50 protein-coding genes (1 of these 50 running past the window's edge) are annotated in these 57671 nt (G+C 71.1%); 25 read left to right on the top strand and 25 right to left on the bottom strand.

The window, feature by feature from the left end; genetic code table 11:
- Positions 1–874: the 3' end of a DEAD/DEAH box helicase gene (locus tag ACFYM6_RS31240; RefSeq protein ID WP_387281065.1), read on the top strand. The gene continues 1916 nt to the left of window position 1, outside the view; the window shows 874 of its 2790 coding nt (coding positions 1917–2790); its start codon lies beyond the left edge, outside the window; the stop codon is at positions 872–874.
- A gap of 59 nt (positions 875–933) precedes the next feature.
- Here the strand turns inward: ACFYM6_RS31240 and ACFYM6_RS31235 are convergent, their stop codons facing one another.
- The gene (locus tag ACFYM6_RS31235; RefSeq protein WP_387281064.1) at positions 934–1854 is read right to left on the bottom strand and encodes a 5'-3' exonuclease H3TH domain-containing protein; all 921 of its coding nucleotides are present in this window, start codon (positions 1852–1854) and stop codon (positions 934–936) included.
- Between the two features lie 61 nt (positions 1855–1915).
- Positions 1916–2134 (bottom strand): hypothetical protein, encoded by a 219-nt coding sequence (locus ACFYM6_RS31230; protein ID WP_387281063.1) that lies wholly within the window; start codon positions 2132–2134, stop codon positions 1916–1918.
- Between the two features lie 102 nt (positions 2135–2236).
- On the opposite strand from ACFYM6_RS31230, the gene ACFYM6_RS31225 reads away from it, so the two are divergent.
- Positions 2237–3310 (top strand): DUF4037 domain-containing protein, encoded by a 1074-nt coding sequence (locus ACFYM6_RS31225; protein WP_387281062.1) that lies wholly within the window; start codon positions 2237–2239, stop codon positions 3308–3310.
- A 47-nt stretch (positions 3311–3357) separates the two neighbouring features.
- On the opposite strand, the gene ACFYM6_RS31220 is transcribed toward ACFYM6_RS31225, so the two are convergent.
- Both ACFYM6_RS31220 and ACFYM6_RS31215 read right to left on the bottom strand, forming a co-directional pair.
- On the bottom strand, positions 3358–3945 hold the full coding sequence (locus ACFYM6_RS31220) for a hypothetical protein (RefSeq protein ID WP_387281061.1): 588 nt from the start codon (positions 3943–3945) through the stop codon (positions 3358–3360).
- Between the two features lie 242 nt (positions 3946–4187).
- Positions 4188–5450, bottom strand: coding sequence for an MFS transporter (locus tag ACFYM6_RS31215; RefSeq protein ID WP_387281060.1), 1263 nt, complete (start codon positions 5448–5450; stop codon positions 4188–4190).
- Positions 5451–5533: 83 nt separating this feature from the next.
- Between ACFYM6_RS31215 and ACFYM6_RS31210 the strand changes: the two genes are divergently transcribed.
- Positions 5534–6439 carry a winged helix-turn-helix transcriptional regulator gene (locus ACFYM6_RS31210; RefSeq protein WP_387281059.1) on the top strand — a complete coding sequence of 302 codons (906 nt, stop codon included), beginning with the start codon at positions 5534–5536 and terminating at the stop codon, positions 6437–6439.
- Between the two features lie 181 nt (positions 6440–6620).
- Positions 6621–6743 carry a 50S ribosomal protein L36 gene (locus tag ACFYM6_RS31205; protein ID WP_073836781.1) on the top strand — a complete coding sequence of 41 codons (123 nt, stop codon included), beginning with the start codon at positions 6621–6623 and terminating at the stop codon, positions 6741–6743.
- 194 nt (positions 6744–6937) lie between these two features.
- Here ACFYM6_RS31205 and ACFYM6_RS31200 read toward each other — a convergent pair whose 3' ends face one another.
- A complete protein-coding gene (locus ACFYM6_RS31200) occupies positions 6938–8242 on the bottom strand; it encodes a cellulase family glycosylhydrolase (protein ID WP_387281058.1) in 1305 nt (434 codons plus the stop codon).
- Between the two features lie 149 nt (positions 8243–8391).
- On the opposite strand from ACFYM6_RS31200, the gene ACFYM6_RS31195 reads away from it, so the two are divergent.
- Both ACFYM6_RS31195 and ACFYM6_RS31190 read left to right on the top strand, forming a co-directional pair.
- A complete protein-coding gene (locus ACFYM6_RS31195; RefSeq protein WP_387281057.1) occupies positions 8392–9204 on the top strand; it encodes a SigB/SigF/SigG family RNA polymerase sigma factor in 813 nt (270 codons plus the stop codon).
- Between the two features lie 317 nt (positions 9205–9521).
- On the top strand, positions 9522–9932 hold the full coding sequence (locus ACFYM6_RS31190) for a hypothetical protein (RefSeq protein ID WP_387281056.1): 411 nt from the start codon (positions 9522–9524) through the stop codon (positions 9930–9932).
- 95 nt (positions 9933–10027) lie between these two features.
- Here the strand turns inward: ACFYM6_RS31190 and ACFYM6_RS31185 are convergent, their stop codons facing one another.
- The 4 genes from ACFYM6_RS31185 to ACFYM6_RS31170 all read right to left on the bottom strand — a co-directional run bounded on the left by ACFYM6_RS31185 (position 10028) and on the right by ACFYM6_RS31170 (position 13781).
- Positions 10028–11110 (bottom strand): cellulose binding domain-containing protein, encoded by a 1083-nt coding sequence (locus ACFYM6_RS31185; RefSeq protein WP_387281055.1) that lies wholly within the window; start codon positions 11108–11110, stop codon positions 10028–10030.
- A gap of 145 nt (positions 11111–11255) precedes the next feature.
- Entirely contained in the window at positions 11256–12674 is a 1419-nt protein-coding gene (locus ACFYM6_RS31180; RefSeq protein WP_387281054.1) for an RNA-guided endonuclease TnpB family protein, read from the bottom strand.
- Between the two features lie 101 nt (positions 12675–12775).
- Positions 12776–13117 (bottom strand): MmcQ/YjbR family DNA-binding protein, encoded by a 342-nt coding sequence (locus ACFYM6_RS31175; RefSeq protein ID WP_073836787.1) that lies wholly within the window; start codon positions 13115–13117, stop codon positions 12776–12778.
- A 46-nt stretch (positions 13118–13163) separates the two neighbouring features.
- Entirely contained in the window at positions 13164–13781 is a 618-nt protein-coding gene (locus ACFYM6_RS31170; RefSeq protein WP_387281053.1) for a TetR/AcrR family transcriptional regulator, read from the bottom strand.
- Positions 13782–13884: 103 nt separating this feature from the next.
- Between ACFYM6_RS31170 and ACFYM6_RS31165 the strand changes: the two genes are divergently transcribed.
- From ACFYM6_RS31165 to ACFYM6_RS31155, 3 genes are all read left to right on the top strand, one after another.
- Positions 13885–14349, top strand: coding sequence for a MarR family winged helix-turn-helix transcriptional regulator (locus ACFYM6_RS31165; protein ID WP_387281052.1), 465 nt, complete (start codon positions 13885–13887; stop codon positions 14347–14349).
- 76 nt (positions 14350–14425) lie between these two features.
- Complete coding sequence (locus ACFYM6_RS31160; protein WP_387281051.1) at positions 14426–16057, top strand: MDR family MFS transporter; 1632 nt, start codon at positions 14426–14428, stop codon at positions 16055–16057.
- A 96-nt stretch (positions 16058–16153) separates the two neighbouring features.
- Entirely contained in the window at positions 16154–17035 is an 882-nt protein-coding gene (locus ACFYM6_RS31155; RefSeq protein WP_387281050.1) for a phosphatase PAP2 family protein, read from the top strand.
- A gap of 93 nt (positions 17036–17128) precedes the next feature.
- On the opposite strand, the gene ACFYM6_RS31150 is transcribed toward ACFYM6_RS31155, so the two are convergent.
- A complete protein-coding gene (locus ACFYM6_RS31150) occupies positions 17129–18304 on the bottom strand; it encodes a zinc-dependent alcohol dehydrogenase (RefSeq protein ID WP_387281049.1) in 1176 nt (391 codons plus the stop codon).
- A 10-nt stretch (positions 18305–18314) separates the two neighbouring features.
- Entirely contained in the window at positions 18315–19289 is a 975-nt protein-coding gene (locus tag ACFYM6_RS31145) for an SRPBCC family protein (protein WP_387281048.1), read from the bottom strand.
- 294 nt (positions 19290–19583) lie between these two features.
- Here ACFYM6_RS31145 and ACFYM6_RS31140 point away from each other — a divergent pair, with 294 nt between their 5' ends.
- From ACFYM6_RS31140 to ACFYM6_RS31130, 3 genes are all read left to right on the top strand, one after another.
- Positions 19584–20162: a type 1 glutamine amidotransferase domain-containing protein gene (locus ACFYM6_RS31140; protein WP_387281047.1), complete on the top strand. Its 579-nt coding sequence runs from the start codon at positions 19584–19586 to the stop codon at positions 20160–20162.
- 145 nt (positions 20163–20307) lie between these two features.
- Entirely contained in the window at positions 20308–21003 is a 696-nt protein-coding gene (locus ACFYM6_RS31135; protein WP_387281046.1) for an SDR family NAD(P)-dependent oxidoreductase, read from the top strand.
- Positions 20997–22634, top strand: a complete 1638-nt coding sequence (locus ACFYM6_RS31130; RefSeq protein WP_387281045.1) for an MFS transporter — start codon at positions 20997–20999, stop codon at positions 22632–22634. The genes ACFYM6_RS31135 and ACFYM6_RS31130 overlap by 7 nt, the downstream gene beginning before the upstream one ends.
- 58 nt (positions 22635–22692) lie before the next feature.
- On the opposite strand, the gene ACFYM6_RS31125 is transcribed toward ACFYM6_RS31130, so the two are convergent.
- Together ACFYM6_RS31125 and ACFYM6_RS31120 are read right to left on the bottom strand one after the other, a co-directional pair.
- The gene (locus ACFYM6_RS31125) at positions 22693–23082 is read right to left on the bottom strand and encodes a DUF2267 domain-containing protein (protein ID WP_387281044.1); all 390 of its coding nucleotides are present in this window, start codon (positions 23080–23082) and stop codon (positions 22693–22695) included.
- Between the two features lie 187 nt (positions 23083–23269).
- Entirely contained in the window at positions 23270–24589 is a 1320-nt protein-coding gene (locus tag ACFYM6_RS31120) for a hypothetical protein (protein WP_387281043.1), read from the bottom strand.
- A 161-nt stretch (positions 24590–24750) separates the two neighbouring features.
- Between ACFYM6_RS31120 and ACFYM6_RS31115 the strand changes: the two genes are divergently transcribed.
- The 5 genes from ACFYM6_RS31115 to ACFYM6_RS31095 all read left to right on the top strand — a co-directional run bounded on the left by ACFYM6_RS31115 (position 24751) and on the right by ACFYM6_RS31095 (position 34308).
- Complete coding sequence (locus tag ACFYM6_RS31115) at positions 24751–25491, top strand: lytic polysaccharide monooxygenase (RefSeq protein WP_387281042.1); 741 nt, start codon at positions 24751–24753, stop codon at positions 25489–25491.
- Positions 25492–25559: 68 nt separating this feature from the next.
- Positions 25560–26129: a DUF305 domain-containing protein gene (locus tag ACFYM6_RS31110; RefSeq protein ID WP_387281041.1), complete on the top strand. Its 570-nt coding sequence runs from the start codon at positions 25560–25562 to the stop codon at positions 26127–26129.
- Between the two features lie 180 nt (positions 26130–26309).
- A complete protein-coding gene (locus ACFYM6_RS31105; protein WP_387281040.1) occupies positions 26310–30017 on the top strand; it encodes a S8 family serine peptidase in 3708 nt (1235 codons plus the stop codon).
- A 137-nt stretch (positions 30018–30154) separates the two neighbouring features.
- A complete protein-coding gene (locus tag ACFYM6_RS31100; protein WP_387281039.1) occupies positions 30155–31141 on the top strand; it encodes a TrmB family transcriptional regulator in 987 nt (328 codons plus the stop codon).
- Positions 31142–31659: 518 nt separating this feature from the next.
- Positions 31660–34308: a M36 family metallopeptidase gene (locus ACFYM6_RS31095; RefSeq protein ID WP_387281038.1), complete on the top strand. Its 2649-nt coding sequence runs from the start codon at positions 31660–31662 to the stop codon at positions 34306–34308.
- 129 nt (positions 34309–34437) lie between these two features.
- Here the strand turns inward: ACFYM6_RS31095 and ACFYM6_RS31090 are convergent, their stop codons facing one another.
- From ACFYM6_RS31090 to ACFYM6_RS31070, 5 genes are all read right to left on the bottom strand, one after another.
- Positions 34438–35841 carry an ABC transporter substrate-binding protein gene (locus tag ACFYM6_RS31090; protein WP_387281037.1) on the bottom strand — a complete coding sequence of 468 codons (1404 nt, stop codon included), beginning with the start codon at positions 35839–35841 and terminating at the stop codon, positions 34438–34440.
- Between the two features lie 19 nt (positions 35842–35860).
- Complete coding sequence (locus ACFYM6_RS31085) at positions 35861–36691, bottom strand: carbohydrate ABC transporter permease (protein ID WP_387281036.1); 831 nt, start codon at positions 36689–36691, stop codon at positions 35861–35863.
- The gene (locus ACFYM6_RS31080; protein ID WP_387281035.1) at positions 36688–37653 is read right to left on the bottom strand and encodes a carbohydrate ABC transporter permease; all 966 of its coding nucleotides are present in this window, start codon (positions 37651–37653) and stop codon (positions 36688–36690) included. Before ACFYM6_RS31080 ends, ACFYM6_RS31085 begins: the two co-directional genes overlap by 4 nt.
- Positions 37654–37863: 210 nt before the next feature.
- Positions 37864–38676, bottom strand: a complete 813-nt coding sequence (locus tag ACFYM6_RS31075) for an SAM-dependent methyltransferase (RefSeq protein WP_387281034.1) — start codon at positions 38674–38676, stop codon at positions 37864–37866.
- A 102-nt stretch (positions 38677–38778) separates the two neighbouring features.
- Complete coding sequence (locus ACFYM6_RS31070) at positions 38779–39000, bottom strand: hypothetical protein (RefSeq protein WP_387281033.1); 222 nt, start codon at positions 38998–39000, stop codon at positions 38779–38781.
- Between the two features lie 253 nt (positions 39001–39253).
- On the opposite strand from ACFYM6_RS31070, the gene ACFYM6_RS31065 reads away from it, so the two are divergent.
- Positions 39254–39694 carry a Fur family transcriptional regulator gene (locus ACFYM6_RS31065; protein ID WP_387281032.1) on the top strand — a complete coding sequence of 147 codons (441 nt, stop codon included), beginning with the start codon at positions 39254–39256 and terminating at the stop codon, positions 39692–39694.
- A gap of 194 nt (positions 39695–39888) precedes the next feature.
- Here the strand turns inward: ACFYM6_RS31065 and mptB are convergent, their stop codons facing one another.
- Both mptB and ACFYM6_RS31055 read right to left on the bottom strand, forming a co-directional pair.
- Entirely contained in the window at positions 39889–41646 is a 1758-nt protein-coding gene (gene mptB / locus ACFYM6_RS31060; RefSeq protein ID WP_387281031.1) for a polyprenol phosphomannose-dependent alpha 1,6 mannosyltransferase MptB, read from the bottom strand.
- Between the two features lie 804 nt (positions 41647–42450).
- Positions 42451–43389 carry an SMP-30/gluconolactonase/LRE family protein gene (locus tag ACFYM6_RS31055; RefSeq protein WP_387281030.1) on the bottom strand — a complete coding sequence of 313 codons (939 nt, stop codon included), beginning with the start codon at positions 43387–43389 and terminating at the stop codon, positions 42451–42453.
- Between the two features lie 438 nt (positions 43390–43827).
- Here ACFYM6_RS31055 and ACFYM6_RS31050 point away from each other — a divergent pair, with 438 nt between their 5' ends.
- On the top strand, positions 43828–44181 hold the full coding sequence (locus ACFYM6_RS31050; protein ID WP_387281029.1) for an ArsR/SmtB family transcription factor: 354 nt from the start codon (positions 43828–43830) through the stop codon (positions 44179–44181).
- Positions 44178–44657, top strand: coding sequence for an SRPBCC family protein (locus ACFYM6_RS31045; RefSeq protein ID WP_387281028.1), 480 nt, complete (start codon positions 44178–44180; stop codon positions 44655–44657). The genes ACFYM6_RS31050 and ACFYM6_RS31045 overlap by 4 nt, the downstream gene beginning before the upstream one ends.
- A gap of 99 nt (positions 44658–44756) precedes the next feature.
- Here the strand turns inward: ACFYM6_RS31045 and ACFYM6_RS31040 are convergent, their stop codons facing one another.
- A complete protein-coding gene (locus tag ACFYM6_RS31040) occupies positions 44757–46157 on the bottom strand; it encodes an endo-1,4-beta-xylanase (protein ID WP_387281027.1) in 1401 nt (466 codons plus the stop codon).
- A gap of 293 nt (positions 46158–46450) precedes the next feature.
- Here ACFYM6_RS31040 and ACFYM6_RS31035 point away from each other — a divergent pair, with 293 nt between their 5' ends.
- Together ACFYM6_RS31035 and ACFYM6_RS31030 are read left to right on the top strand one after the other, a co-directional pair.
- Positions 46451–47014 carry a GNAT family N-acetyltransferase gene (locus ACFYM6_RS31035; RefSeq protein ID WP_387281026.1) on the top strand — a complete coding sequence of 188 codons (564 nt, stop codon included), beginning with the start codon at positions 46451–46453 and terminating at the stop codon, positions 47012–47014.
- A gap of 23 nt (positions 47015–47037) precedes the next feature.
- Positions 47038–47406 carry a nitroreductase/quinone reductase family protein gene (locus ACFYM6_RS31030; RefSeq protein ID WP_387281025.1) on the top strand — a complete coding sequence of 123 codons (369 nt, stop codon included), beginning with the start codon at positions 47038–47040 and terminating at the stop codon, positions 47404–47406.
- Between the two features lie 24 nt (positions 47407–47430).
- Here the strand turns inward: ACFYM6_RS31030 and prfH are convergent, their stop codons facing one another.
- The gene (prfH, locus tag ACFYM6_RS31025; protein ID WP_387281024.1) at positions 47431–48048 is read right to left on the bottom strand and encodes a peptide chain release factor H; all 618 of its coding nucleotides are present in this window, start codon (positions 48046–48048) and stop codon (positions 47431–47433) included.
- Positions 48045–49232, bottom strand: coding sequence for an RNA ligase RtcB family protein (locus ACFYM6_RS31020; RefSeq protein WP_387281023.1), 1188 nt, complete (start codon positions 49230–49232; stop codon positions 48045–48047). The genes prfH and ACFYM6_RS31020 overlap by 4 nt, the downstream gene beginning before the upstream one ends.
- 206 nt (positions 49233–49438) lie before the next feature.
- Between ACFYM6_RS31020 and ACFYM6_RS31015 the strand changes: the two genes are divergently transcribed.
- Positions 49439–49996 carry a DUF4240 domain-containing protein gene (locus tag ACFYM6_RS31015; protein ID WP_387281022.1) on the top strand — a complete coding sequence of 186 codons (558 nt, stop codon included), beginning with the start codon at positions 49439–49441 and terminating at the stop codon, positions 49994–49996.
- 46 nt (positions 49997–50042) lie between these two features.
- Here ACFYM6_RS31015 and ACFYM6_RS31010 read toward each other — a convergent pair whose 3' ends face one another.
- Positions 50043–50432, bottom strand: coding sequence for a winged helix-turn-helix domain-containing protein (locus ACFYM6_RS31010; RefSeq protein WP_387281021.1), 390 nt, complete (start codon positions 50430–50432; stop codon positions 50043–50045).
- A gap of 646 nt (positions 50433–51078) precedes the next feature.
- On the opposite strand from ACFYM6_RS31010, the gene ACFYM6_RS31005 reads away from it, so the two are divergent.
- Positions 51079–55344 carry a carboxypeptidase regulatory-like domain-containing protein gene (locus ACFYM6_RS31005; RefSeq protein WP_387281020.1) on the top strand — a complete coding sequence of 1422 codons (4266 nt, stop codon included), beginning with the start codon at positions 51079–51081 and terminating at the stop codon, positions 55342–55344.
- A gap of 145 nt (positions 55345–55489) precedes the next feature.
- Positions 55490–56464: a DUF4034 domain-containing protein gene (locus ACFYM6_RS31000; protein ID WP_387281019.1), complete on the top strand. Its 975-nt coding sequence runs from the start codon at positions 55490–55492 to the stop codon at positions 56462–56464.
- Positions 56465–56569: 105 nt separating this feature from the next.
- On the opposite strand, the gene ACFYM6_RS30995 is transcribed toward ACFYM6_RS31000, so the two are convergent.
- A protein-coding gene (locus ACFYM6_RS30995) for an IS5 family transposase (protein WP_387281018.1) occupies positions 56570–57447 on the bottom strand; the annotation gives its coding sequence in 2 pieces (ribosomal slippage) (positions 56570–57183 and positions 57183–57447; 879 coding nt in all).
- Between the last annotated feature and the right edge of the window lie 224 nt (positions 57448–57671).

The raw sequence follows: 57671 nt of genomic DNA, 5'->3' as shown, positions 1-57671 counted from the left end.
GGTGCCCAAGCACTTCAACCACCGGTCCCCGGCGGCGCGGCGGGATCTCGCCGCGGCGGTCAGCGGCACCGGGCTGGACCGGCACGGCGGCCGGCGGGGCGGGCGCTCCAAGCAGGCGGTCGGCGAGGACCATCGGCTCAGCCAACTCCGCGCCGAGCTGCGCCGGCACCCCTGCCACGCCTGCCCGGACCGGGAGGAGCACGCCCGCTGGGCGGAGCGGAGCCGCCGCCTGGAGCGCGACACCGAGGAGCTGCGCCAGCGGGTCGCCGGCCGGACCGGGTCGCTGGCCCGTACCTTCGACCGGATCGTGGCGCTGCTGACCGCGCGGGGCTACCTTTCCGCCGACGGCGAGGTCACCGACGCCGGCCGGATGCTCGGCCGGATCTGGACCGAGGCCGATCTGCTGGTCGCCGAGTGCCTGCGCCGGAAGGTATGGGACGGCCTGTCCCCGGCCGAGCTGGCCGCCGCCGTGTCGGTGGTGGTCTTCGAGGCCCGCCGGGACGTGGACGAGCGGGCCTCGCTGCCGCGTGGGCCGGTCGCCGACGCGGTCGACGAGACGCTGAAGCTGTGGAGCGACATCGAGGCGGACGAGGCCGCCCGTGGCCTCGCCGTCACCCGGGAGCCGGATCTCGGGTTCGCCTGGCCGATCTACCGGTGGGCGCGCGGCGAGGCCCTCGCCAAGGTGCTCGCCAGCGGGCAGCAGATCGACGGTGAGATGCCCGCCGGCGACTTCGTCCGCTGGGCCCGGCAGGTGGTCGACCTGCTGGGTCAGCTCGCCGACTCCGGCGGCGCCTCCACCGAGGTGCGGGCCACCGCCCGGCAGGCGATCGCCGCTGTCAAGCGGGGGGTGCTGGCCTACCACGGCGCCGCCTGATCAGGCGTGGCCGCTCCCGTCCCGGCGGATCCGGCGGTGGGCGGGAGCGACGCCGCCGGTCAGGACCCGGTGGCGACGGCGTCCACCAGGCGGCGGCACGAGCCGGCGAGGTTCCACCGCTGCGCCAGCTCCAGCAGCCGGTCCGGGTCCGCGGGCGCGGTCGGCAGCGCGGTGGCCAGCTGCGGCAGCGGTACGTCCGTGGCGACCCGCACCACCTTCGGCGCGACGGCCAGGTAGTCCCGGGCCGCCTCCAGCTTGGTCCGTAGCCCGGGGGCGAAGCCGGCGTCCCGGTCGTCCAGGGCGGCGAGGATGCCGTCCAGCCCGTCGTACCGCTCGATCAGCCGGGCGGCCGTCTTCTCGCCCACCCCGGGCACCCCGGGCAGCCCGTCGCTCGGGTCACCACGCAGGGCGGCGAAGTCGGCGTACCGGTCGGCGGGGACGCCGTAGCGCGCCCGGACGGCCGTGTCGTCGCAGTCCTCCAGCTTGGCCACGCCCCGCCCGACGTAGAGCAGCCGCACCTGGCGGACGTCGTCGACGAGCTGGAACAGGTCCCGGTCGCCGGAGACCACCTCCGCCGGGCCGGGCTGGGTCACCGACAGGGTGCCGAGCACGTCGTCGGCCTCGTAGCCGGTGGCGCCGACGGCGGTGATGCCGAACGCGTCGAGCACCTCCAGGATCATCGGCACCTGCGGGGAGAGGGTGTCCGGGACCACCTCGCCGCCCTCCGGCGCGACCCGGTGCGCCTTGTACGACGGCAGCAGCTCCACCCGCCACGCCGGACGCCAGTCGTGGTCGAGGGCGCAGACCATCCGGTCGGGCCGGCGGGTGCGGATCAGCTGGGCCAGCATGTCGAGGAAACCGCGGACGGCGTTGACCGGCTGGCCGTCGTCGGTCTTCGCGGCGGACTCGGGGATGCCGAAGTAGGCGCGGAAGTAGAGGCTGGGGGAGTCGATCAGCAGGATCGGGGGTCGGTGTGCCACGGCACCAGCCTGGCACAGCGGTGTGACGAGGTGGGGGACGGCGATCGGTGCCGCCCGGCCGTCAGCCGCCGTCGCGGCGGTACAGGGTTTCCCGGCGGGCCACCCGCTGCAGGGCGTAGCTCGCGACCAGCAGGACGACCGCCAGCACCACCTCGACCCAGGCCAGGGTCCCGCTGGCGACGATCAGGCCGACCAGGAGCAGCGCCAGCCCGACCACCGCGAGGACGCCGGCCCACAACAGCCGGCGACGCCGTACGGCCTCCCGACCGGTCCCCGACACCGCCCCGCCTCCCTGGCCTCTTTTCCCCAGGCTATCCACCTCGACCGGCCGGTGGACCGATAACCGCTGGGTGGCCCGGTGCGCGCCCGGCAGACTGACGGCATGGCGTTCGTACCCGGCCTGACGCTCTGCCGGCGCTTCCACGACGAGGTGCTCGCCCCGCTGCTGGCCCGCCGCCTGCCCGCCGTCCGGTACGCCGCCGGGCTGCTCGACGGCGGCTCGGAGCTGCTCGGGCTGGACACCCCCCGCTCCACCGACCACGACTGGGGGCCGCGTACGCAGCTCTTCGTCGCCGATCCCGCCGACGTCGCGCCGGTGCGTGCGCTCCTGGACGCGGAGCTGCCGGCGGAGTTCCTCGGCTGGCCGACCCGGTTCGCCGGCGGCCCGGACGTCCGGCTGGGCGTGGTACGGGCCGACGGCGACCGGCACGGGGTGAGCGTCGACGAGCTGGGCGGGTGGCTGCGCGGGCGGCTCGGCTGCGACCCGCGCACCGGGATGGGGGTGGCGGACTGGCTGGCCGTACCCACCCAGCGGCTGGCCGAGCTGACCGGTGGGGCGGTCTTCCACGACGGGCTCGACGGGGCGCTGACCGCTGCTCGCGCCCGGCTGGCCTGGTATCCGGACGACGTGTGGCGGTACGTGCTGGCGGCCGGCTGGCACCGGATCGGCCAGGCCGAGCATCTGGTCGGCCGGTGTGCCGAGGTCGGCGACGAGCTGGGCAGTCGGGTGGTGACCGGCGGGCTGGCCCGGGACCTGATGCGCCTCGGCCTGCTGCTGCACCGCCGCTGGCCCCCGTACGCGAAGTGGCTGGGCACCGTCTTCGCCGCGCTGCCGCCGGCGGCCCCCGTGCTGGACGCCCTGGCCGCCGCCCTCGGGACGGGCGGCTGGCCGGAGCGGCAGGCCGGGCTGGTCCGGGCGCTGGAGACTGTCGCGGCCTGGACCAACGACACCGGACTGGCCGCCCCGGTCGACCCGACTGTCCGGCAGTTCCACCACCGGCCGTTCCTGGTCCTGGACGCGGACCGGTTCGTCGCCGCGCTGTACGCCGCCGTCACCGACCTGGACCTGCGGGCCCGCCCGCCGGTCGGCGCTGTCGACCAGTACCTCGACAACGTCGCCGTGCTCACCGACCCGGAGCGGGTCCGCCGGGTCGCCGCGGCCGTCCTGCCGGACTGACCGTCCCGCCACGTAACGCGGGCGGACCGGCCGGCCCGGGCGGTCGGTCAGCGCGTGGAGTTCGTCCGCCACAGCGCCGTGGCGAGCCAGAGCAGCCCGACGCCGACCAGCGCGCCGTGCCCGATCCGGATGGCCGCTGGGGCGAAGAACTGTGGCAGGAAGAGCAGGAATCCGAGGGCGAACGGCACCCCGCTGAGTTTGGACATCAGGCCGCTGCGCCAGACCGCTGCCGCGCCGAGGGCGGCGCTGACGCCGAGCGCGAGCAGGCCCGTCAGGAAGCTGGTGCCGGCCACCGGGTCGAACCGTACCTGGTCGGCCATGGCGAGTATGTCGATCTGCGGGTTGGCCGCGGCCTGGATCGCGATCGCGTGCAGGCCGAACGCCTCGGCGCCGTAGTAGGGCAGCACCAGGCCGGCGCCGACCGCACCGGTGACGAAGGCGGTGACGGCGGTGCGGCCGGCCCGGGTGCCGGCGACGGCCTGGGCGAGGGCCAGCAGGCCGAGCGGCACCAGGATGAAACCGATCATGGCGAAGGTGTGCGCGGGCACCCAGGTGCCGGCGGACATCGCGGCGAGGGCGCCGGCTGCGGTGGACTCGTCGTGCCAGGGGCGGAGGGCGGGATAGAGGACGAACATGACGGCTGCGGCGGCGAAGGCGGCGGCGCCGACTCGGATTCGGCTGATCGGGGGCTCCTTGACTCGTTGAGGGGAGGTGTGGGGCAGGGATGGCGAGGAACGCCACGGGCCCCAGCGAAGCTGGCTATTCGCTGTAGCCAAAAAGCTAATGTCATTAGCTTTTGGTGTCAAGGGAGCACCCTGGACCTGGCCGCCGCACGGCCGCGACGTGGAAGCGGCGCCCACGGCGACGCTGCGCCCGGTCAGCCGACCGCCGCGACGGTCCGCTCAGCCGGGTCGTCGACCCGCAGGTCGGTGAGGTCGCGCAGCTTGCGGACGGGGGAGAGGAGCAGGGTCAGCGGGGCCAGCGCCGTGGCCGCGGCGAACACGAGCAGCGTGGCGCGCGCTCCGGCGAGACCGGCCAGCGCGCCGGCGGCCAGCCCGCCGACGGGGATCGCGCCCCAGGAGACGAAGCGGACCGTGGCCATCACCCGGGAGAGCAGGTCCGGCGGGCTGGCGGTCTGCCGGTAGGTGCGGGTGGTCACGCTGAGCACCACCACGCCGCCGGCGAAGACCACGTTGCCGGCGGCGAACGCCAGGTACGCCGGCCAGCCGGCGCCGACCGGCACCAGGAACGCGCCGCCGACCGCGAGCAGGCAGGCGACGACCAGGGACCGGGCGGTGCCCCACCGGCTCGTGATCCATGGGGTCAACGTCGCGCCGACCAGCGACCCGAGCCCCTCGACCGCGAGCAGCACGCCGACCAGGGCGGCCGGGGCGTGCAGCTCCCGGACCAGGTAGAGCGGGTAGACCGCCAGCTGGGCCCCGCACACGAAGTTCACCGCGGTGGCCGTCCACATGGTCGGCCCCATGACCGGGTGGCGGGTGACATACCGCCAGCCCTCGCCGATCATGGCGCGCACCGGCGGCCGGCGGTCCGGGGCGTCGCCGCGGCGGGCGGGCAGGGACCACAGCAGCGCGGCGGAGACCAGGTAGCTGGCCGCGTCGACCAGCACGGCCGGCACCGCGCCGAGCGCCTGCACCGCCAGGCCGCCGAGGGGCGGCCCGCTGAGCTGGGTGCCGGCGTGGGTGGCCGAGGTGAGGCTGTTGCGGGCGTGCAACTGCTCCCGGGAGACGATGGCCGGCAGGAACGTGGCGTTGGCGACGTCGAAGAGCACGTTGGCGAAGCTGACCACCAGGGCCACGACGACCAGCTGGGCGACGGTCAGCAGGTCCCACCACCAGGCGAGCGGGATGGAGGCGACCGCGAGCGCCCGGGCCAGATCAGCGCCGACCTGCGCACCGCGCAGCGGCAGCCGCTGCACGATCACGCCGGCGGGCAGCCCGATCACCAGCCAGGCGACGTAGTTCGCGGCGGCGATCAACCCCATCTCGAACGCGGACGCGTCCAGCACGGTGAGCGCGGTCAGCGGCAGCGCGACCGCGCCAACCGCCGACCCCACCGAGCTGGACGTGCCGGCCGCCCACCAGCGCCAGAACACCCCGGCCCCCTGCCCGACGGACATGCCGCCAACCCCCGATCCGAGCCAGTGAGTTCCAATCTGGAACGGACTATAGTCGAGGCGGCCGGTCGAGCGGGAGGTGGAGTGTGAGGCGCGCGGATCTCGGCGACGCCGACTGCGGCATCGCGCAGGCGCTCGGCGTGCTCGGCGACTGGTGGACCTTCCTGATCGTCCGCGAGATCGCCGGCGGCACCACGCGGTTCGACGCGTTGCAGCGGGAATTGGGGGTCAGCCGGCGGGCGCTCACCGAACGGCTCGGCGGCCTGGTCGAGCAGGGGGTGCTGCGCCGCCGGCCGTACTCGACCCACCCGCCGCGCCACGACTACCTGCTGACCGGCAAGGGCGAGGCGCTGCTGCCCGTGCTGGTCGCTCTGCAGGACTGGGGGACCCGGCACGTGATGGGTGACGGCGAGCTCACCGCCACGGCGGACGCCGACTCCGCCGAGGCGCGCCGGATGCACCGCCTGGTCGGTCGCCGCATACCGGACATGACGTTGCGCCGGCACGACGGCGGGGCGGAACCACCCGCCGTGCCCGCCCGATGGACCGTGCTCTACCTGTTCCCGGGGGCGTACGCGCCGGGGACCCAGGGCCCTCCGCCGGCCTGGGCGGAGATCCCCGGCGCCGTCGGGTGCACTCTCGAGTCCCGGACCTACGCCGACCGGCACGAGCTCTTCCGGGCCGCCGGCGCCGAGGTACGCGGGGCGAGCACCCAGCGGCCGGACCAGCTGCGGGCCTTCGTCGAGCACGCCCGCCTGCCGTACCCGCTGCTGTCCGACGAGGACGGTCGGCTCGGCGCCGGCCTGCTGCTGCCCACGTTCCGGGCGGGTGGGGTGCCACGGTTCAAGCGGCTGACGCTGCTGATCGACCCGGAGTCGGTGGTGCGGGCGGTGCAGTTCCCGGTGACCGACCCGGCCGGCTCGGTCGACGAGATGCTCGACGAGGTCCGCCGACGGGCCGTCGGCCAGGCATGGAACCGACCACACCGGTAACACCGGCAAGCCCAGCTCCTTCACCCTCAACGGCATCCCCAGCACGGTCGCCTGACAGCGGGACGGCCGCCGGGTGCCCACCCGGCGGCCGTCTCCCGACCATCCCTGCCCGCATGGCCACCGCGGCGGCGGGTACGCGATCAGGACGGCCGAGAATCCAGCAGGAACGGGGTGAACCGGAATGAAGGTCCGTAGCTCTCTCCGTGGGCTGAAGCGGAAGGTCAACTCGATCGTGGTGCGCCGGCGCGGCAAGGTCTTCGTGCTCAACAAGGCGGACCCGCGGCAGAAGGCCCGCCAGGGCTGACCGAACGACCTGGACCGGGCGAACCCGCACCGGTGGGCGACCCTGCGCCGGGCCGTGCAGCGCGTCGCCGACCAGCCGGCGGAGCTGGGCCTGGTGCCGGGGCCGGGCCGGCTGCTCTGCGCCGCGCCGGCCTCATCGACGGTTGACGGCCCAGCCGGCGGCGGCCCGCTCAGGGCCGCCGCCGGTCGCGCCGGTCAGGACGTCGGGAAGTTGTCCGGGGTGCGGATGCGGTTGCGCATGAAGTTCCCCGAGTCGGTGAGCACCGCGGTGCCGGCGTACGTGCCGCCGTTGCAGGTGCCCGGCTTGAACGCCGCGCTGCCCTCGCTCGCGTCGGAGTACGTCCAGTTCGCGTAGCTGATCTTCAGCCGGTCCAGCAGGTCGAGCCAGGCGGCGCTGCTGGCCGTGTCGACGGCGCCGTCACCGGTGTAGGTGACCGTGCCGAACTCGGTCACGAACAGCGGGATGCGGGCGGCCGCCCGCTGCGCCTTGTCCCGGTGGGACGCGGCGTAGAAGTGGAAGGCGTACATGATGTTGCTGGCCCGGACCGGGTTGTTGGCGACCTCGTCGGAGTTGCCGCCCTCGGAGACGCCCAGCGAGGACCAGCCCCGGGTGCCGACGATGACGACAGCGTCCGGATCGTTGCCGCGGATGACCGGGATCACCTGTTTGGCGTAGGTCCGGATGGTGGACCAGCTGACCCCGTTCGGCTCGTTGGTGATCTCGTAGATCACGTTGTTCTTGCTGGCGTTTCGCGCCGAGACCGCGGCGAAGAAGGTCTTGGCGCGCTCCAGGTTGTACATCGGATCGCCGGGCGTGAGGGTGTGGAAGTCGATCAGCGCGTACATGCCGCGCGCGGTCGCCTTGTCCACCAGCGTGTTCACCTGGTTGGTGAAGCCGGTCGGGTTCGTCTCGTAGCCCTGCTCCTGCACATACATCGAGATGCGCAGCAGGTCGGCCTGCCAGTCGTCGGCGAGGGCGTCGAGGGAGGCGTCGTGGTAGCACCTGGCGAACCACTGCAAGCCGTGGGTGCTCATGCCGCGCAGTTGGATCGGCCTGCCGTAGTGGTTGCAGAGGTTGACGCCGCAGACCCGCAGTTGCCCGTTGATCGCCACCGGGGTGGTGCCGGTGGGCGGCGGAGGCGTGGTCGGCGGCGATGTGGTGGGCGGGGGAGTGGTGGTCGGTGGCGCGCTGGTCGGGCTGGTCCCGCCGGTGCAGGTCGTGCCGTTGAGGGTGAACGCCGTCGGCGCCGGGTTCGCGGTGGTCCAGCTGCCGTTGAACCCGATGGTGGTGCTCGCCCCGGTGGCCAGCGCGCCGTTGTAGCTGAGGCTCTGCGCGGTGACCGTGCTCCCGCTCTGCTGGAAGGTCGCCGACCAGCCCTGGGTGACGCGCTGCCCGGAGTTGGGGAACGTGAAGCCGAGTGTCCACCCGTTCACCGGGTCGCCCAGGTTCTGGATGGTGACGGTGGCGGTGAACCCGCGGGTTTTGGTGGTGCCCGCCACCCCCGCCGCTCGGTGAGTTAGTGCCGGATTGGGAGGTTATGGGGCTTATATCCATCGTCCGTTCGGTTGATTTGATGACGACCGTTGGTCTAGGGTGACTGACACGACCGGTGCTGGGAGCCCCGTCTCCCCAGGACAGGAAGGGCAGTATGACTACGACGACCATCGCGCCGACGACGACCACGGACGTGCACCGCACGGCGACCAGCGGCGAGGAGACCCGGGCCAGCGAGCTGATTGCCGCCCTTGCCGCGCTGCCCGCGGAGCACCCGGACCGGCCGGCCCTGCGCAACCAGGTCGTCGAGGCGTGGCTGCCGCTGGCCAACCACCTCGCCGCTCGTTACAGCGGGCGGGGTGAGCCCACGGGCGATCTGGCCCAGACGGCGGCCCTCGGCCTCATCAAGGCGGTGGACCGGTTCGACGCCTCCCGCGGCGTCGACTTCGCCGGGTTCGCCATCCCGACGATCCTCGGCGAGATCAAGCGGCACTTCCGCGACCGCACCTGGAACATCCGCGTGCCGCGTCGCCTCCAGGAGCTGCGGCTGCGCATCTCCGAGGCGAACAGCACGCTCACCCATACCCTCAACCGGGCCCCCACGGTGGCTGACATCGCCGCCCACCTCGACCTCACGGAGGAAGAGGTCCTCGAGGGCCTGGAAGGGGCCCGCGCCTACAACGCCGTCTCGCTGTCGACCCCGATCGGCGACGGCGACAGCGCCACCGAGCTGGGCGACACCCTCGGCACCGAGGACGGCGAGTATGAGCTGGCCGAGCTGCGCGCCTCCCTCGGGCCGGCGCTGGCCACGCTGGACGAGCGGGAGCAGCGGATCCTCACCCTCCGCTTCTACGGCAACCTGACCCAGAGCGAGATTGCCGCCCGCATCGGAGTGTCTCAGATGCACGTGTCCCGGCTGCTCGCCCGCGCGTTGGCCAAGCTGCGCGGCCAGCTCGCCGAGGCCTGATCCGCCGGGGCGGACTCCCGCGCCGCCCGTGGTTCCACGAGCGTGCCGCGTTCCCTGCCCCGCCACCGGCTCCGCCCAGGTGGCGGGGCGCTTCAGTTCACCCGGTCCGTTGTCGTCGGTCCGGAGCCGGGGCATCAGCTGAATGGCGAGGTGAGTGGACCGGGTGGCACTTGATTTCTGTGAAATAATGTGGTATTATGTCCGCTTCTGACTGGTAACGTGGCGGCTCCCTCGGGGTGTGTCCCGTCGCGCCGCCCGGGGTTTCACTGACGGCCCGCCATCCCGGCGCGGTCGCCCTCCGGAAAGGACCAGTCACGTTGCCCGACGCTTCCACCGTCCCGCTCGACAGCCGCGTCCGTAGCTTCCTGGCCGCACTGGGGCCGGCCGCCGGCCCCGCGGACAGCCCCGCTGTCGACGACTGCTTCGCCGACCCGTTCCTCCTGGCCGACGACACCGGCGCCCGGCCCGTCCCCCGGGCCGCGTTCCTCGCCGCGCTGCCTCGTCGGGCGCAACTCTTCGCCGACCTCGGGCTCGGCCCCGCGGCGCTGACCGGCGTCACCTGTCAGCGCCTCGACGACCGGTACGTCCTCGCCCGTACCGAATGGGCGGCATCCCGGGTGGACGGCGGCCGACCGGCGCCGCTCGCCTCCTCGTTCCTGCTGCACGACGACGGTGAGCAGTTCCGCGTCGTGCTCTACCTCAACCACCAGGGCCTGCCGCAAGCCTGACCCACCCGGCCGGCCGGGGACTGGCATCGGCCCGGCGCGGACCGCCGTGGGTGGTTGCCCGCCGGTCGGCGGCGGCTCCGGGTCGGGCAGAACACCTAGAGGCCGGTGCACGCCGCGCCGTCGATGGTGCAGGCTTCGGGCGCCGTGGCCGACGCGTCCGGGTCGCGGACGTCGAACCGGAACGTCCGCGAACCCCCGGCCGGCACGGCCGGTCCGGTGAAGGTGACCACCTGCCCGTTCTGCTTGCCGTCGGCCCCGTTGACGTTGCCGATCTCGGCTCGCGCCCCGAGCGTCACGAGTACCGTCCAGCCCTCCTTCGCCGCGCTGCCGGGATTGGTGATCGTCACCGCGCCCCGGTAGCCGAACAGCCGGTCGGAGACGGTCTCGTAGCTGGCGGTCAGGGCGGGGGCGGCCGGCGTCGTCGCGCTGGGGGTGCGGCTGGGCGTGGCCGTCGGGGTCGGGGTTGGAGTCGGGGTGGGGCTGTGCCGGCTCGTGGCGGCCGCCGTGCGGGTCGGGGTGGGCTGGGGAGCGCGGCTGGTGGCGCTGGGCAGGACCAGCGGAGCCGACTGCGGTGTGGCGTCCGGTGGCTGAGCGGTCGGCCGCCGGGTCGCCCACACCCCCGCCCCGACCAGCAGCGCGAGGCAGGCCAGCGCGGCGATGACCATCGCCCACAGGCGTCTGGTCCGGGCCCGGCCGTCGCCGAGCAACCGGACCACCGGCAGTTCGGCGGTCAGTCCGCCCTCGGCGCGGCGCAGGTCGACCTGCTGGAACGCCAGCCAGTCGAGGATTGCCGGCAGCCGTACGGACAGCGCCTGCTCGTGTTGCTCCGCACGACGGTCGCCCTGTGCGTCGTTCCACTCGCCCTGCTCCAGCATCTCGTACAGGGACAGCCGGCAGCCGTGGCTGGTGGGGGCGATCGTGCAGGTCAGCACGGTCTGCCGGTCGCCCTCCTGGCAGTGCAGCACCAGCCGCTCCGGCGCCTGCCGCTCGACCACGGTCGCCTCGACGTCGGCGTCGAAGCCGGGCAGCCCCGCCGTCCGCAGCAGCAGCCGATCCGGGGCGTCCGCCGCCGGCGCGGTCTCGACGAACCACTTGCTGAGGTACGCCGTGTCGGTCAACGCTCGCCAGACCCGGGCAGGCGGGTGGAACAGTTCGACCTCGATGCCGATCTCGATCACGCGCAGATGCTACGGCTCGGGCTGTCCCACCATTCCGGACGGTCGGCCCTTCCGCGGGCGTCACTGCGCCGGCTGCTCCGGGCCCTCGTCGTGCCAGCGGGCCCGCCAGGCGGCCTCACTGGCCTCGTGGATGGTCTTCTGCTTCCTACTCGTTGCTCATAGCTGAGCAGTTCGGATGGTTCGCTCTCCGCCTGGCGGTGGCTGGGCTGGAGTCCTGGACCGGCAGTCTGGTCCGGTGGCGATCGGTCCGGTCCTGCAGGATCTGCTTCACCACGTGGTGTGGGGTGTGCAGGGCGATGTCGGGGTCGCCGGCTCGGTGCAGGATGTTGATCGCGGCGTTCATGTCGGCCTGCCACACCACCCCGCATCGGGTGCAGTGAAACCTGTCCCCGCTGCGTCGGCCGAAGTCGCCGCATTGGTGGCAGGTTTGTGAGGTGTAGGCGGCGTTGACGGGAACGTGCGCAGAACCTCTGCGCTCCGACACGCTTTTCAGGGCCTCGGCGGTGACTCCTTTGGTCCACGCGGCGAGACGCCGGTTGATGTTCTTGGGCAGCTTTTTGCGCCCGGTGAAGCGTTTGGTGAGGTCTTCGGCGATCACGGTGGCGGCCTTGTCGACGACCTCGTGCACGGCGGTGAAGATCTCCGTACGCACCCGCGCCCGGTGCCGGGCCGCCTGCCGGTCCCGTTTCGCCGTGCCAAGGTTGTTGGCCTTGATCCGGTGCGCTTTCGCGTGGTCACCACGCAGGGCAGCGGTGTTCGCGATCGAACGTAGCTTCGCCCGACGCCGGTTGCGTTCCTTCAACCGATCCGACTCGGCGGTCAGCAGCATGCCGAGTTGTTCACCGTGGGGCTGGCCGTCGGAGTCGGTGAGGGCTTCGGTGTAGCCCTTGTCCACACCGACCCTCGCCTCGCCGCACGGCCGCTGCGACGACCGCATCGCCGATGCGTCGATCTGGTAGTGCACCTCGACCCGACCCCGGCGCAGGATCAGCCGCAACGTCCCCGCCGGCGCGACCGTCGTCGACAGCGGGATCCGGACCATCTTGCGGGGCTCGAGACCGGGAACCGCCAGCCACAACCGGCCCCGCCCATCGGCGGCGGTGTTGTAGTTGTCGGCGCGTACCACGATCTGATCGTGCGTGCGGTTGCGGCCGCGCTTCCAATGCTTGCGCATCTGCCGAGCCAGGAACGGGTCACTGGCCCACTGGTCCGCCTTCAGCGCGGTGTACATCCGCTGGCGCTCGGCCGGGTCGTTGGTGCGTCGGCTGATCGCCCGCCGGACGTCAACCTTGGCCGCCTCCAGGCTCGCTCCGATGTCGGCCATGGCGTCGCGGACGGTTTCCTTCCACGCATTCGCCAACACACCAAACAACGCGTGTGTGCCGTCGGCCAGCCACCGGTCCCGCACCTGCCGGTCCCGCAACCCAGACCCGACTCCGAGGATCGAGCCGTAACGCTGCCACACTTCACTACGTACCCGGCCCAACCGGCGGGCCTGCTCTACCAGAGCGGCGTACTTGCCTGGATTCAGTCGGGCCGAGTAGGCGATCCGGGTGACCTTCACCGGTCACCCTCCATGGCCAAGTCCGCCCTTTCCAACTCCTTCTCGTAGCGGCGCAGACCGTACAGCCGGTACGAGAAGGTGTGCACGACTCGGCGCCGGGCTCAGTCGCCCAGCCGCTGCCGGGCGAGGAACTTCGGCACCACCATCCGCCACGACTCGGTGACCAGCTCGGTCATCTGGTCGTGGTCGAGCCGCTCGAGGTGGCAGCACACCCAGTTGAACCGCAGGTCGGACGGGCGGGGGAGGAAGAACAGGTCCGGCTCGGCGGCGATGAGGCCGTCCCGCTGCTCCTTCGGGTAGCCGAAGCCCATCGTCCGCTCGTCGCGGGAGAACGCGACGTAGACGATGGCGCCGACACGGAACTTGATCCGGTCGCGGATCAGGTGCTCGCTGGTGCGGGGCAACGTCCGGGCCAGCGCCCGGACGTCATCGACTGTGACCACGGGACGGACGGTAACCCCGCCGTACGACATCGTCCGCGTTCCGGCGTCAGCGGTGGGTGCTGGTGCGGCCCTCGGTCGCGGCGGCGGGGGCGGCCAGCGCGAGCGTGGCCCGGAGCGTGTCGACCAGCGGGCCGTCCGGCTGTTCGAACCAGTACTGGACGGCGACCCGCAGGGTGGCCAGGAAGGCGGCGGCCAGGATCCGGGAGCGCAGGGCCGGGTCGGGACCGGTGAGCCGGTGGGCCAGCTCACCCGCCAGTTCCCGTTCGATCGCCCCGTACGCGGCGACCTGGTGCGCGAGGAGGCCGGGGTGTCCGTGCAGTTGGCGGCGTCGGGTGAGCCAGGACACGGTGGGGTCCTCGAACATCTCGCCGGCCTGGTGCAGGGCGGCCCGGCTCAGCGCGGTCCACGGCGCCTCGTCGGTGGGCCGCTCGCGCAGCAGCTCCAGCATCCGGCGCAGCCGCACGGTGTCGCCGTGGAAGAGCGCCTCCTCCTTGCTGGAGAAGTAGTTGGAGAAGGTCCGCCGGGAGACGTTGGCGGCGTCCGCGATCGCCTCGACGGTGACCCGCTCCGGTCCCTGCTCCACGGCGAGGCGCAGCGCCGCCTCGTGCAGGGCGAGCCGGGTCGCCGCCTTCTTGCGTTCCCGCAGCCCGGTGCCCTCCGACATGAACACCAGCCTACGTGATCCATTTCTCAACGAGCAAACTTGCCTACTGCGCAAGATTCGCCAATTATTGCTTGAGGCAACCAACTCCGTCTGGAGGACAACTGTGGACCCCGCCACCCGCGAACTCGGCACGCGCCTGGAGCTGCTGACCGGCGTGCGGCTGCTCAAGCAACAGCGCGCCGACGACCGGCCGGTCGTGCCGCCCGGCCTGGTGGGCCTCCTCATGCACATCGACCGCTGCGCCACCGGATGCCACGCCCGGGAACTGGCCGAGCGGACCCGGCTCGACCCGTCGACCGTCAGCCGGGCGGTCGCCGCCCTGGTCGCGCACGGCCTGGTGGACCGGCGTGCCGACCCCAGCGACCGGCGGGCCAGCCACCTGACCGTCACCGCGGCCGGCCGCGCGGCCCTGGCCGACACCTACGACTGGTACGGCGGGGTGCTCGACCGAGCGCTCGCCGACTGGACCCCCGGCGAGGTGGCGGCGCTGTCCGCCGCGCTCGGCCGGTTCACCCGCGACATCGAGGTCGCCCTCGCACACCACAACAACCTGGAGGACGCGCAATGAGCGAGCGCAGCGAGCGAATCATCAAACGCAGTGCGGCGGAGCCTCGTGCGGCCGCCGAGCGCAGCGAGGTGGCCGCATGAGCGCACCCACCGCAGCCGAGCCCATGGGCAAGCGACAGACGCTGGAAGCACTCAGCGGTCTGCTGCTGGTGCTCTTCGTCGCCATGCTCAGCGGCACGGTCGTCTCGACCGCCCTACCGAAGATCATCGGAGCGCTCAACGGCACGCAGACCCAGTACACCTGGGTGGTCACCGCCACCCTGCTCACCGCGACGGCAACCACCCCCATCTGGGGCAAGCTGGCCGACCTGTTCAACAAGAAGATCCTCATCCAGGCCGCCATCGTGGTCTTCCTGGCCGGCTCGGTGGCCGCCGGCTTCGCGCAGAACACCGGCCAGCTCATCGGCGCCCGCGCGTTCCAGGGCATCGGCGTCGGCGGCCTGCAGGCCCTCGTCCAGGTCGCCATCGCGGCGATGATCCCGCCGCGCGAGCGCGGCCGGTACAACGGCTACCTCGGTGGCGTGATGGCCCTCGCGACCGTCGGTGGCCCGCTGCTCGGCGGTCTCATCGTGGACACCTCCTGGCTCGGCTGGCGCTGGTGCTTCTTCGTCGGCGTACCCGTCGCGGTCGTCGCGCTGATCCTGCTCCAGGCCACACTGCGCCTGCCCACCGTGCGCCGGGACAACGTCAAGATCGACTACCTCGGCGCGTCGCTCATCGCCGCCGGGGTCAGCCTGCTGCTGATCTGGATCTCGTTCGTCGACAGCTCGTTCGCCTGGATCTCCTGGCAGAGCGGCACCATGGTCGGCGGCTCGCTGCTCCTGCTCGCCCTGGCCGCCTGGGTCGAGTCGCGGGCCGCCGAGCCTGTCGTCCCGCTCGACATCGTCCGGGAACGCACCACCGCCCTGGCCATCCTCGGCAGCCTCGCGGTCGGCATGGCCATGTTCGGCGGCGCCGTCTTCCTCGGCCAATACTTCCAGATCGGCCGCGGCTACAGCCCGACCGAGGCCGGCCTGCTCACCATCCCGATGATGGCCGGCGTCCTGCTCTCGTCGATCGTCGTCGGCCGGCTCATCACCAAGACCGGCCGGATCAAGCCGTACATCGTCGCCGGGTCGATCATCCTGGTCGCCGGCTTCGCCCTGCTCGGCACCATCGACCACGAGACCTCGCTCGTACTGCTCGGCGTGGCCATGTTCGTCGTCGGCACCGGCGTCGGCATGACCATGCAGAACCTGGTGCTCGCCGTGCAGAACACGGTGGCGCTCAAGGACATCGGCGCGGCCAGCTCCAGCGTGGCGTTCTTCCGCTCCCTCGGTGGCACCATCGGCGTCTCCGTGCTCGGCGCCGTCCTGGCCCGCCGGGTCACCGACCGGATCACCCACGACCTGGCCGCCGCGGGCATCCCGACCAACGACGGTGGGGGAAGCAGCAGCTTGAACCTCAGCGCCCTGCCCGCGCCGGTGGAGCACATCGTCCGCGCCGCCTACGGCGACGCCACCGGACACATCTTCCTCATCTCGGCCGCGATCGCCGTCGTCGGCATCCTCGCCGCGCTGCTGCTCAAGCCGGTCACCCTGCGGTCCAGCCTCGACCTGCCCGACAGCGCACGGTCGGCCGCCGTCGCGGCCGACGCGGTCGACGGCGCGCCCGCCTTCGACCAGGTGCCCGTCGACGCCGGGACGAACCGCGATCCGTCCCGCCGCTGACACCTGACCCAAGGATTCAGGGCCGTCGCCGTCCCCGGCGGCGGCCCTGAACCGTCCCAGGCCGGCATCTGCCGGCCGTGACCGAATCGAGAACGTGTGGACACCACGGAGGCGGCCCCGACGGCAGGACCCGACGGGCGGCGCAACGACGCCCTGCGCCGCGCGGCGCGCGAACTGGCGCTCGTCGCCGCGCTGTTCCTCGCGTACAAGATCGGTCGGGTCGCCGCCGCGGGCCGGGCGCCGACCGCGGTGCTCAACGGGGAACGGGTCTGGCGGTGGGAACGGCTGCTCCACCTGCCCGGCGAGACCACCCTCCAGCAGCCGCTGCTCGCCCACGAGCTCCTGGTGCGGCTGGCCAACGAGTACTACGCCTACGTGCACTTCCCAGCCACAATCCTCTGCCTGGTGTGGTTGTACGTGCGCCACCCCGCGCACTACCGGTGGGCCCGTCGGCTGCTCGCCACGCTCACCGCGGCCGCGCTGGTGCTGCACTTCCTCGTCCCGCTGGCTCCGCCGCGGCTGACCGGCGGGACCGGCGTGGTCGACACCGCGAGCCGGTTCGGGCCCACGGTCTACGGCGCGCCCGAGGCCGACACGGTGAGCAACCAGTACGCCGCCATGCCGTCCCTGCACGTCGGCTGGGCGCTGGTCGTCGCCCTCGTGCTGGTCAGGGTCACGGCCGGCCGGCTGCGCTGGCTCTGGCTGGCGCACCCGCTCGCCACGCTGCCGGTGGTCGTCGCCACCGGCAACCACTACTGGCTGGACTGCCTGGTCGCCGCGGCACTGCTCGGCGTCCTCCTGGCGGCGCTGCCGGGGCCGGGCAGCGGCCGCCGACCGGTCGCCGCGGCGGTGCCGGACGGCATGGCGCGGACCGGTCGGCACGTGCCGCCGCTGCGGGGACGCCGCGGCCGTCCCGGCGCGTCCCTCCCAGACCGGACCCGGCCCGCCGGCCGGTGGCAGCGTGCGGCCCCCAGATAGCCACCGCCCGCCCGGGGTTCCCCCGGCCTCGGCGTCGCGGTGCGAGGTCGATCTGCTCGCCCGCGTCCGGTGGCCGCGGCCCGGGCCGGTCGGCTAGGGCTTCAGGATCACCTTGACGCAGTCCTCCTGCTTGTTCTTGAAGATGTCGTAACCCTGGGGCGTGTCCTGCAGCCGCAGGGTGTGGGTGATGATGAAGCTGGGGTCGATCTCGCCCCGGCGGATCCGCTCCAGCAGCGGCCGCATGTAGCGCTGCACGTGGGCCTGACCGGAGCGCATGGTCAGCGAGCGGTTCATGAACGAGCCCATCGGGAACTTGTCGATGAACCCGCCGTACGCGCCGACGGCCATGATCGTGCCGCCGTTGCGGCAGCTCAGGATCGCCTCGCGCAGCGCGTGTGGCCGGTCCGTCTCCACCTTGGCCGCCTGCTTCGCCCGGTCGTACGCGTGCAGCGCCGCCGACGCGTGGTGCCCCTCCATCCCGACCGCGTCGATGCACGCGTCCGGGCCCCGGCCGGCGGTCATCTCCCGCAGCGTGTCCAGGACGTCGGTCTCCTCGTAGTTGATCGTCTCCGCGCCGGCCTTGTCGCGGGCCATCCGCAGCCGGTACGGGTACCGGTCGATGACGATCACGCGGCCGGCGCCCAGCAGGTAGGCGCTGACGGTGGCCAACTGGCCGATCGGACCCGCACCCCAGATGGCGACGGTGTCGCCGGGCTTGATGTCGCACTGCTCGGCGGCCATGTAACCGCTGGGCAGCACGTCGGACAGGAACAGCACCTTCTCGTCCGGCAGGTCATCCTCGATCTTGAGGGCGCCGACGTCGGCGTAGGGCACCCGCACGTACTGCGCCTGGCCGCCCGCGTACCCGCCCATCAGGTGGGAGTAGCCGAAGATGCCGGCGGGGGAGTGGCCCATCGCCAGCTCCGCGATCGCGGCGTTCGGGTTGGAGTTCTCGCAGACCGAGTAGAGCCCGTTCTGGCAGGAGATGCAGTCACCGCAGGCGATGGGGAAGCCGACGACCACCCGGTCACCGACGCGCAGCCCGTCCCGCGCGCTCTGGCCGAGCTCCACGATCTCGCCCATGAACTCGTGCCCGAGGATGTCACCGCGCTTCATGGCGGGGATGAACCCGTCGAGCAGGTGCAGGTCGGAGCCGCAGATGGCGGACGAGGTCACCCGGACCACGGCGTCGCGCGGGTTGAGGATCTGCGGGTCGGGTACGTCTTCGACCGCCACCCGGTTCGGAGCGATCCAGCAGTTGGCCTTCATCGTGCCCCCCTCACGCGATCCGGGCCAGCGGCCGGGCCGGGCGCTGCCGGGCCTGCGCCTTGACGCTCGTCCCGTCCGGCATGCCGTCGGACCGGGCGATCTCACCGGTCTCGATGACCTGCTTGAACCGCCGTAGGTCGTCGCAGATCTGTTGTTGCGGGTTCTCGCCGAACGCGCGCGCCGCCAGCCGGCCCATGGCGCGGCCGGGCACCGAGTACTCCAGCTCGACCCGCACCTCGGTGCCCCGGTTGCCCGCGGCCGGCATGAACCGCACGCTGCCGCCGTTCGGCACCCGCGCGCCGTCGAGGGAACGCCACCGGATCAGCTGGTTGGGCCGGTCCTCGATGATCTCGGCCTCCCACTGCACACTCCGGCCGGCGGGGGCCTTCGCGGTCCACCGGGACCGGCGCGGGTCCGTCCGGCGTACCGACTCGAGGTGGTACATGAAGCGGGGCAGGTTCTCGAAGTCGTGCCAGAAGTTGTAGGTCTCCTCGGGGGTGCGGTTGACCGTCACCGAGCCGTACGCCCGGCCGCCGTCGTAGACCCGGCGGCGCTGGGTCGCTCGGATCGAGGCGTACAGGTCGACCGCGGTGATCCCGGCGAGGGCGGCCATGGTGTACGTCAGCCGGCGCCGCCGCTCGCCGCGGCGGTGACGCATCGCCTGGCCGGTCGCGGCCAGGTCCAGCACGTCACCGGCGACCCGGGTCCACCCGGCCAGGCCGGCCCGGCGCGGAATCAGCAGCGCGGCGGCGTGGCCCAGCTCCCGGGCGCCGGCGGCACGCAGGACCATCCGGGCGGTGGGTGAATCGTCGACGCCGCATGCCTGGGCGACCCTGGACCCGCCGGCGAGGGCGGTCACGCCGAGACCGAGGCTGAACCAGCCGAGCAGACGCGCCAGCCCTTCCGATCCGCGGTCCTGCGCCGCTCGCTCGATCCCGAGGGTGTCCGTCACCGAGCGGACCCCCATGGTCGTTTTTCCTGTCATGCCTGCTCACCCGTCTTCGAGTAGTTGGTGCCGGCGAACGGCGTGGCGTCCGGTACTGGCCGGCGTGCCTTTCCCGCAAAATCCGTTCCCACACCCGCGAACCGGGTCGAATCCACCGGCCGGCCCGTGCCCGTGGGGGACCGCCGCTCGCCACGACGCACGACCGGCAGTCGCGGGGCCGGATTGTCCCGCGCGCCGCGCCGCTGCGGGTCCGTTTGCCCAGGCCGGCCTCGGGAACGCGGCTGGGCACGAGCGCGCCGCCGCAGGGGCGGCGCCGCGAAGGGAGTCTGCATCATGGCCAACGCCCAGCAGCCGCTGCGCGGTAAGCGAGTCGCCTTCCTCGCCGCCGACGGGGTTGAGGAGATCGAGTACACGCAGTCCCGGGCCGCCGCGGAGCAGGCGGGTGCCGAGGCACAGCTCATTTCCATCAAGTCCGGCGAGATCCAGTCCATGAACCGGGACATCAACCCGGCCAACCGCTACCGGGTGGACCGTACGGTGGGCCAGGCGGATCCCGCCGACTACGACGCCCTGGTGCTGCCCGGCGGGGCGGTCAACCCGGACCGGCTCCGGATGAACCAGGCGGCGATGAACTTCGTCAAGGCGTTCTTCCAGCAGAACAAGCCGGTGGCGGCAATCTGCCACGGCCCGTGGTCGCTGGTCGAGACCGGGATGGTCAAGGGACGGACGGTCACCTCGTTCCCCAGCCTGCACACCGACATCGTCAACGCGGGCGGGAACTGGGTCGACCAGCAGGTCCAGGTGGACAACGGCCTGGTCACCAGCCGTGCCCCGGGCGACCTGCCGGCGTTCTGCGACAAGATGGTCGAGGAGTTCGCCGAGGGTACGCACCGCCAGACGGCAGCGGCCTGAGGCCTGCCGCGGTGCTGGTCCGGGGTCCGCGCCCGGTCCAGCGCCCGCCTCTGCGCCCGCGCGTGGTGTGGAACCGGCCCGAGCGGGAAGGCACTCCGGGTCACCCACCGCGCACCGCTCGCGCGTCGCGACGGACTGGAGAGGCATGGGCGCCAGAACCTTCATCGTGGCCGGAGGGACCAGTGGACTCGGTCTGGCCGTCGCCCGCCTGCTCGTCGAGGAGCATCAGGTGATCGTTCTGGGTGACGTGCCCGACGAGGTCGCCGCGGTGGCCGACGACCTGAAGTGCGCCGGGATCGTCTGCGACATCTCCTCCTACGAGCAGGTCCGGGACGCGTTCGCCGCTGCGGTCGACCGGTACGAGGTGATCGACGGCGTCGCGGCGTGCGCGTCGGTGTGGGCGGGCGGTGACCTGGAGGAACTGTCCCCGCAGCGGATCCGCCGCGCGGTCGAGGTCAACGTGCTCGGCACCACGTTCCTGTGCCGGGAGGCCCTGCACCACCTGCACCGGCAGGACTTCGGCAACCTGGTGTACGTCGGCGCGATGGCGGTGACCCGGGCCCGTCCCGGCATTCCCGTCTATCGGGCGACCAAGAGTTACGGCACCAGCCTGATCGAGTCGCTGGCCGAGGCGCAGCACAGCAACCGGATCAAGGTCATGCAGTTGCACCCGGGGCCGATGCCCACCCGGCTGCAGGAGCGGGTCGGCGACGAGTTCCTCGACCAGGTCTACGCCATGCCCGAGCAGGTCGCGCCCGAGGTGGTCCGGCTGCTCCAGTTCACCCCCGACGACCTGTACGTCTCCGGGGAGCGGGTACTCCGGGCGGACGGCCGGTGGTAGCCGCCAACGACGCCACCGCGGCCGAGCCGCAGATCTCGGCGTGGGCGCCGTTGCGGACGGCGGTCTACCGCAGCCTGTGGCTGGCGCTGCTCGCAGCGAACATCGGCACCTGGATGCAGACGGTCGGCGCCCAGTGGCTGCTGGTCCACACGTCCGACGCCTCCACCCTGGTGGCCCTGGTGCAGACCGCCAGCCTGCTGCCGATGCTGTTGCTGGCGCTGCCCGCGGGCGCCCTCGCGGACACCTTCGACCGGCGGCACCTGCTGATCGCCGTGCAACTCTTCATGGTCGCGGTGGCGCTGGGGTTGACGCTGCTCACGGCGGCCGGGCGGATGCCGCCGGCGCTGCTGCTCACGCTCACGTTCGCCTTCGGCGTGGGGCAGGCGCTGACCCTGCCGGCCTGGGCGGCGGTGATCCCGGAACTGGTCTCCCGCGAGCAGTTGCGGTCGGCCTCCGCGCTCGGCTCGATCAGCGTCAACGTGGCCCGGGCCGTGGGGCCGGCGGTGGCCGGTGTGCTGATCGCCCGGGCGGGCGTGGCCCCGGTCTTCGGCTTCAACGCCGTGGCGTTCCTGGTGTTCGCGCTGGCGCTGGCCCGGTGGCGGCCGGGCGACGCCCGCGCCGTGGAGGTGCCCGAGCGGTTCACCGCCGCGCTTCGGGCCGGCGGTCGGTACGTGCGCCACTCGCCGACCGTGCGCCGGCTGCTGCGCCGTGCGCTGGTGTTCGTGATCCCGGCGAGCGCGCTGTGGGCGTTGCTGCCGCTGGTGGCCAGCCGGCGGCTCGGCCTGGGCTCCAGCGGATACGGGCTGTTGCTGGCCGCGCTCGGGGTGGGCGCGATCGTGGGCGCCCTGCTGCTGCCGTGGATCCGCACCCGGATGACCGCCAACCAGTTCCTGCTGGTCGCCGGGGTCTTGTACGGGGCGACGCTGGCCGTGGTGGCGTCGGTGCGGATCATCCCGGTGGTGCTGGTCGCGCTGCTGCCCGCCGGGGTGGCCTGGGTGGCCGTCCTGGCCAACGTCAACGCCGAGATCCAGCTGTTCCTGCCGGCCTGGGTACGCGCCCGCGGCCTGGCCGTCTACCAGGTGGTCCAGGGCGGCGGGCAGGCAGTCGGCGCGTTCGTGTGGGGCGTGGTGGCCGACTTCGGTGGGCTGGTCACCGCGTTCTACGTCGCCGCCGTGCTGATGCTGATCGGCGCGTTGACCTCCCAGATCTGGCCGCTGCCGGACCTGCGCGGGGTGATCAAGGATCCGGCCGTCTACCGGCCGCCGCTGTCGCTGGTGCTGGAACCGGACCCCCGGATCGGTCCGGTGCTGGTGCTGGTCACGTACACCGTCCGGCCGGAGCGGGAGGCTGAGTTCCTGGCGGCGATGGAGCACATCCGCGGCTTCCGGCAGCGCACCGGGGCGATGCGGTGGGGCCTGTTTCGCGCCGGGGAAACCCCGGATCAGCTCACCGAGGTCTATCTGGTGCCGTCCTGGGACGAGCACCTGCGCCAGCACGGTGGCCGGTTGACGGAGGCCGACCAGCAGGCCGAGGACCGGGCCCGGGAACTCGCCGAGGGCGCGCCGGAGGTGCGCCACCTGTTGCCGGCCGCGGCCGACCTGGCGATGACCGACCATCAGGCGGCGGCGTGACCGGCACCCCGGCAGCACCGCCGGCACGTCGGGTGGACAATGTTCCTGCTCGACAGTACTAGCCGGACACGCTGGGCCGGCCGAACAGTGTGGCGTAACCGGACGGCAGCTGGGTCAACACGTCGTTGAGCTCCCCGCCGGACACCGCGTCGGCGATGGTCGTCAGGACCGCGCTGGCGTCCCACTCGGCGGTCCGCTCGGTCGCGCCGGTCCCGTCGCTGATCCGCTGGAGGAATTCGGCCACCCCGACGCGCTGACCGCCGCCGGTCGTGGTCTCCAGGAAGTCGCCCAGCTGGTCCGGCAGTTGCGAGCCGAGCTGTCTCGCCTCGTCCGCGGTCAGCCGTTCCGCGAGGGCGGTCACCACCACGCTGATCACCTGCTGCGTCTCCGCGGCGTCGTCGTACTCGCCCCGTTCCCGCACTCGCGCCACGAATTCCTGATACTTCATCCCGCCCCCACCACAGCCGCAGCTCACCCAGGCCCCGGCGCCGGATGGGCCGCGACCGCCTGCCGGCAGACGGCGGCCTCAGACAAATGCCGTCCGCGAGGATGATCCTGACACGTGTCGTTGGCCGTTGCGCCTGCTTCGGCGGCATCTGCTGAGACCAGACGTGCGGGCAGGGCGGCGCGGAAGCCTAGGTGTGCTGTCGGAGCCAGGTGCGTAGCCGGTCGAGGGGACCGTTGGCGGGTGCTGGCGGGAGGGCGCGGAGCAGCTCCGCGTCGGTGGCGGGACGGGCGGCCAGCGCGACCTGGCGCAGCAGCGCGCGGTCCACGGAGACGCCGCCGGTGACCCGGACGTCGACCTCTCCGCGCCGCAGCACGTAGCCCTGCGTCCCGTCACCCCGGACGTAGGTCAGTCCGTCGCCTTCCGGTTGGCAGATGACCTGGAAGCAGATCTCGTCACTGGCCGCCCGGACGGCGTGGAGCGAGATGAGCACGCTCTGCGGCCCGCTGGCATGGTCGGCCGGCTCATAGATCGTGCCGGGAGGAATGCCCATGGGCTGCCCGCGATAGCCCGGTACGTCCGCCACGAACATCCTCTCGGGCGCAGCTGCCGTCGCCCGCTCGGCTGCTGTAGCCGGACGGACCGTCAGGGCGGCCTGGCGCAGGAGTTGCCGGTCGACGGCCAGCGACCCGGCCACCATGACGCTCGCCGCACCGCGGCGGACCCGGTATCCGTGCTCCACCACCCCGTGGAGGTAGGCCAGGCCGCCGGACTCCAGAGTGCAGTCGGCGGTGGACAGGTGCGAATCCACGGGGACCTGGCACTCGCCGTCGCGCCACGCCGACGGTCCATAGGCGACGATGGTGACGTATCGCGGCGGCGGGACGGCGTTCGGGTCGGCGGGCAGGAAATCCCCGGTGCCGAGCCGACCGCCGTAGGCGTCGTCGACCGGGCGGTAGCCGGGGATCTCCACCGCATAGGCCGTGCTGCGGTCGAGGCCGGCGGATTGCAGGCGCATCGGCAGCTCGTCCGGGCCGAGATGTTTCAACGCGAGCAGTCCCAGCGCGGCGACCCCGACGAGCGCCGCCGCCGCGCCGAGCCGGAGCGGCCGTGGGCGCAGCAGCATCCCCGCCATCAGGACGAACGGCACACCCCCGAGGACGACCGTCAAGACCTGACGGTTGCTGACCCCAAGTTGCGCCTCGTCGGTCACGGCCCAGCCCAACCGCCACAGTGCGGCACCGCCCCCGAAGACCAGCAGCGCCCAGCACGCCCGGCGTGGCCCGGTCCCGCCGAGGACCGAGACCGCGCCGGTGAGGCTGATGACCAGCCACAGACACGCGACGACGGCGGCCACGCCGCCCAGCGCGCCGGCCAGCACCGCGCCCCAACCGATGAAGAGCAGCGGTGCCAACCCCTGCACCACAGCCGGCAGCAGCAGGCCGCCCAGCGCCCACACCGCCCCGAGCTGCAGCGCGACAAGTCCTCGGGCGCCGTCGGCATTCGTCATGTCCGTGATCGTGGTACGCCGCCGGCCCGGGCACCTGAGCCCACGTACTCACGCGGGGCGACCTGCGGCTGGCAAATATATAGACAAGCGCCTTTACTGTTAACAAGGTTTAATTTATGTTCATCACATCTCCCACATGTCCCCCGGAAGGAGAAGCCGCCATGCGTCGAGGAATCAGACTCCCGCTCCTCACGACGGGCGTCGTCGCGTCCACCCTGGCCGTCGCCGCGCCCGCCCAGGCCCACGGGTACGTCTCCTCGCCCCCCAGCCGCCAGGCGCTGTGCGCTCAGAACCGGGTCCCGGACTGCGGTCAGATCAAGTACGAGCCGCAGAGCGTCGAAGGCCCGAAGGGGCTGCGGAGCTGCCACGCCGGGATCGCCCAGTTCGCCGTACTGAACGACGACAGCCGCAACTGGCCGGCCACCTCGGTCGGCAGCACGGTCACGTTCACCTGGGTCAACACCGCCCGCCACGCCACCAGCAACTGGGAGTACTGGATCGGCAACACCCGGGTCGGCGTCTTCGACGGCGGTGGCCGCCAGCCCGACGCCACCGTGTCGCACACCGTCAACCTCGGCGGGTTCTCCGGCCGCCAGAAGCTCCTCGCGATCTGGAACATCGCCGACACCGCCAACGCCTTCTACTCCTGCGTTGACCTGCAGATCGGCGGCGGTGGTGGCCCGACGCCCAGCCCGACGCCGACCACGCCGTCGCCCACGCCCAGTCCGACGGTGAGCCCGACCAGCTCGCCCGCCCCGGGCGGCACGTGGACCGCCGGCCGGGCCTACCAGGTCGGTGACCAGGTCACCTACAACGGCCTGACGTACCGCTGCCGCCAGGCGCACACGGCGCTCCCGGGATGGGAGCCGCCGAACACCCCGGCGCTGTGGCTCCAGATCTGACCGCCCGGGTGCGGCCACGCCGGGCGTGTGCCGCACCCGGCCCCCGGCCGACGGAACGGAGGAACGGCATGCGTCGCCTGCTGCCCGCCGCCATGCTGGTGATCCTGCTGCCCGCCGGGTGCGCAGCAGATCCGCCGCGGCCCGCCCCCGCGCCGAGCGTGGCCGCCGACACCACGACCAGCGGCATCGACGTGCTGTTCCTGACCATGATGGTGGCGCACACCGAGCAGACCCTGGAGATCGTCCGGCTCGGGCTCGACCGCGCGGCGGACACCCGGATCCGTACGCTCATCGCCGCCATCGACGTCACCGAGACCGACGAACTGGCCAGCATGCGCGGCTGGTTGCGCGACGCCGGCCCTTCGGCGATGGCCGTCGCCGCCCGGCACGACCACTCCGGACACAGCGACGCCGTCGCCGGCCTCGCCCGGCTGCGCGCCGCCGCGCCCGGCGACGTGGACCGGGTGCTCCTGGACGTGCTCAGCGCGCACCAGCGGACGGCGGCCGCCCTGGCCGGGGCGCAGGTGCGTGCCGGCAGCAGCGAGCGGGTCCGGGAGCTGGCCCGGCGCATCGAACGCTCGCGCACCGCCGAGGTCGAGCTGATGGCGAAGCTTCCGGCCGCGCCGCCCGGGCGATGACGGTACGGACCGGCGGACCGGCCCTCCGGAAGAGCTGGCGGCTGGCCGTCCCTACTCGCCTCCTCGCGTTCCCGCCGCTGTTCCGCGCCGACGTCTGCCGGTGGCGGGGTGATGCCTTGGCGCGACTCCGCCAGCGGCAGCTATTCACCCGGCTGCGACGCCGACGGTAGAACGTTTCGCATGTCATCACCATTACCGCCCTCTATGCCTGGCCGGGTCCGGCAGCGGCTGATCGCCGCCGTGACGGCGGCCGGCCTGATCACTGGCGGAATCGCCGCGGTCCAGGCGCCGGCGACCGCGGCGAACCCTGCCACCGCCCCCAAGGCCCCGATCAAGTCCACGCACATCGTTACCCTGGTCACCGGCGATGTGGTCACGGTGACCACCTCCGTCGGTGGCGCGGAGACGGTCGATGTCGACCGGCCCGACAACGCCACCGGCGGCGTCCACCTGCAGGAGAGCGGCGAAGACCTGTTCGTCCTGCCCGACGAGGTACTGCCCCTGCTGGCCGCCGACAAACTGGACCGGCGGCTGTTCAACGTCACCGATCTCATCGAGATGGGCTACGACGACGCGACGACCGCGAGCCTGCCACTGATCAGCACGTACGCGCCGGCAAGGGCGCGTGCGGCCAAGCCGGTCCCGCCGCAGGGCGCGAAGCTGGTCCGCGACCTGCGGCGGGTCGGTGCCGCCGCGTTGGCGGTGGACAAGCGGCACACCCGCTCCTTCTGGACCACCCTTGCCCCGGCCGCCCCCGGGTCCAGCCCGGCGCTGGGCAGTGGCATTGAGAAGCTCTGGTTGGACGGCCGGGTCACCGCCAGCCTCAAGGAGAGCGTGCCGCAGATCGGCGCTCCGCAGGCGTGGGCTGCCGGGTACGACGGCCGCGGGGTGAAGGTCGCCGTACTGGACACCGGGGTGGACGCCAGCCATCCCGACCTCGCCAACCAGATCGACGAGAAGGTCAGCTTCGTACCGGACGAGGACACGGCCGACGTCAACGGTCACGGCACCCATGTCGCCTCGACGATCGTGGGCACCGGTGCGGCGTCCGGCGGCTCGTACAAGGGTGTCGCGCCCGGCGCGGACCTCATCGTGGGCAAGGTGCTCAACAACGCCGGTTCCGGCCTGGACTCCTGGGTGCTCGCCGGCATGCAGTGGGCGGCCGAATCCGGGGCGGATGTGGTCAGCATGAGCCTGAGCGACCCGACGCTGTCCGACGGGACCGACCCGATGGCGGTGGCGGTCGACACGCTGTCCGCGCAGTACGGCACGCTGTTCGTCATCGCTTCCGGCAACGCCGGGCCGCAGAGCATCGGCACGCCCAGCTCGGCCGCCAGCGCCCTGACGGTCGGTGCCGTCGACAAGCAGGACCGGTTGGCGTACTTCTCCAGCACCGGTCCGCTGGTGCGCAGCGGTGCCCTCAAGCCGGACATCACCGCCCCCGGCGTCGACATCACCGCCGCCCGCTCGCAGCAGATGACCACGGGCTCCGGCCTGTACCGGAGCATCAGCGGCACGTCGATGGCCACCCCGCACGTCTCGGGCGCCGCGGCGATCCTGGCCCAGCGTCACCCGGACTGGTCCGGCGCGCAGCTCAAGGACGCGCTGATGAGCAGCGCGAAGGGGCTGGCCGCCGGGTACTCGGCGTACGAGGTGGGCACCGGCCGGCTCGACGTCGCCGCCGCCGTGCGGGCGACTGTCCGGGCCAGCGGCTCGGTCTTCTTCGGCAACTTCGACTGGCCGCACGAGCCCACCGACGCCCCGGTGACCAAGCAGGTGACGTTCACCAACTCGGGCAGCACCGCCGTGACGCTGAACCTGGCGATCGCCGGCTCGGGCCCGTTCGCACTGGGCGCCTCCTCGGTGACGGTGCCCGCGGGTGGGAGCGCGAGCGTGCCGGTCACCGGTGACCCGACCAAGCCCGGCACCGGCCAGTTCACCGGCTACCTCGTCGGCACCGACGCCGCCACGGGCACCGCGGTCACCCGTACCTCGCTCGGTCTGCTCAAGGAGGACGAGCGCTACGACCTGAAGGTCAAGCTGATCGGCCGGGACGGCAAGCCCGCCACCTCGAACGTCGTGATCAAGAAGGCCGGCGAGTTCTACCCGTGGGTGCTCACCGTCGACGGTGAGATGACGCTGCGGATGCCGCCGGGCACCTACACGGTCGAGTCGACGCTGGACGTTCCGGGTGAGCGAGCCGACTCGCTCGGCCTCGCCCTGCTGGTGGACCCGGAGACCGCGCTCGACGGCTCCGGAGCCGAGGTGGTGCTGGACGCGAGCAAGGCGCGTCTGCTGGACACCGTCGCGCCGCAGCGGAGCCAGGACCGGCAGCGCAAGCTCGACTACACCGTCACGTACGCCAACGGCGACAGCTTCCGTGACGGGTTCGTGGTGCCGATCAAGTACGACGATCTCTACGTCACGCCGACCGACAAGGTCAGCCAGGGGTCGTTCACGATGGCCACCCGGTGGCGCAAGGGCGAGCCGCAGCTCAGCGTGGATGTCCCCGGCCTGCCGGCCGTGGACGTGACGGTCCAGCCGGGCAGCACCCTCACCGCCGGCCGGGCGACCCTGCCCGCGGTCTACGCGGGCACCGGTGCGGCCGCCGACTACGCCACGCTCGACGCGAAGGGCAAGGCTGTGGTGGTGACCCGCAGCGACGCGGTCAGCGCCAGGGACCGTACCGCCGCCGCCGTGGCCGCCGGGGCGAAGGTGCTGCTGGTCGTCAACGACGGCGTCGGCGTGCTCAACGAGTCGGTCGGCACGTCGCCGATCCCGGTCGCCACCGTGCACCGCGACGCCGGAGCGCAACTGGTCAGTCTGGCCAAGGCCGGCACGTTGCCGCTGATCACCAACCAGGTGCCGAACGCGAGCTACGTCTACGACCTCACCCGCAACTACTCCGGGCAGGTGCCGGACCGGGCGCTCACCTACCACCCGAACAGGAATGACCTGGCCCGGATCGACGCGCGCTACTACAGCGTCACCGGGGGAATGGACGGCGGCGGCTACCGGTACGACATGACCTTCAAACCGTCCCTCGGCTTCCAGGAGCGGGAGTGGCACCCCGCCACCCGCACCGAGTGGGTCACCCCGAAACAGGCCTGGCACGAGTCGCACGTGCAGGGCAGCTGGACGGACACGGCCAACCGCAACACGTACGCCAAGGGCAGCACCACCCGCCACGACTGGTTCGCCCCGGCCATCCGGCCGGCGTTCAACCGGGCGTTCGCGGTCCAGAACAGCCGCTACCGCGACAACATGACCATCAACGTCCAGGCCTGGAGCCCGTCCGGGGAGGGGCTGGAGCACGGCGGCAACCTGGAGTGGGGCTCGGTGCCGACCAACCTGAAGCTCTACCAGGGCGACCGGATGCTGTACGAGAACAAGTTCTCGTCCGACCTGCAGTGGAAGTCGGTGCCGGCCGGCACGCTGCCCTACCGCCTCGTGCTGGACGCATCCCGCCCGGCCGAGCAGTGGCGGCTGTCGACCCGCACGCACACCGAGTGGGACTTCGTCTCCAGCTCCAACGAGGCGGACAACTTCGAACCGTTCGCGTTGCTGCAGATGGAGTACCGCCTCGACACCGACCTGCACGGCGACGTGAAGGCGGGCACCACCGAGGGGATCCGCCTCAAGCCGATCCCGCAGGCGGGCGGCGGGCCCAGCACCGGCAACGTCACCTCGGTGACCCTGGAGGTGTCCTACGACGACGGCGCCAATTGGCAGCAGGTGACCCTGAGCAAGGACACCGGCGACTGGTGGAACGGCGCGCTCAAGCTGGCGAATCAGCCGGGCGGCTTCGTGTCGGTGCGGGCCACCGCGACCACCGACGCCGGCTTCGGCATCAAGCAGGAGATCATCCGGGCGTACGGCCTCCGGTGAGACCGTTCGAGGGGCCCTGGGGCGGCGACGTCCCAGGGCCCGTCCCGTCTCTCCCATCCCCACCTGGGTCTGGGCAAGATCCAACACGGTGGCGCATACTCTCCCCGCAGCGACAGGTGGAGGGGAGGCGGCCGCCGATGCTGGGCGCGTTGGGTCTGAGCCCCGAACACGAAGCGGTGTACGGCGTGCTCGCCGGCCGTGCCCAGGCCAACTCGGCGGAGCTGAGCGAAGCCCTGCACCTGCCCGCGTCCGCGGTCGAGGCGGCGCTGGCGCAGCTGGCGGCGTGCGGTCTGGTGAGGTCCACGTCCGACGGCGAGTACGCCGCGGCGCCGCCCGCGCTCGCGCTCGGTGCGATGATCAGCGAACGGCGGGCGGCCCTGCGCATTGCCGAACTGGCGCTCGTCAACCTCGCCGAGGAGCACCGCAAGGCGATGGCGGGCCGCACCATCAGCGAGTTGATCGAGGTGGTCACGGGCGTCGAGGCGGTCCGGCATCGGTTCGCGCAGGTGCAGCATGCCGCCCGTACTCAGGTTCGCAGCTTCGTCACCACACCGTTCGTCGCTGTGCCGCCGGGTGAGAATTCGGCCGAGTCGCAGGTGGTGGCTCAGGGTGTGCGTTACCGGGTCGTGGTTGACCGGGCGGTGCTCGCCGAGCCGGGCGTCGTCGCCGAGACCATCGACTCGCTGCGCAGGGGCGTCGAGGTGAGAGTGGCCGAGTCGCTACCGATCAAGCTCATGCTGGCCGACGCCGAACTGGGCCTGGTGCCCTTGACCATCACGCCGGGCGACGAGCCCGGGGCGGTGCTGCTGCACCGTGCCGGCCTGCTCACGGCGATGGATGCGCTGTTCGAGATCGTGTGGCGCGGCGCCCATCCGCTCGACGTTTCCGCATTCGGCGAGCTCACCACCGAGGACGCCCAGGGCGCGGACTCAGCGGCGCCAACCGGGTTGGACCGCAGGATCCTGGCTCTGCTGCTGGCCGGACTCACGGATCAGGCGGTCGCCAGCCAGCTCGACCTGTCCCTGCGAACCCTGCAACGCCGCCTCCGTTACCTGATGGATCTCGCCGGCGTCCAGAGCCGGATGCAACTCGGCTGGTACGCCGCCCGCCACAACTGGGCGTGACCGGTCCGGGCGTCCGGTCGGCGTCCACTGCGGAGCACTGCCCCGCAAGCCTCGTTTCGGCAACGAATCTCGCGGTCTCCGCCGCATGTGAACCTCCACTTTGGCGTCACCGGGTGAACCGCGACAGGCGTAGGAGGTGCTGGCCGAATGTTTCGCCACTCGTCGGATGATCGGCCGTAAGGGGCACCGTAGCGTCGATTCGATTCACCTCGCACGGGTCTGGTTACTGAACGTGAACGCCGGGCGAGCGCCGCGGATGGGCGTGGCGGGCCGCCCGGTGGCGGTGGTGGATCGGCGCTCCGTGCTGTCTTTTCCAACCCCCGAAAGGAGCAACGGTGCCTCTGCATTGGCGTCCGTCCCGTGGTCGTCGCAACGCCGCGTTGTTGCTGTCCACGACCCTGGTCGCGGCTACGACGTCGTTGACCGCGGGACCGGCTTGGGCTGAGCCCGATGGGCCTGGTCCGAAGAATCCGATCTTCCTGACCGGCCCGAACGAAGGCGCGGCGAAGGACATCGCCATGTCCTATCTGCGGGCTCATCCCGGCGACTTCGGTGTCGCCGCCGGAGACCTGTCCGACCTCGCGGTGGCGTCCAGCTCCACCAGCCCCCACAACGGGGTCACCCACGTCAACCTGGCCCAGCGGCACAAGGACCTCGACGTGTTCGGGGCCACCGCCACGGTCAACATCGCCCGGGACGGCAGTGTCATCTTCGTCGGTGACAGCCTCGTGTCGGATCTGTCCGGCAAGGCCTCCGGCGCCGCCTCGTTGGACGCGGTCGAGGCCGTGCAGGCCGCTGCCGACGCGCTGGATCTGGCGGATCCGGCCAACCCGAAGGTGATGAGCCGCAGCGGCGGCGCGGCGCAGCGGACGGTGGTGTCCGGCAGCGGCATCTCCGACCAGCCCATCCCGGCCAAGCTCGGCTGGCAGCCGACCGACGACGGGTTGCGTCTGGCCTGGCAACTGGTCATCGACGACTCCTCCGACACCCATCTGTGGAACGCCAGCGTCGACGCGCACACCGGCGAGCTGCTCAACGCCGACGACTGGACCGACCACGACAGCCCGAAGGACCTGGCCGCGACGCTGGGCCGTCGCGAGGCCCCCGCCACGACGGTCGCCACCACCAGCACCCCCGCCGCCAAGATCCGCCCGCCGAGCCCGGTCGATGACGGGTCCAGCTACCGCGTCTTCGAGTTCCCGAAGGGTGACCCGAACGACGGCCCGCAGACCGTGGTGACAAACCCGGCGGACGAAGACGCCTCGCCGTACGGCTGGCACGACACCAACGGCGCCCCGGGCGCCGAGTACACCATCACCCGGGGCAACAACGCGCACGCCTACACCGACCGGGACGCCAACAACCAGATCGACCCCGGCAGCTCCGCCGAGGGCGGCGCCGGCCTGACCTTCAACTTCCCGGCCGACCTGAACGAGCACCCGCAGACCTACACCCAGGCCGCCGTGGTGAACCAGTTCTACTGGTGCAACATGGTCCACGACCTGACCTACCGGTACGGCTTCGACGAGGCGTCCGGCAACTTCCAGGTCAACAACTACGGTCGGGGCGGCACCGGCGGCGACGACGTGCAGTGCGAGGCGCACGACGGCTCCGGCCAGAACAACGCCAACTTCTCCACGCCGGCGCTGGACGGCGGTCGCCCCCGGATGCAGATGTTCCTCTGGCCGGGCAACCAGTTCGGCCTGCCCAACGCCGTGACGATCGACGCGGGGTCCGCCGCCGGCACCTACGAGGCGGAGTACGCGCGGTTCACGCCCGCGCCCACCAGCGCCGGATTCGCCGGCGAGGTGGTGCTGGTCAACGACGGCGTCGGGGCGACCGGCGACGGCTGCACCGCCTACACCCTGCCGCAGGGTGCGATCGCCGTGGTCGACCGGACCAGCGGCTGCAACTTCTACACCCAGGTGGCCAACGCCGAGAAGGCCGGTGCCGCCGCCGTGGTGGTGGTCAACAACGTGGCGGGCGCCCCGGCGGCGATGAGCGGATCCATGAGTCCGGCGGTCGGTATTCCCGCGGTCATGGTGAGCCAGGCCGACGGAAACCGCATCAAGGGCGGCCTGCCGGCCGCGGGCCGGGTGCACCGCAACCTGGCCCGGCCGGCGATGCGGGACGCCTCGTTCCGCTCGGAGACGATCTTCCACGAGTACGGCCACGGCGTTTCCAACCGGCTGACCGGTGGCCCGACCGTCAACTGCCTCACCGGCGACGAGCAGATGGGCGAGGGCTGGAGCGACTTCCTCGCGATCACCGCGCTGCTCAACCCCGCGATCGACGACCCGGAGAACGCCCGCGGTTACGGGCAGTACGCGCTGTTCCAGGACAGCCGGGTGGGTGACGGCATCCGCCCGCGGCCGTACTCGCGGAACATGGACATCCAGCCGTTCACCTACGACAGCATCAAGACCGGCGGCTGGCTCAACGGCACCTCCCTCGCCGCGCCGCACGGCATCGGCCACGGCTGGGCTTCGATCCTGTGGGACATGACCTGGAACCTGGTCGACCGCCACGGCTTCAACCCGAACGTCTACGAGGCGTGGAACACCGGCGGTAACAACCTGGCGCTGCAGCTGGTCATCGACGGGCTGAAGATGCAGGGCTGCGGTCCGGGCTTCGTGACCGGCCGTAACGCGATCATCGCCGCCGACGCCGCCCTCACCGGCGGGGAGAACGCCTGCATCCTCTGGGGCTCCTTCGCCCGCCGTGGCCTCGGCTACAGCGCGGTGCAGGGCACCACCGGTCGCAACGACAACACCGAGGCGTTCGACACCCACCCGTCCTGCCGCGGCGACTTCGTCGGCCGCTCGGCGCAGCCGGCGCTGAACACCGTTGTCGCCGGTGACGCCGTACCGATGAAGTTCAAGCTCGCCGCCGACCGGGGCCTGAACATCCTCGCCAGCGGCTCGCCGTACTCGCGGCTGGTCGACTGCGGCACCCTCAAGACCGTCGGCCCCGACGGCGCCATCACCCCGCGGCCGACCCCGGTCGCGGCCCGTAACCCCGGCGGATCGAGCATGTCGGTCAACGCCAACGGCCAGTACAACTACCCGTGGAAGACCGACCCGTCCTGGGCCGGCACCTGCCGCGAGTTCGTCCTGACCCTCGACAACGGCTTCCAGCACCGGGCCTACTTCAAGTTCACCAGCTGAGCCCTCGCCGCCGGTGGGAGCGCCCCGACGAGGAACGCTCCCTCCGGCGGCGTGGCAAGCGATGAGGGCCAGCTCCATGCGGAGCTGGCCCTCATCGTCGCCGAATCCAGACCGGGGCTGCCCGGACGGTCAGCCGACCGACTTGTTGTAGCTGTCGATGGCGCTCTGCACGCTGGCCGCGGCGTCCTTCATGGCCTGCTCCGCCGGCTTGCTACCGACAATCGCCGCCTCCAGGCCGTCCTCGGACGCCTTGCGCGCCTGCGGCATCACACCGAGCAGACATCCGGCCGACGCGACCGACGGGGGCAACGCGTGCAGTTGGTCGACGGCGGTGCGGAACTGCGGGAACTTCGCCATCCAGTCCTTGTCGATCTGCTCCTCCAGGGCCTTGGCGTTGATCGGCACGTAGCCGGTGCCGGTGTGCCACTTGGCCTGCGCTGCCGGGCTGGACGCGAACTTCACGAACTCCCAGGCGGCCCGCTTCTCCTGCGCACTGTGGCCGACACCGCCGATCCACAGCGAAGCTCCGCCGATGATCGGGCCACCCGCCGACGAGCTGTCCACCTTCGGGTAGGGGGCGGTGAGCACGGTGAACTTCCCCTTCGCCGCGTCGACGTAACCGCGCAGCACGCTGGTCGACTCCAGATGCATGGCGACCGTACCCGCCTTGAACGCGGCCTGCGCGTCGTCGGTCTTGCGTCCGGTGTTGGTCGCGTAGCCGCCCTTCACCAGGTCCGTCCACCACTGCGCGACGCCTACCGCGGTCTCCTGGTCGAACTGGACCTTCGAGGCCAGACCCGTACGCCCGTTGCCGTGGTCGCAGTACTCCTTGCCGTCGGTGGCGAGCAACTGCTCCAGCAGCCAGCCGTAGATCGCGGCGCCGAAGCCGTACTGGACGGTCTTGCCGCTGGCGTCCTTGACGGTCAGCTTCTTCGCCAGTTCCCCGATCTCGGTGAGGTTGCGCGGCGGCTTCGTCGGGTCGAGGCCGGCCCGCTCGAACGCCTCCTTGTTCAGGTACAGCAGTGGCGTGGAGGAGTTGAACGGCATCGACCACAGCTTGCCGTCGATGGAGTAGTAGCTGGCGATGTTCGGCTCGATGTCGGCGGCGTTGAACGCGTCCTTCTCGACGAACTTGTGGACCGGCACGACCTGCTTCGAGTCGACCATGAAGCGGGTGCCGATGTCGTAGATCTGCACCAGCGCCGGGGTGCTCTTCTGCTGGACCGACGCCTTGTACTTGGCGATCGTCTCGTCGTAGCTGCCCTGGAAGATCGCCTTGACCTCGACCTTGCCCCCGCTCTGGGCGTTGAAGTCGGCGACCAGTTGGTCGACCGCCTGGGCGTTCGCTCCCTTCATCGAGTGCCAGAACTCGATGGTGGTCTTGCCCGTGGCCTTCTCGAGCACCTCCGCGCCAGGCGCGTCGAGCGCGTCGCCGCCGGCATCGGATCCCGAGCCGCCGCACCCGCCCATCGCCGCGACGGCCACCAGGGCGACGAATGCCGTCATGGTTCGGCGGAGCCGAAGTCTTGTCATGCGTTCTCCTTCTGTCGGTTCAACGCAGGGCGCCGGCGGTGAGCCCGCGGACGATGTAGCGCTGACCCAGGATCACGACGGCCAGCGTGGGGAGCAGCGAGAGCGCCACGCCGGCGAGGACCAGACCCGGTTGGGCGGCCTCCGCGTCGTTGAGCTGCGAGATGCCGATCTGGAGCGTCTGGAACTCGGTGTCCCGGATCAGGATCAGCGGCCAGAAGTACTGGTTCCAGGCCGAGAGGAAGACGTACACGCCGACCGCCGCGATGGACGGCTTGGACAGCGGCACGAGGACCCGCCACAACAGCCGCCAGTGACCGCAGCCGTCGATCACCGCGGCGTCCCGCAACTCGGCCGGGAACTGCAGGAAGGCCTGGCGTAGCAGGAAGGTGCCGAACGCCGAGGCGAGGAAGGGCAGCACCAGGCCGAGGTAGGTCAGGCTGCCGCGGGCCAGCCCCCAACCGGACACGGTCAGGTAGTTGGGGATGATGATCGACTCCCACGGCACCATCAGGGTGGCAAGGAACAGCCCGAAGGTGGCGGCCCTGGCCGGCAGGCGGAGGAACGCAAACGCGTACGCGGCGACGATGCTGGTGACGACCTGGGCCAGGGTGATGACCCCGGCCTGGACCGCGGAGTTGAGATAGAACCGGCCCAGCGGCACCGACCGGAACACGTCGGTGACGTTCTGCCAGTGCAGTTCCGTCGGCACCAGCGCGGGCGGGTAGGTCGCCAGGTCGCCCGGGCCCATCACGGCGCCGACGAAGCCGTAGTAGACGGGGAACAGGACCGGGATCGCGGCCACGCCGAGCACGACATAGACGCCGACCTGGCCGAGGGAGAGTTTCCTCATCGGTAGTGGACCCGCCGTTCGAGGATGCCGAACTGCACAGCCGTGCAGGCGAGCATGATGACCAGGAGTACGACGGCCTGCGCGCTGGCCGCGCCGAAGTCCGCTGAGCCGAAGGCGAACGCCTTCTCGTAGATCGAGTAGACCAGCGTGGTGGTGGCCTGGTCAGGTCCGCCCTTGGTCAGGATGTGGATCTGCCCGAAGCTCTGCAGGGCGTGGATCGTGGAGACCACGACGAGGAAGAACAGTTGCGGGGAGAGCAGCGGCACGGTGATCCGCGACGCCAGCCGCCAGCCGGTCGCGCCGTCCAGCCGGGCGGCCTCGACGACCTCGGGCGGGATGGCCGCCACACCGGCGGAGAGGACGAGGATGTTGTAGCCGAAGTTCATCCACACCGTCGCCGCGCAGACGGCGGGCAGCGCGATCGAGGGATCGGTCAGCCAGTTGACCCGGTCGACCCCGAACGTGCCGAGCAGGCCGTTGGCCACCCCGATCGCCGGGTTGTAGATGACCGCGAACACGACCGAGGCGGTCGCCACCGAGAACGCGAACGGCAACGCGAACGCGGTCCGCAGCACCCGTACGCCCCGGATGCGTGCCTCCAGCAGCAGCACCACGACCAGCGCGCCGGCCACGGCCGGCAGCACCGAGAAGAGCGTGAACAACGCGGTCGTGGCCAGAACCCGACCGAACTCCGCGGACAGCATCTCCCGGTAGTGGTCCGCCCCGACGTACGCCGACGGGGCGCCGAAGATGTCATTGCCGTGTACCGACAGGTACAGGGTTCGCCCGAGCGGCCAGAACACGAACAGGGCGAAGACCACCACCGACGGCAGCAGCAGCAACCACCCGAGACCGGCTTCGCGGAGGCGAAGGCGCTGCCCCCGCGGGCCGCCGAAGCGAGTGGTCTCCCCGGTCGGGGCACGGTCGGCAGGTGGTGCGTTGACGGTGCGAGGGGGAGGCACGGCAGCACAGTATCAACGGCATCGATTAGAAGAAATCCTTACACCCCGGATTCGGGGCCGGAAATTATCTGCAGCGCTGGGCGTCCGACCGTCCGAAATGACGATTGCGGGCACGGTCAGCCACCACCACTCGCCGGCCTGGCTGGTGGCCAGGCCGGCGAGTGGTGCCAGGGTCGTGCTATCGACTGTGGCCACCAGGGCGGCGGAGTCCTACGGCTTGCGAGCCACTCCCGCCCAGTAGTAGGCGGCGTGCGGATCGCTCGGCGCGCCGTTGTCGGGCTGCCAGGCCATCACCGGCGCGATTCCCGGTTCGATCAGTTCCCACCCGTCGAAGAAGCGCGCGACCTCGTCCCGGCTCCGGGGCACCAGAGTCATCCCGCCGTGATTGGCGGAGGCGACGGCTGTTGCCATCGCTTCCGGGTCGAAGTCCCCGGTGGGGTGGGTGATGGCCACATAACTGCCCGACGGCAGGGCGTCCATCAGCACCCGGACCTTGCCCCACGGGTCGTCGGCGTCCTTGAGCAGCATCAGGATCGCGATCAAGGTCAGCGCGACCGGCTGGTCGAGGTCGAGCGTGCCGGTCAGCGCTGGGTCCTGCAGAATTTTCTCCGGCTCCCGCAGGTCGGCGTGGATGTATTCACTATGCCCCTCGTCGGTGCTGACCATCAGGGCACGCGCGTGCACCAGCACGATCGGGTCGTTGTCGACGTAGACCACCCGGGTCTCCGGGGCGATCTGCTGGGCGACCTCGTGCAGGTTCGGCCGGGTCGGGATGCCGGTGCCGATGTCGAGGAACTGCCGTACCCCCGCCTGCCCGACGAGGTAGCGCGCCACCCGGTGCACGAAGCTCCGGTTCTCGGCGGCCATCGCCCGGATCGTGGGGATCGCGGCGACCAGCGCCTCCGCCACCGCCCGGTCGGCGGCGAAGTTGTCCTTGCCGCCGAGCCAGTAGTCGTAGATCCTCGCCGAGTGCGGCACGGTGGCGTCGATGCCGGCGGACGCCGGCTGCTGCTGGTCTGTCACTGCCTCGTCACCCTGCCGCACGAGCAACCTCCCACTGAGGACGATTCGCGAATTCGGCACAGCCTAGCGCGGCACCGCCCCGGCGGCGTGCTCCAGCAGCGTCTATTCGTACGGTTCCGCGGGTGGCGTGATCTGCTGCCAGGCGTCCAGTTGGAAGTACGGGATGTCGGAGTCGTTGACCGGGTCCTTGGCGGTGTGGGGGATCCACCGGCCAGTGGCCCGCACCCAGGTGTCGGCCGGCAGGTGGGGCACGTCGCCGCCCAGCCCGATCTTGATGGGGATGCCGTCGGCGGCGCAGCAGGACAGCACGATGCGGGCGAGCATGGGTTGGCCGTCGGGGCCGGGGGCCAGGAAACCGGTGAGCGTAGAGTCCCCACAGTATGACGTAGCGTCCGGGACGGCGGAGACCGATCCCGCCATGATGGCCTTTCGCTGACGGCGCGCGGGCGAACGGTCACCGGGCGGCCGGGCCCGTGGCCAGGCTGATCACGGTCGCTGGTCGCGGTGCCGACACATGCGAAACGCATAATGGATCCGGCGGTAGCCCGGCCGGCGCGCAACAAGAGCCCGGCGGGTTGTGCGGCCGACGAGGACGAGCGGAGACGGCGGTACGGTGACTCAGGCGATCCCGAACGTGACCCGGAACACGCGCCAGCGCGCCGACGTGCTGCAGTTGCTGCGTGAGGTCGAGGGCTTCCACACCGCGCAGCAGCTGCACCAGATGCTCGTCGCCCGCAAGGCCCGGGTGGGACTGACCACGGTCTACCGGACGCTGCAGCTGCTGGTCGACGCCGGTGAGATCGACTCGACCCGGCTGCCGGGCGGGGAGCAACTGTTCCGCCGATGCAGCCAGAGCCGGCACCACCATCACCTGGTCTGCCGGGAGTGCGGTCGCACGGTCGAGGTGGCCGGTCCGGCGGTGGAGCGCTGGGCCGACCAGGTCGCGAGCCAGCACGGCTTCACCGATGTCGGCCACACGCTGGAGATCTTCGGCACCTGTGCCCAGTGCGCCAAGTGAGCACAGTGGCCAGCCGGTTCAGGTGGTCGCCGAAGCCGGCACGCTGACGGCCGGCGGGCCTATCCGGAAGCCCGCAACGATCTGGGCGGTGAGGTCCGCCCCGGTCCGGTCGTTGGCCCAGGACTCGGCGTTGCGTCGATGGTCGTGTGCCCACCGGGTGAAGGACGTCCCGTCAAGGTCGGAACGAGATCAGGTCATCGATGCCGGCGGTGTGGTCCGCTGGACCACCAGCAGTGACAGACCGCCGGACCCGCTGCCGTGGTGGGAACTGCGGTGTACCAACGCGGCAGGCCACCGCGCCGCGTGCTGACCGCACGCAGCGCGAGTCGCTGTCCGGCGGCGGGCGGCGCGTCGTGATCAGCGTCGCCGGCCGGGTCGACGTGACGGGCCGGCACCCGGCGACCGGCGTTGCCCGAGGCTGCCACCAGCGCTGGTTGCGCGGTAGGTCGACGGCCGCCGGGCGAACGACCGACTGCCCGGCCGGCCGTGAGCACCGGTTGAACCCGCTCGACCGGGTCGCCTGCCGGCGAAGCTGATCCACGTCGTTGCCGCAGACGGAGGAACGCCGCAGCCGCGACAAGGACGGGCACCGTTCCTGCCAGCGCGCCGACGAGCGCCGGCAGGCCGGGTTGGACACCGCCGGGCAGGACCAGCAGGACGAGGGCCACCGAACCGGCCGTGACCACCCGACGGATCGCGGTGCCGCCCGCGGCTGCCGCGAGTGGCACGATCGCCCAGAGCAGGTACCACGGATGCACTACCGGGCCAGCAATGACGACCACCGCGAGCGACAGGCCGAGGGCGGGGACCGGTCCGATCCGCGCGCTGCGCCGCCACAGGGCCACGCACAACCCTGCGGCAACGACGAGACCGATCAGCCAGACAGCGTGCCTCGTCTGTTCCACACCGACGCCGATCAGGTGGTGCAGCACCGTGCCCACCGCCCAGCCCAGGTCGGTGGTGATCGACATCCAGGTACGCGCGTGGGTGGGCGTACCCAGGGCCTGTACCCAGCCGAAGCTCATCCCGGCCAGCGCCGTGACCAACACCGCGGTTCCGCCGGCGACCGCGCCGACCCACAGCGCTACCCGCAGTCGTGGCCAACGGCCACCCAGCTGCCGCGCCCAGATGGGCACCACGAAGGCCATAGCCAGCGCCGCGGGCGCCTTGACGAGCGTGGCAAGCGTGAGCAGCACGACCCCGACCACCGGTCGGTGCCGTAGTGCCATGACCAGGCCGACACACATCAGGCCGAGCATCACCGCCTCGTTGTGGGCATCGCCGATCAGATGGAGCAGCACGAGCGGGTTGAGCACGCCCAGCCACATCGCCGCCGCCGGGCGCACCCCGCAGAAGCGGGCCAGTCGGGGCACCGACCACACCATCAGGCCCACTCCCAACAGGGCCAGCAGACGCATCCCGAGGATGCCCGCCCAGACGCCACCCCCGGTCACCTCGGTCACCCCGCCGGCGAGGTTGAGGAAGATCGGACCGTACGGCGCCGGCGTGTGCTGCCAGATATCGGGCACGTTCACGGTGAGGGGACCACCCAGGGCGGCTGGTCCGACCTGATACGCGTCCAACCCGGCCCTGGTCATCGCACCCTGGGCGAGATAGCTGTGGACGTCGCCGCTGAAGATCGGGATGGTGAGGGCGAAGGGTGCTCCCCACCATGCCGCGGTCGTCGCCAGGCTGCGGCAGGAGGTGTCACCGGAACGAACCTGCCGGCCCACGCGCCACCACGCGAGCAACAGCATCGTGAGGCCGACGTAGACCACGGCGACCGACAGCGCCGTCGACGCGCGTACCTGATGGACGATCGGCAGGTCGATCGCCACCTCGCCGACGGGCCGCACGCCCGCCAGTAAACCGCCCACCACGGTCACCAGCGAACCCGCCGTCCCGAGCAAGCGGTGCGCGGCCAAGCGGTACCGCAGGGGCCGTGCGGACACCTGGTCATCGCACTCTGTCGTGGCGCTAAGCAACATCATCAGCAATCAGCAACCATTCGCCCGGGCAGTGATCGCCGTCGAAGGCGATCCGCGACTGCCGTCCGCCGCACCTGGCAGCCCTCGCCGCGGTCACTCGCCGCCGAGCGGAAATGGCTGCACCTCCGACTGAATCTAACGTTTCCCGCCGCCTTGCCGTCCGGATAACGAAGGGTGTGGCTGCTGATGAGGAAGTAGGCGGCGATGACTGACGGGGCGAGGCGGGTGGGAAACGCGGCAATGGCGAAGCGGAAGTGCAACTTTGTCCTGGTCCGGCCCCGTCAGGCCGGGACTGACTTGAAGATCAGCCTGTGTCGTTCCGTGGGTGGGATGACCGTCCCGGGCGGATTGGGGGCAAGCAACCAGGCAAGTTTCAAGTCATCCGTAATTTCGCGACGTCCATGATTTCCGCGACGCGGAGCCCGTTCTTGTCGCGGCAGTCAGCCGACATTCTTTGCGATTTCCGTCGGCCCGGTGAGAGTGCCTTCGGCGCGCAAAGCCACTCTGTCCACTGCCAGTGTTGCCGACGTCCGCGGCTGGAGTTGCGGGCCGGACAGGGCCCTCGGGCGTCCCGCAAAGAATGATCTGCTGTTCGACCTGGTGAAAGCGTTGGGTGTGGCCCGGATCGGTCGCACGCCCCCGTGCGGGCTGCCGATGGGCTGACGAGAGGGCGACCCGGTGATGGGTCGATGAGTCTTGCCGGCAGGAGCGAATCAGCGAGCAGGACGCCGGGGTACGCGCGGACTGCGCGTACCCCGGAACGTGCTCTCAGAGCGGACGGACCGCGACCACGGTGTACGGCGTGGTGGGGGTCGGCGGCGTGGTGAAGCGCGCGTTGGGCAGGTAGAGGCGGCCGAGGGCGCTCGCCACCGTCGTGGGGACGTCGAAGTTCGGGTCGGTGATGGTCCCGGTCACCTCGCCGGCGGTCCCGGAGGGGTTCAGCTCGACCGCGGCGATCTGGTTGAGCCGGTTCTGGACGATGTAGAGCGTGCGACCGACGAGCAGCAGCCCGTCGCCGTTGGCGAAGGTGTGGCCGGGCACGTCGACCGTGGTGGTGACGCCGGTCGCCGGGTCGACGCGGAAGAGGATGCCGGTGTTGGACTGAACGACGATCAGTGCCTTCCCGTCGGGCGTCCGCGCGATGCCGTTGAGGTTGATCCCGGTGCCGACCTGCTGGTAGGCGCCGGTGAGGGGGATCGCCGTGAAACCGTCGGTCGGCGGCAGTGCGCCGTCGCGGCCGAGTGGCAGGCGGTAGAGGACCGGCTTGTTGGAATCGGTGAAGTAGGCCGCCTCCCTGGTGAGGACGACGTCGTTGACGAAGGTCGGGGCGGCGGCGAAGTGGTAACGCGCCAGGACGGCCCCGGTGCGGGTGTCGATCACCCGGGCATCGCCGGCCGTGCCGCCGGAGACGAAGAGCCGGCCGCGCCGGTCGACCTTGAGCCCGACCGAGGGGGTGCCGGTGGCGGGGCTGATCTGCTCGCCTTCGCCGGAGATCAGGTCGGCGCGGTAGATGGCGCCGGTGGCGCGGGATCCGAAGTAGGCGTACGTGCCGGCCGTGGCGATGCCTTCGGGCTGGAATCCGCCCGGCAACGAGATGACGTTGGGCTTGGCCTGCCCGCCGTGCGCCTGGGACGGAGCCTGCGGAACGGTGGCGATGAGGGCGGCGGCCAGGGCGACACCGAGGGCGCTCCTGATACGTCTGTGCACTGTGCTCCTTCCGGCTGGCAGGCCGGTTGTCGATGAAATCCCCGGAACCGTGTGCCTGCCAAGATCAGTGGGGCCAGAACTTCCCCCACTGTACTTTCCGCACCGCACGTTTCTAGGGCTGGCGGCGGGCGAAGAGGAGGGCCCCGGGGCACGCTCTGGTCCGGATCGATCAGCAGTTGGGCCTCGACCGTGAATCCCGCGTCGCGCAGCCAGGCGGCCACCTGATCGGGCTGGCGGCGGTGAACGTGGACGTTCATCGGGTGGCCACCGTAGCCCTGCGTCTTCAGCCGCGAGCCGTCGCCGACGTGGAAGCCGAGCAGCAGTGGTCCGCCGGGACGCAATGCCCGCCGGAAGTGGCCGAGGGCCGTGGCCAGGGTAGTGGCCCGGAACGTCGCTTAGTGGTTGACCTAAGTGAGGGCCGCCGGCATACTTAGGTGCATGCCTAAGCATGGGGGCGGCGCGGCCATGGCGCCGCTGGACGAGGTTTTTCACGCCTTGTCGGACCCCACCCGCCGCCGGGTCATCGAGCGGCTCGGCCAGGGGCCCGCGACAACCAGCGACCTGGCTCGGCCGTTCGACATGGCGCTGCCGTCGTTCACTCAGCATCTGAGCGTTCTCGAACGCTCCGGCCTGGTTCGGTCGGAGAAGAAGGGACGGGTGCGGACCTACTGGCTCGCGCCCCAGCCGCTCGACCGCGTCGACGCCTGGCTCGCCGCGCAGCGCGCGCTGTGGAGCCAACGTCTCGATCAACTTGATTCTCTTGTCTACGACCTGAAGGAGCAGCAGTCATGACCGTTCACCTCACCAACCCGGAGCTCGACCTCGTGCTGGAGCGCACCGTCGACGTCGCGCCCGAGCTGGTCTGGAAGGCCTGGACGACGCCCGAACTGATCGTGCGGTGGTTCGCCCCGAGGCCCTGGACGACGACGTCCTGCGAGCTCGACCTGCAGCCCGGAGGCAGGTTCAACACCGTCATGCGCTCGCCGGAGGGCGACGAGTATCCGAACACCGGCTGCGTCCTGGTGGTCGAGGAGGGGACGAGGTTGATCTTCACCTCGGGTCTCGGCCCCGGGTTCCGCCCACAGCTCGTCGAGGGGTTCGCGTTCACCGCCGTGATCAGCATCGAGCCCGACGGTGACGGCACGAAGTACACGGCCACCGCGATGCACGCCGACGCCTCGTCGAGGAAGTCGCACGCGGACATGGGCTTCCACGAGGGCTGGGGCGCGGCCCTGGACCAACTGGTCGAGGTCGCGAAGTCCCGTTGAGACCCGACGCGACGGTGACTGGGCCGCGCCGGCACGACATGGCACCGGTACGCAGGGCGGCGGCCCGGCGCGGGATCTTCCGCGCCGGACCGCGCTCTGTCAGGCAGCGGTGCAGGCGGCGGTGCCGGAGGGGCCGGTGCCGACACCCTGGAAGCCGAACTCGGTGCTGGCTCCTGCGGCGAGCTGACCGTTGTAGCTGAGGTTGCGGAAGGTCACGGCACCGGATGTGCCGCTGGGCTGGGCGTTCCAGGTGTTGGTGATCGTCGCGCCGCCCGGCAGGGTGAGCCCGACGGTCCACCCGTTGAGCGGGGTCGCACCGGCCGTGACGCGGACGTAGGTGACGAAGCCGCCCTGCCACTGGCTGAGGGTCAGGGTGGCGGTGCAGCCGCTGCCCGAGGGTGGCGGGCTGGTCGGCGGGGTCGTGGTCGGGGGAGTGGTGGTCGGTGGCGGGGTGGAGCCGCCGTTCAGGGCGTTGAGGACCGCGGTGTACGCGGGCTTCTTGTTGCCGCTGCCGTCGAAGAGCAGCGGGGTGCCGCTGGCCCGCCACGAGTCGGTGTCCCGGATGCCCCAGACGGTGATGCCGGTGCAGCGGAACACGGCCAGGCAGGCCCGGACGACCCGACCGTAGTTGTCGGCCTGGATGGTGCCGGAGCCCTCGATGTCCAGTTCGGTGATCTGCACGTCGACGCCGAGGTTGGCGAACCGCTGCAGGTTGGCCTGGTAGTCACCGGGTACCGGGGAGGCGCTGTTGAAATGGGACTGGAAGCCGACGCAGTCGATCGGCACGCCGCGGGCCTTGAAGTCCTGCACCATCGCGTAGACGGCGTTGGACTTCGCGTTCTGCCCGTCGGTGTTGTAGTCGTTGTAGCAGAGCTTGGCGCCGGGGTCGGCGGCTCGGGCGGTGCGGAAGGCGACCTCGATCCAGTCGTTGCCCGTGCGCTGCAGGTTCGAGTCCCGGCGGCCGCCGCTGCCGCCGTCGGCGAAGGCCTCGTTGACCACGTCCCAGGCGTAGATCTTGCCCCGGTAGTGGGTGGCTACCTGGGTGATGTGGTTGACCATCGCCTGGCGCAGGGCGCTGCCGCTCATGTTCTGCGCCCAGCCGGGCTGCTGCGAGTGCCACGCCAGGGCGTGGCCGCGTACCCGCATGCCGTTGGTCTGGGCGTGGCTGACGATGCGGTCGGCGTTGGTGTAGGTGAACTGGCCCTGGGACGGTTCGGTGGCGTCCCACTTCATCTCGTTCTCGGGGGTGACCATGTTGAACTCGCGGTTCAGGATGCCGACGTACGTGGCGTCCGACAGCTTGTTCGCCGCCACCGCGGCGCCGAAGTAGCGGCCCTGCTCGGCCGCCGAGGTCCCCAGGGTCGTGCCGGCGCTGGCGGTGGAGGTCACCGCCACCGTGGCGGCGAACGCCGCGACACCAGCCGCTGCCAACGCCAGGGCGGTACGCGGGCGTGGCCGGGCCGTCGAGCTCCCGCTGCCGCGGGCGAGCATCTTGTGCATCAGAAAGCCTTTCCATAGCCGTGCGGATGAGGAGGATTCTTCGACCACTGCCCGCCACGGTGGTCGGCTCGCTGCGCGGCCGCCCGGAGGCCGCGCCAACCGGGATCGTCTCCCGCCCCCACCATGAGTTAATCGAAGAATATCTATCAAAAAGTACCGAAACCTTTTCTGGTTCACAACGTTTCGTGGCATGTTGATCGATGCCTGGAGGTCGACGTACGGCGGGGAGGCCGTGCCGGCCCCGAGCGAAAAATTGTCCGGACCGAACAGGCCCGTCCCGGTACGCTCCGGCCGTGTTCACCCCGATCCGCACCCGCCGGCTCACCCTTCGGCCGGTCACACCGGACGACCTTGACGACGTGTACGCGTACCAGCGCCGGCCCGACGTGTGCCGCTGGCTGCTCGGCGGCGAGCCGCGTACCCGCGAGCAGTCGCGGGAGTCGGTGGCGGCGATGGCCCGCGAGGACGGGCTGCGTGTCGAGGGCGACGTCCTGACCCTGGCCGCCGCGGCGGACGGGCGGGTGACCGGCACCGTCGAGCTGGTCTGGCGGAGCCAGGCCGACCGGACCGCCGAGATCGGGTACGTCTTCAACCCGGAGTTCTCCGGCCGGGGGCTGGCCACCGAGGCCGTGGCGGCGCTGCTGGGCTGGGGCTTCGAGGAGTTCGGCCTGCATCGCGTCTACGGCCGGTGCCACGCCGGCAACGAGGCCTCGGCCCGGCTGATGACCCGGCTCGGGATGCGGTGCGAGGCGCGGCATGTCGAGAGCTACCTGTTCCGCGGCGAGTGGGCCGACCAGCTCGTGTTCGCGATGTTGGCCCGGGAATGGCGGTCGCGGCCGGCGGCGCTCCCTGGCTGACGCGGGGCCGATAGGGTCGCCTCGTGCCCGTCAACGAATTCGCCTACCTGACCACCGTCGGCCGGCGCAGTGGTCGCCCCCACACAATTGAGATCTGGTACGCGGAGCACCAGGGCGTTCGGTATGTGCTGTCCGGCGATGGTGACGGCGCCGACTGGGTACGTAACCTGCGGCGGGAGCCGAGCGCCCGGTTGCGCCTCGGTGGTCCCCGCGAACTGCACGCTGATCTGCCCGGGATGGCCGCCGTGGCGGCCCGGTTCGTGGCCGCCCCGGCCGAGGAGGCGCTGGCCCGGCGCCTGTTGGCCGCGAAGTACCAGGGCTGGCGGGAGGGCGAGGCGCTCTCCGACTGCGCCGCGACCTCGCTGTTCGTGGCGTTCGAGCCGCCCGGCTGAGGTGTCTCGCCTCCGGCTGTCCTGTCACGACGGCTTCGGGCGTTCGATGCGGGTGGGATTGCCGCGAACGAGTTCGTCGTGGATGCGCCATCGGCCGGTGGTGAGGGCGCGGCGTGCCTCCTCGTCGCCGTGCTCGATGCGTTGCCGCAGCAGTTGTATGGCGATGCGGCGGTTGAGGACGAACTGGCGCTCGGTGTCGACCACGACGACGACGCCCGAGCGACGGTGAGTCGCCCGTACGGCCGTGCTGGCCTTGTTCCGGTGCTGGCCACCCGGGCCGCCGGTGCGGCAGGCGACGATGTCGACGTCCGCTTCGGTGAACGTCGTGGTCGGGGTGTCGACCTGGCATGACCGGGCGATGACGTACCAGTTCTTCCGGCCGGTGCTCGTCCGGTAGGGGCTGGGTGCCTGCCAGCACAGGGTCCCGGTCCACGAGGCGGCGAACGCCTCGGCGCGGGCGCCGCAAATGCGCACCAGGACGGACCGGTAGGTGTCGGGCCGGTCACCGGGCGCGGTCTGGACGCGGCGGGTGGTCAGCGCGTGCCGGGTGGCGTCGGCCTCCAGACGGGACAGCAGCCGGGCCAGCGCCCAGGCGCACTCCTGCGGGCCGCGCCCGGCGGAGATGAGCAGGTGGACACTCATGGCCGGCCTCGCCTGCGGCGGTTGTCCCGGCGGTCCGGGCGCGGCGTGACCCCGACGTCGGGCGTCTTGTAGGTGACCAGGGGGATCGTGGTCGCCACCGGTGTGGCCAGGTGGTGGTCGACGAGGTCGTTGATCACCTGCTCGATGCGTTTGTAGGCGTTGGGTGCCTCCTCGAACAGCAGTTGGCGGTCGCCGCACAGCACCAGCGACCCCATCGGCGTGCGGCGTAGTTCCTCCACGGTGTGCTTGGCGCGGCCCCGGCGCAGAGCGTCGGCGCGGGACATCTTGCGGCCCGCGCCGTGGGCCACGGAATGGTTGGCGTCCGGGCCGGCGTGGGCGGCCACAAGGTAGGACGGGGTGCCGCGGGTGCCGGCGATGAGCACGTCGCGGCCGTCGCCCGGCGCCGCGCCCTTGCGGTGCAGGTAGACCCCGTCGCGGACCTCGACCAGGTTGTGGCACTGGTCGAGGATCGGTTCGCTGGGCTCGGCCCCCAGCGCGTGCGCGACCCGGGCCGCCAACAGCCGTCGGTTGAGCGAACCCCAGCGTACGGCCTGGTCGTGCATGACCAGGTAGGCGGCGGGGTCAGGGGCGGGGCCCGCGCCGTGGACCTCGGTGTGCGCCCGCAGGATCCGTTCGCCGAGTCCCCGGGAGCCGCTGTGGACGAGGAGTACGAGGTCGCCGGCGTCGAGTCCGAGACGGTTCGCGTGACCCGGGTCGAAGACGGTGCCGATGCGCGCCAGCTCGACGAAGTGGTTACCCCGGCCGACTGTGCCGAGTCCCTCGAGGTGGCCGGCGGGAACCTCGCCGTCCACGATGGCCCAGGCGGGGTCGTCGGCGCCTCGTTGAGGGTCCAGGGCGCGGTCGAGGTCGGGGAACCGGGCGGCGAGCTTCTCGGGTACGGGGCGCTTGAGCTTGATCGGGAACACGGCGATTCCGCACCCGATGTCGGAGCCCACCAGGAACGGGTACAGCACGCTCGACGCCATCGCGGCGCCGATGGGGGCCCCCTTGCCCGGGTGCAGGTCCGGCATGGCGGCGACGTGGATCATGCCGTCGAGGGCGGCCACCTGATGGCACTGGGCGACGGCGTCGGACTCGATCCAGCTGGTGGGAGAGGCGAACACGGTGATGGTGGCCGAAATGGACGGCGGCACGGACTCCCGCCGCGAGGGGTGCTGAGACAAAGACGCTCGCTTCTTACGGAGAAGGTATGGGCGGACGGCCAGGACGGCACCGGTCGGTGCCGTGGAACCTGGGATCAGCGGGTGCGGTCCGTCAGAACGTCATGGCGCCCACCCTCCCGGAACCCGCCGGGGCGGGGCAAGCGACTTTCGGCCGTGCGACCTGTCCAGGCCCGCTGCTTGTCGGTGGGCTTCATTAATCTGCGCCCGTGACCGATACCGATCTCGCGGCTCCGCCGCAGCTGCCGACGGCCGAGGAAGAGTCCCGCTTCTGGGCGCTCGTGGAGGAGGCGTGGGCCCGACTCGGCCCGGAGCCGGCGGTGCTGCGCCGCGCCCTGCTTGACCGGGATCCGGCGGACGACGACGTGGAGGGCGGGGACGGGCTGTACGCGATCGACAGGTGGCTCGATCCGTTCCTGGGCGAGCTGCGTGAGCTGTGCGCCGGGCTCTCGGGTCCGGAGTTGGTCGACCTCGACCGGGTCGTCGAGCGGAAGCTGTACGACATCGACCGCGCCGACATCCACGAGGTGACGGACGGCTCCGACGACGGTTTCCTGTACGCCCGCGGGTTCATCGTGGCGATGGGCCGCCAGTTCTACGAGGCGGTCCAGGCGAATCCAGCGATGGCCGTGCTCGACGCCGACTGCGAGGGGCTCTGTTACCTCTTCGCCCACCTCTACGAGGAGTGCTTCGGAGCGTGGCCCGAGACCGGCTCGGGTATCTCACGGGAGTCCGTCTGCAACCTGGCCGGGTGGCCCGAGGGCTGACCACTGCGGATGGGTCCGGCCAGTGTGCTCGATTCCTCGGGCGCCGTCAGTGGCGACTATGGGAGTTGGCGTCCACCAGGGAGTAACCGACGCCGCGTGCGGACTCCACCGCGACGGTGGCGTTCGCGTCGCGGAGCTTGGCCCGCAAGCGTTTGACGGTGGACCGGACGGCTGCCGCGTCCTCCAGGTAGTCCGCGCCCCACACCCGTTCGTACAACTGCTGGTAGGTCCAGACGCGCAGGGGCGGGCTGGCCAGTGCGGCGAGTACGTCCCGTTCCAGGCGGGTCAGGGGGAGGACCTGGCCGGCCCAGCTGACCTGTTGCCGCTGCTGATCGACCACCAGGCGGCCCAGCGCCACTGCGCCGGTCGCGGGGGCGGCGGAGGCGGCCGTGTCGTCGAACAGCACGGCGCGGACCGTCTGGAGGTCAGGAAACATCAGTACGACCCCGTGGCCGCTCATGAGCCGAGCGACTTGTGCTCGCTTGCTGCGGCTGGCGGTCACGCAGAGTATGACCGGCTGCTCGTCGAAATCTCCCGCAGGAGTGCTCATGGGAGTAGGAAAGCAACTTGCACAACGCAGGTCAATATCAAAACTTTTGTTGTTGAAAAATAAAGCTCGATATTGGACCGATTTTGCCCCATTACTGCCCGGCCTTTGTGCTTGAGAGGAGATCGAAGTCCATCGACGATGATCGCGGGATGCCGCCTACTTGCGGTTTCCAGTCCTGCACCTTCGGTGGTCAACCACCCTTGGCCACCGCCAGCTAGGAGGTCGTCGCCTGATGCGCAAATCGCGAAGAGGATTGCTGAGAGCGGGCCCGGTCACCGTCGTGGCCGTCGCCGCTCTGCTCCTCGGTGCACTACCCGCGGCCGCCCGACCCGTCGACCCGGAACCCGCCGCGCCCGCAGCCGCAGCGGCAAAGGCCGAAGTGCGCCAAGCCGCCAAAAACGACGTTTCTCGGAAACTGCGCGACATCGCTCCGAAAAGCAAAAGCGGACAAGGCTCGAAAATTGCGGAACAGCCGGCTCGATCGCTGAACCGACAGGCAGCGGACGCGTCCGCCAAGGCCGGAAGCGACGCCGTGCAGCGCGGCTTCACCGCCAGCCAGGTGCCCGAGTTCACCGCGAACTTCGAGGGCGTCGGCAACATCGACGGGGTCCTGCCGCCGGACACCAACGGCGACGTGGGGCCCAACCACTACGTGCAGATGGTGAACCTGCACTACGCCGTCTACAACAAGACCGGCAACCTGCTGCTCGGCCCGCTGCCGGCCAACGCGATCTGGTCCGGCTTCGGCGGACCGTGCGAGACCCGCAACGACGGCGACCCCATCGTCCTCTACGACGAGACCGCCGACCGGTGGATGGTCACCCAGTTCGCCCTGCCCGGCGGGACGGCCGGCAATCACCAGTGCATGGCGATCTCCCAGACCCCGGACCCGACCGGCGCCTACTTCCGGTACGACTTCCTCTACCACCAGACCCGGATGAACGACTACCCGAAGTACGGGATCTGGCCGGACGCCTACTACATGACGACCAACGAGTTCGCGCCGTCCTTCGTCGGCGCCGGCGCGGTCGCGTTCGAGCGGGAGAAGATGCTCACCGGCCAACCGGCCCGGATGGTCTACTTCCACCTCGGACCGGACTTCGGCGGCCTGCTGCCCGCCGACGCCGAAGGCCTCGCCCCGCCCGCCGGGGCACCGAACCCATTCGTCATGTTCGACGACGACGCCTGGGGCGTCTCGCCCACCGACCGGCTGCTGATGTGGGACTTCAAGGTCGACTGGGCCAATCCCGCGAACTCCACGTTCGGCAACAACCTCGCGCCGAGCCGCTTCCTGGAGACCGCACCGTTCGACTCGAACATGTGCAACTACGCCCGCACCTGCGTCCCCCAGCAGGGCACCTCGGCGCGGTTGGACGCCATCGCCGACCGGTTGATGTACCGGGCCGCGTACCGGAACTTCGGCGACCACGCCTCAATCGTGCTCAACCACACGGTCGACGCTGACGGCACCGACCACGCCGGCGTGCGCTGGTACGAGCTGCAGAGCAGCTCGCCCACCAACTGGCGGATCAACCAGCAGGGCACCTACGCCCCCGACGCCGAGCACCGCTGGATGGCCAGCGGCGCGATCGACGTCTCCGGCAACATCGCCTTCGGCTACTCGGCCTCGGGCAGCAACTCCTTCCCGTCGATCCGGATGGCCGGCCGGCTCTCCGGCGACCCGCTGGGCCAGCTCGGGCAGAGCGAGCGCACGCTGATCGCCGGCACCGGAGCGCAGACCCACTCGGCGGCCCGCTGGGGTGACTACAGCTCGATGTCGGTGGACCCGACCGACGGCTGCACCTTCTGGTTCACCTCCGAGTACCTGACCACGACCAGCTCCGCCACGTGGCAGACCCGGGTCGGCGCGATGAAGTTCCCGAACTGCGTCGCCGGACCGCGCGGTGAGGTCACCGGCAAGGTCACCAAGTCCGGTGGCGCGCCGATCGCCGGCGCCTCGGTGCGCGTCGGCGGCGGCGGCACCGTCACCGACGACCAGGGCAGCTACAAGCTGACCCTGCCGGCCGGGCAGCACGAGGTGACCGCGTCGGCGTTCGGCTACGCCCCGAAGACCCAGACGGTCACCGTTACCGACGGCGGCACGGTCACGGTCAACTTCACCCTCGACGCCGTGCCGGCGCGCAAGGTCTCCGGTGTGGTGAAGGACGGCTCCGGGCACGGCTGGCCGTTGTACGCGCGGATCGACGTGGCCGGCAAGCCGGGCGGACCGGTGTTCACCAACCCCGTCACCGGCGCGTACTCGGTCGACCTGCCGGCCGGCGAGTACGGGCTGACCGTCAAGGCGATGTACCCGGCGTACCAGCAGGGCACCGCGCAGCTCACCGTCGGTGATGGCGACCAGGTGAAGAACTTCGACCTGGCCGTCGAGAACAACTGCACCGCCGCCGGCTACAAGTTCAACTACAGCACCCCGCTGTTCACCGAGTCGTTCGAGTCCGGCACGACCCCGCAGGGTTGGAACGTGGTGAACCACACCACCAGCGGCGGCTGGGTCTTCAACGACCCGCGCAACCGGGGCAACCTCACCGGCGGCACCGGCAAGTACGCGATCGCGGACAGCGACGCGGCCGGTTCCGGCACCACTATCAACACCGAGCTGATCACCCCGTCGCTGGACCTGACCGCCGTGCCGTCGCCGGTGCTGCGGTTCAACAGCGACTACCGGGCGCTCAACGGGTTCGCCAACGTGGAGTTCAGCGTCGACGGCGGCACGACCTGGGCGACCGCGGCGAACTGGACCACCACCAGCCGGCGCGGCCCGGTGCTCGAGGAGGTTGCGATTCCGCAGGCCGGTGGCAAGGCCGGCGTGCTGGTCCGGTTCCACTACCAGGGCAGCTGGGCCTGGTGGTGGGAGGTCGACAACGTCTCCGTCGTGAACCGGGGCTGCGACCCGATCCCCGGCGGACTCGTGCTCGGCCAGGTCCTCGACACCAACATCTCGCAAGGTCTGAACGGCGCCACGGTGACCAGCGTGGACAAGCCGGCCGAGAAGGCCACCACCGCGGCGACGCCGGACGACGGCAACCTCGGCGACGGCTTCTACTGGATGTTCTCCACGCTGACCGGGGCGCACCCGTTCACGGCGGCGAAGAGCAACTACGGGTCGGTCACCTCCACCGTGAACGTCGCGGCCGACCAGAGCACCCGAGCCGACTTCTCGCTCAAGGCCGGCCGGTTGACCATCACCCCGCCGTCGCTGACCGGCACCCAGACGCTCGGTCAGAAGACGACGGTGACCACGAAGATCACCAACACCGGCGACGCGCCGGCCAGCGTGGACCTGTCCGAGCGGCGTGGCGGCTTCGAGATCCTCGGACCGCGCGGCGCGCCCCTGCAGAACAACCTGGTCAAGGGCAGCGGCACGTCCATCGGCTGGCTGGGCGACAACAAGGCCGGTGAGCCGGTCGCGCCGTCCCCGTACGCCCCACCGTGGATCGACACGGCCAAGTACCCGATCTCGATCATGGACAACGCCGTGGCCGCGTTCGACGGCAAGGTGTACTCGGTCGGCGGCACGGACGGCCTCAACAACCTCGCCAACAGCTACGTCTACGACCCGGCCACGAACCTGTGGACCCGGATCGCGGACCTGCCGGCGGCGCTGGAGAAGCCCTCGGCGGCGTTCGCCGACGGCAAGCTGTACGTGTTCGGCGGCTGGGACACGGCCGGTAACACGTCCAGCAAGGTGTACGCCTACGACCCCGCCACCAACGCCTGGCAGACCCGGGCTTCGGTCAACCCGGCGCCGAGGGCAGCCCCCGGCATCGCGGTTTCCGACGGCCAGATCTACCTGGTCGGCGGGTGCACGGACGGCAACTGCACCAAGTCCAACGCGGTCGTCCGGTACAACCCGGGAGCCGACTCGTTCACCACCGTCGCGCCGTACCCGGTCGCCATCGCCTGGCAGGGCTGCGGCGGGATCAACGGCACGGTCTACTGCGCCGGCGGTAACGGGCCGACGACCCTGAAGAGCACCTACGGCTACAACCCGGGCAACGACACCTGGACCCAGCTGGCCGACCTGCCGGTCGACTTCTGGGGCGTGGCCGCGGACACCGCCAACGGCCTGCTGCTGCTGTCCACCGGTGTCATCAACAACTCCACCATCGTCACCAACCAGGGCTGGGCGTACGACCCGGCGGCCAACTCCTGGTCGGCGCTGCCCAACGCCAACTACGCCCGCTACCGGGGCGGGGCGGCGTGCGGGTTCGTGAAGGTCGGTGGCTCGACCGGCGGGTTCACCCCGACGCCGGAAAGCGAGATGCTGCCCGGTTTCGACCAGTGCGCCAGTGTTGCCGACGTACCGTGGCTGGCCGCGTCCCCGACCAAGGCGACGCTGCAGCCTGGACAGAGCGTCACGGTGACCGTCGCGCTCGACGCCACTTCGGCGGCGGGCGTGGGTCAGCCCGGCACCTACACCGCGCAGCTCGGGGTCAAGTCCGACACCCCGTACGCGGTGGCGCCGATCGACGTGACGATGGTGGTCCAGCCGCCCAAGGACTGGGGCAAGGTGGCCGGCACCGTCACCGGCGTCGACTGCCAGGGCAAGAGTGCCGCCCTGCGCGGGACCACCGTCCAGATCAACGGCAAGGGTGGCTGGACGTTCACCTTGGAGGCCGACGCCAACGGCAAGTACGCCATCTGGGCGCCGTCGGGCGCCAACCCGATCGAGGTGATCGCTGCCCGGGACGGGTGGATCCCGCAGACCCAGAAGACGAACATCAAGGCAGGCAAGACGGTGACCGCCGACTTCGCCCTGCGACCCACCAAGTGCTGACCGACAACTGAGATCACCCGGGCCCGCGCCGATCACTCGGCGCGGGCCCGGCCCGTCGGCAGGGCAATCGATCGACAGCGCCGCTTCCGGTGGATCACCAAGGCCCCTATGATCTGCGCGAGATCACGGGGGAAAGGAACGGGACATGTGGCCATTCCGGCGCAGGGCGAGGCAGGCGGCCACCGCCGCCACGCTGTCGATCGACCCGGCCATGGGCGATCCGACCGCCGCCGCGCTCCGCGCCGCATTGCAGCAGCGGGACTGGCCCACCGCCCGGGATCTGCTCACCCCGATCACCGACCCGGACGACCACGCGTACTACCTGAGTGTCGCAGGGGGCGTATCCGACGTGCAGGACTGGATCGGTGAATGGATCGACGCCGAGCCGCGTTCGACCGTTCCGCTGCTGGTGCGTGGCGTGCACGCGGTCTACTGGGCGTGGGAGGCGCGGGGTGGCGCCCGGGCGTCGCAGACCCGGCAGGAGCAGTTCCGGGAGTTCCGGAAGCGACTCACGCTCGCCGAGAACTGCCTCGACGAGGTGGCCGACCGGGACCGGGACGACACCACGGCCCGCACCTTCCTCGTCACGTCGGCGCGTGGCCGGCAGGTCGACCGGGACGAGGCGCAACGACGCTTTGACGCGGTGACCGATCGGCATCCGTGGCACCGGATCGCCCACGAGCACATGCTGCAGTACCGGTGCCGGAAGTGGTTCGGCAGCCACGAGGAGATGTTCGAGTTCGCCCGGAGTGCAGCGGTGAAGGCTCCTGCGGGGTTCGCGCTGGGACAGCTCGTCCCGATCGCGCACCTGGAGATGTGGCTCGATCTTCCCGTGGGGGAGGACGCCGAGTACATCGGTGCGGCGGCGGTGGTGGCTGAGCTCAATGCCGCAGCCGACCAGTCGGTACGGCATCCCGACTATCAGCGTCGGCCGGGTTGGCCGGTCGTGCACAACCTGTTCGCGATGGGCTTTGCCACGGCCGGTGACTTCCGCTCGGCGGTGGAGCAGTTCGAGGTGATCGGCGACCTCGTGACGGAGTGGCCGTGGCAGTACCACTCGAGCGATGCGGTCGGCGCGTTCCTCGCCGCTCGGCAGCGGGTGCGCGGCGAGCACGGCTGAGCAGGCAGGCGGCCGCGCCGGCTGGGACACCAACACTCTTCGCGCATCTTGATCGGAATGCGTAGCGCGCAGACCTTCGGTTTTGAGGCGTGTTTCATAAGCCGGTCAGAGCCACTCGGTGATGATGGTGATGGTCAGGACGGCTTGGAAGCGGACTGCCAGCTTGTCGTATCGAGTGGCGACGCCGCGGTGGCGTTTAAGCCGGTTGATGCCGTTCTCGACGGCGTGGCATAGCTGGTAGAGCTGTGGGTCGAACGCGGGTGGGCGCCCGCCCTTGGAGCCTTTGGCCTTGCGGTGGGCGTCCTGGTCCTTCTTGCGGGGGATGCATGCCTTGATCCCGCGTGAGCGCAGGTATCGGCGGTTGCCGCGACTGGTGTAGGCCTTGTCGGCCAGGACCAGGTCGGGGCAGGTACGGGGTCGGCCCACGCCGAGGCGGCTCACGCGGATGCGGCGCAGGACAGGGATGAACTGCGGGCTGTCACCACGATGCCCGGCGGTCACGGCCAGGGAGAGGACTTTCTGTTCCTGCTCGCAGGCCAGGGGGGTTTTGGTGGTCAGCCCGCCGCGGGAGCGACCCAGCGCGTGATCGGCCGGCTCGTCGTGCACACCGCCGGGTGGTTCCTTCTGCAGATGCCCGTCGGTGCGGGCACCGGCGGCGTGCTGGTGGGCGCGGCTGGTCATCGAGTCCACGCTCACCGTCCAGCCGATCCGCCCTGCGCGTCGCCGGCGGCTTGCAACGCGGACAGGATCTTGTCCCAGGTCCCGTCACGCTGCCAGCGGCGGAACAGGCCATAGACGGTGGGCCAGGGCGCGTAGTCGGCCGGGACGTCACGCCACGGGGCACCGATCCGGATCCGCCACCGGATCCCATCGATGAGCTGTCGTTTCTCCCACTTCGGCGGACGACCCGTCCTCGGCGCGGCAGGCAACAGCGGGGCGAGAACAGCCCTCTGCCTGTCGGTCAGGTCATGCCGCCTCGTCACCGCTACGCTGGGCACGAGCTCCGGTATGAAGTTCATGCTTGGTCGCAGAACCAGATACCGGAGACCTCTTCAGTTATCGATCACCGCCACGCGCAACTCCGCGGATCGCTCGGCTTACGAAACACGCCTTAGCTTGATCTTTAACCTGTGCGGCGTGGCCTCGGGTTATTCGAAGTCTTCGTTTTCTTCGTGCCAGCTTTCGGCTTTGTGCTGGTAGCGGCGGT

Origin of the sequence: Micromonospora sp. NPDC006431 (genome assembly GCF_042870725.1) — a bacterium.
Taxonomy (GTDB): domain Bacteria; phylum Actinomycetota; class Actinomycetes; order Mycobacteriales; family Micromonosporaceae; genus Micromonospora.
This window is presented reverse-complemented; position numbering and strand designations above follow the sequence as displayed.

Excerpts from the sequence above, each read along its gene's own strand:
- ACFYM6_RS31225 (WP_387281062.1), top strand. The coding sequence starts at position 2,237 with ATGGCGTTCGTACCCGGCCTGACGCTCTGCCGGCGCTTCCACGACGAG.
- ACFYM6_RS31220 (WP_387281061.1), bottom strand. The coding sequence starts at position 3,945 with ATGTTCGTCCTCTATCCCGCCCTCCGCCCCTGGCACGACGAGTCCACC.
- ACFYM6_RS31215 (WP_387281060.1), bottom strand. The coding sequence starts at position 5,450 with ATGTCCGTCGGGCAGGGGGCCGGGGTGTTCTGGCGCTGGTGGGCGGCC.
- ACFYM6_RS31205 (WP_073836781.1), top strand. The coding sequence starts at position 6,621 with ATGAAGGTCCGTAGCTCTCTCCGTGGGCTGAAGCGGAAGGTCAACTCG.
- ACFYM6_RS31195 (WP_387281057.1), top strand. The coding sequence starts at position 8,392 with ATGACTACGACGACCATCGCGCCGACGACGACCACGGACGTGCACCGC.
- ACFYM6_RS31170 (WP_387281053.1), bottom strand. The coding sequence starts at position 13,781 with ATGTCGGAGGGCACCGGGCTGCGGGAACGCAAGAAGGCGGCGACCCGG.
- ACFYM6_RS31160 (WP_387281051.1), top strand. The coding sequence starts at position 14,426 with ATGAGCGCACCCACCGCAGCCGAGCCCATGGGCAAGCGACAGACGCTG.
- ACFYM6_RS31150 (WP_387281049.1), bottom strand. The coding sequence starts at position 18,304 with ATGAAGGCCAACTGCTGGATCGCTCCGAACCGGGTGGCGGTCGAAGAC.
- ACFYM6_RS31145 (WP_387281048.1), bottom strand. The coding sequence starts at position 19,289 with ATGACAGGAAAAACGACCATGGGGGTCCGCTCGGTGACGGACACCCTC.
- ACFYM6_RS31140 (WP_387281047.1), top strand. The coding sequence starts at position 19,584 with ATGGCCAACGCCCAGCAGCCGCTGCGCGGTAAGCGAGTCGCCTTCCTC.
- ACFYM6_RS31135 (WP_387281046.1), top strand. The coding sequence starts at position 20,308 with ATGGGCGCCAGAACCTTCATCGTGGCCGGAGGGACCAGTGGACTCGGT.
- ACFYM6_RS31125 (WP_387281044.1), bottom strand. The coding sequence starts at position 23,082 with ATGAAGTATCAGGAATTCGTGGCGCGAGTGCGGGAACGGGGCGAGTAC.
- ACFYM6_RS31120 (WP_387281043.1), bottom strand. The coding sequence starts at position 24,589 with ATGACGAATGCCGACGGCGCCCGAGGACTTGTCGCGCTGCAGCTCGGG.
- ACFYM6_RS31115 (WP_387281042.1), top strand. The coding sequence starts at position 24,751 with ATGCGTCGAGGAATCAGACTCCCGCTCCTCACGACGGGCGTCGTCGCG.
- ACFYM6_RS31110 (WP_387281041.1), top strand. The coding sequence starts at position 25,560 with ATGCGTCGCCTGCTGCCCGCCGCCATGCTGGTGATCCTGCTGCCCGCC.
- ACFYM6_RS31105 (WP_387281040.1), top strand. The coding sequence starts at position 26,310 with ATGTCATCACCATTACCGCCCTCTATGCCTGGCCGGGTCCGGCAGCGG.
- ACFYM6_RS31100 (WP_387281039.1), top strand. The coding sequence starts at position 30,155 with ATGCTGGGCGCGTTGGGTCTGAGCCCCGAACACGAAGCGGTGTACGGC.
- ACFYM6_RS31095 (WP_387281038.1), top strand. The coding sequence starts at position 31,660 with ATGTCCTATCTGCGGGCTCATCCCGGCGACTTCGGTGTCGCCGCCGGA.
- ACFYM6_RS31090 (WP_387281037.1), bottom strand. The coding sequence starts at position 35,841 with ATGACAAGACTTCGGCTCCGCCGAACCATGACGGCATTCGTCGCCCTG.
- ACFYM6_RS31085 (WP_387281036.1), bottom strand. The coding sequence starts at position 36,691 with ATGAGGAAACTCTCCCTCGGCCAGGTCGGCGTCTATGTCGTGCTCGGC.
- ACFYM6_RS31070 (WP_387281033.1), bottom strand. The coding sequence starts at position 39,000 with ATGCTCGCCCGCATCGTGCTGTCCTGCTGCGCCGCCGACGGCATCCCC.
- ACFYM6_RS31050 (WP_387281029.1), top strand. The coding sequence starts at position 43,828 with ATGCCTAAGCATGGGGGCGGCGCGGCCATGGCGCCGCTGGACGAGGTT.
- ACFYM6_RS31045 (WP_387281028.1), top strand. The coding sequence starts at position 44,178 with ATGACCGTTCACCTCACCAACCCGGAGCTCGACCTCGTGCTGGAGCGC.
- ACFYM6_RS31040 (WP_387281027.1), bottom strand. The coding sequence starts at position 46,157 with ATGCACAAGATGCTCGCCCGCGGCAGCGGGAGCTCGACGGCCCGGCCA.
- prfH (WP_387281024.1), bottom strand. The coding sequence starts at position 48,048 with ATGAGTGTCCACCTGCTCATCTCCGCCGGGCGCGGCCCGCAGGAGTGC.
- ACFYM6_RS31010 (WP_387281021.1), bottom strand. The coding sequence starts at position 50,432 with ATGTTTCCTGACCTCCAGACGGTCCGCGCCGTGCTGTTCGACGACACG.
- ACFYM6_RS31000 (WP_387281019.1), top strand. The coding sequence starts at position 55,490 with ATGTGGCCATTCCGGCGCAGGGCGAGGCAGGCGGCCACCGCCGCCACG.